Origin of the sequence: Vibrio proteolyticus NBRC 13287 (genome assembly GCF_000467125.1) — a bacterium.
Lineage (GTDB): Bacteria > Pseudomonadota > Gammaproteobacteria > Enterobacterales > Vibrionaceae > Vibrio > Vibrio proteolyticus.
In genome coordinates, this window is record NZ_BATJ01000005.1 from 230686 (window position 1) to 276040 (window position 45355).

Below are 45355 nucleotides of genomic sequence, written 5' to 3' on the forward strand. Positions count from 1 at the left end.
AGAGCGGCCGCTTCTTCCAACGAACCATCAATGGTCTCGAAGTAACCCTTAATCGTCCAGACGTGCAGTGCGATCCCACCTAAATACGAGAAGATCAGGCCGCCATGCGTGTTCAAACCAAGGAAAGGAATGTACTGACCGAGCTTATCAAACAAGGCATAAATCGCTACCAGCGCCAACACTGCCGGGAACATCTGAAAGATCATCATCGCTTTCAGGATAGTGTTTTTGCCTTTGAACTTCATCCGTGCAAACGCATACGCTGAAGTCGTCGACAAGGTCACAATCAGAACCGATGTGATGCCTGCAACTTTAATTGAGTTCCACAGCCAGGTCAGTACCGGGAACGGCGGCGGCGTCACGGTGCCATCCGCATTTTCGACAGCCATGCCTAACGCCAGTTTCCAGTGCTCAAGCGACGGATTATCCGGGATCAGGCTGCCAGTAGCGAAGTTACCCTCACGGAAGGAGATCGCAATTACCATCAGCAGCGGAAATATGATCAGTGACAGGAACGTCCACATCGCGATGTGAGTCGCCCAGACACGGTATTTTAATGATTTACCTTGTACCATTGCCATTTCGGAATCTCCTTAATCCTGAGCTACTTTGGTCACACGCAGGTTGAGTAGCGCCAACGCCCCCACCAGCAGGAAGATCAGCGTGGCGATAGCACTTGCCAGACCAAAGTCCTGGCCACCAGCACCTTCAAACGCAATCCGATAGGTGTAGTTCACTAACAGATCGGTATAGCCAGCAGGCTCAGACGTCCCAATCATGTTCGGGCCACCCGCCGTCAACAACTGAATAAGAACAAAGTTGTTAAAGTTGAACGCAAAGCTGGCAATCAGCAGTGGCGTCAGCGGCTTGATCATCAGCGGCAGCGTAATGCGAGTGAAGTTAGAGATGAAGTTCGACCCGTCGATCGCCGACGCTTCATATAAGTCTTCAGGAATCGCTTTCAGCAGTCCCATACACAAGATCATCATGTACGGAAAACCCAGCCAGGTATTCACAATGAGCACCATGGTTTTTGCCAGGAACGGATCGGAAAACCATGCTGGGCTCAGGCCAAAAACAGACTCCAGAACCATGTTGATCTCACCAAAGCTTTGGTTAAATAAACCTTTAAAGATCAGAATCGAGATAAACGCTGGCACTGCGTAGGGCAGAATTAACAGCACACGGTAGACCGAGCGGCCTTTCAGCTCCTCCCACTGGACGACACTGGCCAGAACCAGACCAATCACACCGGTAAAAATCACTGTCAAAACAGAAAATACGATGGTCCAGATAAAGATGCTGATGAACGGCTCTTTGATACCGTCGTCTTTCCATACACGTTCAAAGTTGTGGGTGCCCACCCCCACAATGAAGCCAGGCGAAACGGTTGAACCTACAAACTCACCCTGTTCATTCACTGGCTGGTAATAGCCTTCATCCCTGTTCGGCTTGAGCGTTTCATCGGTGCGATTGTTCAGCAGGGTTTCTCCGTCGCCCTGCAGCGTGTACAAAGGCACCACCGCGGCGAACTTACGCAGACCACTCATGCGAATATCGTCGCCATCAGGCATGTGCAGATCCACTTGCCCCAGAGCACTGCGGTTTTTGACGATGGTTTTAATTTGCTCTTTGTCACCATCGACTGACGTTACAGGCGTCAGATCCAAATCCGATACATTCAAACCGTCCAATTGGAACGTTGGCGTCGCCAGCAATTGCTCACCATCATTAATGACGATACGGTGGCCCTGCTCTGTTTTGTACAGTGTGAACGGATAACTTTCCCCACTCTGATACGTTCTGTCGAGCAACACTGACTGCGCACGCTCGAACGACAACTGGTTTTTGGCACTGTAATTAGTAAACGCAAGACCGACGGTATACGCCAACGGAAAAAGGATGAACAAAATCATGCCCGCGATGCCTGGATAGATATAGCGGTGCGCGTACGTTTTCTTGCTGCCGAAGATAAACAGAGCCAGTGCGGTGATGATTAACGTAAGAAGCGCGAAAGCAATCTCACCACGTGAATACATGAGAATGGTGGCGTAGCCATTTACAATACCGACGGTGGCTAAAAGCGACCATTTGATCAATGTACTTTTGCTTGTCGGTAAGTTCGTCGATGATGATGTCATAGCATCTGTACCTTGAACTGACTGCATAAAGGAACCTGCTAGCGATATAAAAAAGGAGAAATGAAGGAGGGGTTACCCCCCTCCTTAAAAGGTATTACTGAGTTATTTAGTCATTTGTTTTTCAGCATCAGCCAACGCTGCGTCTACAGTCTGACGACCGTCCACAATGTTGATGATGGCATTTTTCGCCGCGCCCCAGAATGCATTCATCTGAGGAATGTTCGGCATGATTTCACCGTTCATCGCGTTATCCATTGTCGCTGCGATACGCGCGTCTTTGTCCAGCTCTTTCTGGAACGAATTCAGTGCAACCGCGCCCAATGGTTTGTCGTCATTAACTTTACGCAAACCATCGTTAGTCAGCAGATAGTTTTCGATGAACTCAACCGCCAGATCTTTGTTTGGTGACGCAGTGCTGATACCTGCAGTCAGTACGCCCACAAATGGTTTCGAAGACTGGCCATTGAATTTAGGCAGCGTCGTCACACCATAGTTGATGCCCGACTTCTCAATATTGCCCCATGACCAAGGACCATTGATGGTCATTGCGGTGTTGCCCTGGTTGAACGCAGACTCGGAAACTGAGTAATCCATATCAGGAGAAATGACGCCTTTATCCACCAGACCTTTGACAAAGTTCATTGCGTCTTTCACGCCCTGGTTGTTAATACCGGCATCTTTCACGTCGTAACCGCTGGCGGTGTATTTGAATGCGTAGCCGCCATCAGCAGCCATCAGTGGCCAGGTGAAATACGGTTCTTTCAGGTTCCACATGATCGCGGACTTGCCGTCTTTTTTCAGCTTCGCGTTCAGCGCTGCCACTTCTTCCCAGGTTTTCGGTGGGTTTGGCACTAAATCTTTGTTGTAGATGAGAGACAAAGACTCAACGGCGATTGGATAGCCGATGTATTTGCCATCGTATTTCACCGCATCCCATGCAAAATCGACGATGCCGTCTTTGATTTTTTGCGAAGGTTTGATCTCAGCCAGCAGACCCGCTTCAGCGTAGCCACCAAAACGGTCGTGCGCCCAGAACACGATATCCGGACCGTCACCCGTTGCTGCAGTTTGCGGGAACTTGTCCTGAAGACCATCCGGGTGTGCCACTGTGACTTTAATCCCTGTCTCTTCTTCGAACTTTTTACCGACTTCAGCAAGTCCATTGTAGCCTTTATCACCATTGATCCAGATGGTTAGTTGACCTTCTTCGATGGCAGCGTTTGCACCGAAAGAGCCAAGAGCAACAAGAGTACCGAGTGCTACTGTGCTTAGGGCGTTTTTCATGTTCATATCCTTTTTATATTTGTGATGTAGGGTTAACCCCAAAAAGGTTTCACCGTATTTCGCCATCTATCTTCAGAGAAAAATCAATACGGCTCATCCTCCTAATCCCTACGCCCTTGGTATTATGGACTATTTTCGTGATCGTCATCGTTTCAGGTTGGCGACCAAAATCACAAAACCATACCTTAATGTGATCAGATTCAATATTGAGTAATTAATTTATTTGAACTGGATCTCGCGACGTCGTGTCCTCCCCCTTTTCCCTCCTCCCCTCCTACTACCCCTACAAAAAAATAGTCTGGGAGGATGTCACTACTGCACCAAATACGGAAACTAAGCACATCCAAGAGTGGATGGTAAGAACCCTTTCCAGTCGTTCATCGTTAAGAAGACACTGGTTTTTCATGCCGGATTGGTTTGCTGTTACAAGATTTGATGTTCGTGGTAATTATTTAGTACGGGGGAGGCATCAGCTTGTACGGGGGAGGCAAACCAACAATTGGCACTGACGGGTGATGTTGACGCTACCTTTTCGCGTCCATCACCCCGTTTTTCTTACCCTTTTGAGACAAAACAAAACACAACTTACCGAATTCCTACTATTACTGCCCGCGACTATTCATATAATGATGGGCAGTAAGTTACAAAAATCTTGATCGAGGACGAGCTAGATGGCGAGTGTCACGTTAAAAAATGTATGTAAAGCTTATGGCGATGTGTTGATTTCCAAGAATGTCGATCTGGAAATCAAAGAGGGCGAATTTGTCGTTTTCGTTGGCCCGTCAGGCTGTGGTAAATCCACCCTGCTGCGTTGTATCGCTGGTCTTGAAGACATTACTTCAGGTGACCTGTACATCGGAAACGAACGCATGAATGAGGTTGAGCCGTCGAAACGGGGCGTTGGTATGGTATTCCAGTCTTACGCGCTCTACCCTCATCTTAACCTCTACGACAACATGTCATTTGGCCTCAAACTGGCAAAAGCCGATAAGAAAGAAATCAGCCAGCGTGTTGAGCATGCAGCCGAAATTCTTCAGCTCAGCCATTTATTAGAACGTCAACCTAAGGCCCTGTCGGGTGGCCAACGTCAACGCGTTGCGATCGGCCGGACGCTGGTGTCACAGCCCGATGTTTTCCTTTTGGATGAACCTCTCTCGAACCTGGATGCGGCTTTGCGTGTGCAGATGCGCTCTGAAATCACCAAATTGCAACGTAAGCTGGGTTGCACCATGATCTACGTAACCCACGACCAGGTGGAAGCCATGACCATGGCTGACAAAATTGTCGTGTTGGACACAGGGTTCGTCTCTCAGGTAGGTAAACCGCTAGAGCTGTATCACTACCCTCAGAACCGATTCGTAGCGGGCTTTATCGGCTCACCAAAGATGAACTTTACCAGCGTATTCATTGATGAGGTTCAACCGGATCAAGTAAAAGTTCAGCTGTCCAACGGCATGTCGTTCTGGATTCCCGTCGATGGCTCATCAGTCACTCGTGGCGAACGCATGTCACTGGGTATTCGTCCTGAACATCTGGTGACCAAGTCGGAAGGCGACGGCGTGATCGAGGGCGAAGTGATGATCGTCGAGAAACTTGGCAACGAGACTCAGGTCTATCTCAACCTAGAAGGTGCCGATACAGACGTGATCTATCGTCAGCCGGACACACTGGACGTCGATGTGGGTGATAAGCTATCTATAGGTATTCCCGCTCACCGCTGTCACCTGTTCCATAGCGATGGCAAAGCGTGTCGTCGTCTCTACCGCGAAGCCGGTGTTGAGTTTGCCGAGGAAGAAGCCGTGCTGGCGTAATCCGGATACAAGAAAAATCCCCGCCCTGGCGGGGATTTTTTTATTCTTTATCAAAACTGTCGACGACAATGGCCCCCATCGAGGCTGGCATGGTTATCACCACAATTCGTTTGAGTGACGTGATGGGGTCCACCATCAGTGGCAGTTTATCGAGGCACATCAACACCAGCGCCACCACAAACGCCGTAATCAAATACGCCAGTATGATTCGTAACGCAAACGCCAACACCCGTTTATGGACGTTTTGCTGAAATACACTCTGGTAGGCAAAGATGCCGAGAAATACGGTCGACAGTGACATCAGCATCAGCAAATTGGCAAAAGGTAGCGTTTCACCCAGTTGCCATGCTTCTTCTGAAAACGATATAGGCACCGCCAGCGCAAACGCTCCGACAAACACCTGCCCCGCATCTTCCATATTAAAGCTGATTTTCATAACACTCTCATTCGCCTGTAGCCCGGTTGTATCCCATACTTCTGGCAAGTTCGCCTCACTCTGGTTCATCATAACGCCATCACTCTATTTAGACACTGTTTTTAATAGGTTACGCAAATGACGAAACTCTGACATCCCCAGATCATTGTATTACTTCAGACTGACGAAACGAACAAGTGAGAAACGTTACTATTTGTCCTACAGGAAATACGCTTAATTAACGAGGAATTATTATGAAAAAACGTCTGTTAGCCCTGTCTGTTACCGCTATCGTTCTGGCTGGTTGTCAAGACGAGCCTGCGGAAACACCGCAACCAGAACAAAAGCCGGCCGCTCAAGCCGAAACGGTCGTTCCTGAGCCAACGCTTGAAATCGAAGCTCAGCCTCAACAGCAGGCCGAAGTCATGGTAGACAGCGCCCACAACGCACAAAACTCCCTAGACTGGAACGGTACTTACAGTGGCATCCTGCCTTGTGCCGATTGTGAAGGTTTGGAAACCAACCTGACTCTTAACACTGATGGCAGCTACTCACTGGATCAAACGTATTTGGGCAAAGGTGAAGAGAAGTATCACTCAGAAGGCAGCTTCAGCTGGGACAACTCAGGCAGTGTGATCACGCTGAGTGATGAAGCGGAGCCAAATCAGTATTTTGTCGCAGAAAATGAGTTAATGAAACTCGACAGCAATGGTCAGCACATCACCGGTGAACTGGCAGATCAGTACAACCTGACCAAGAAATAACCCGTCCACAACGCCAGCATGATGCTGGCGTTGTTACATCAGGTGCCGCATTTCTTTCGCCCAGCCGGGCAACGTTTGCCGATACCAAGTCAAATAGCGCTCAGTGTCAGGATGCGCGCAGCGCTGTAGAATATTGACCACTTCAACCACGATCCAGCTTTTGGCCAGCACCACACGCAGCTCAAGCTCCCCCTGCGCCACCGTAGCTCGATAACACCGGTAGTGACGGCACGTCGCTCCAATTGTGTCAGCGTTCCCCATTCCCGGGATCATCGGAGCCAAATCAATAGCAGCACAACCCAAACTAAAACGCTCCCAATCAAACAGCACCCGCTGGCCATTGCGCCGCACGCCCCAGTTGCCCGGGTTGGTATCTCCGGAAATCAAATGATGGTGTTCGAACAGAACAGCACTTTGCGCCTGGGCCCGGTAAAAATAACGCTCCGTTTCAGCGTCCATCGCTAATGCACGAAGGGCAGACTCCGTATCGTTTAAACTCCAGGTATGAAGATGAGTCGGCGTATTTGGCAGAGGGGGAAACTCATGCAATCGCGCTAACTGACGAATGACCTTCTCATCACGATACACCTCAAGCTCCGGCAGAGCATCCGGTATGTGCTCAAGTTCCAGTCGCCCGGCAGCTTCGTCCAAGTTCAGGCAGCGCGGCACATAGATCCCAGCGTCGTTCAGCACCATTGAATAATCCCGATAAAACGCCACCTCAACGGGCGATGCCCCACGTTTGCAAATGATGCGATCGCCTTCAGGAGAGTGCATCAGGGTGACCTCCGCGCGCCCAAGACGGCGCAAGTTATCACTCACTGTCCGCTCGTTCAGGTGCCAATTTCAGTGGTAATCTGGGTCTTAACCGAATTCGCGATAAAGCAGTTTTCGTGGGCAGTATGGTGCATTTTTTCCAGCTGTAACTGCGTTGGTTGCCGCTCACCAGAGAACACCACTTTAGGTCTCAACGTCACCCGAGTGACTGAGGTTCTGCCACTTTCGTCTTCTTCAAGTACACCAACGGCATCATCGCTGTAATGATCAATCAGATATTTACGCTTCGCTGCAATCGAGAGAAAAACTAACATATGGCAACTCGACAGAGCCGCGATGAAAGCCTCTTCCGGATCGACATTGGCTGCCACCGAATAAGGCAACGGCACCACGTGTGGAGACGACGAGGCAGGTACACTTACCCCACCATCAAACGACCAGATATGACCGCGGCTGTACTGATTGTCGGTAAAGAGCTCGTGCTCCCCTCTGCGCCAACTGATGTTAGCTGTGTATTCGGACATCCGTGTTCCTCACTGTATTATGATAATGACGCTCTCTACACCAGACGATATGTAATCACGTAGAACTGCATTTCATCTGGGTAGATCTCTTTGATCAAGGCTTTTAGCTTATCCAGTTCCATGTATTCCTGCTGCGCATGAAACTCATTGATGTCGTCAAACCAAAGAGGCTCCACAGACACGATTTCAATCCGGGCAAACTTGCGGTCAGTTTCTAATGTGTGCACATCGACTTCCGTACCCGGGACATACCCCATCTCGCTCTTATCACGGATGGTGATGGTTTTATTTCCGGATACGATCGATGGCTCAAGCCATTCAAAAAAGGTAATTTTTGTTGGTATTTTCTGCACGTTCATCGGCTCCCGCAGCTTTTCGTCGCCCTAGTATCTATAAAGCCATCGTCAGCCGCAATCGCCATTTTCTGATTTCACCGGATTGCTTACACCACACCGCTTTGAACTTTGTAAAAGACCAGCGCAAACAAGCCCGCAAACACCAACACCGTTGTCAAAATCTTCAGCCACAAAAACTTCATGCATAACTCCTTACTTGGCCTCTACATTACACGACAAGTTACAGCGTCACAAAACTCACTAAACGCAAGGCCAAAAAGAGCCCCAGACCATAAGACGCATGTGCGACAACACTGCGCATGCGTGCCGTTGCTGGCGCAGGCGTTTTTGCTGCCATCACCCCAAACCCTAGCCCTGGTTGCATCACAAAAAATGGCACGACTACCGTCGCTACACCAAACAAGACTACCGCAGCAAAGCTCGCCTGCCCGGGTTGCATGCCAGCCAGCAGATAAAACAGCGCGGCAAACAGCACACCAATCACATAGTGACTGACCCAACCCAACGCGCATTCACCGCTTCTGGGCTGGGTTTGCAAGATGGTATGATGCCGAAATTGCCCGCCAGGCATATACAACAACCAACGGCCAACCAAACAATAATTCAGTGACGCTATGCCCAGCAGCTTTTTCTGTCCCAGGGCGAACAAGTCCATAAAAATAGTCGCCAATATCCCTACAACTAACCAATGACTGACCAACACCCACTCATTCATTTCTTTCTCCTTGTCGCAGCTCGACGGTGGCAGAATCTTCGCTTAAACCTGCTTATCGAAGGTCGGAACACCGGTCGGCAACTCGAACCAACTCACCTTTTCGCTGACCCAGACGTGCGCTGTAGGCGCAAACAGCATCTCACTTTCGCGCGCTACTGGTTTTAATTTCAGTTTGATCAAGTGCGGTTGATCCGGATTGATGTGATAAATCCGGTTACCACAACCGGTGCAAAACTTAGCACCATTGTGGTTGCCGCTATCCGCCAGACGGCTCCAACTGCCCATTTCTCCGGAGAACTCGATATCTTGGGCATCGACAACGGCGGTCACGCTGAACGGCGCGGTGGCCAGTTTCTGACATTCTCGGCAATGACAAGCGAGAACTTTCAACGGTTTGGCGTGCAGTTGATAACTCACCTGACCACACTGGCAGGACGCTTTTACGGGGAATGGCATAGGTAATGTAGCTCCTTAACTGAGTCGTCATCTCTCGCACGGCTCGGGCGAGAGATATGAAATAGCAACCATAACATGCTAGGGCGTGTTCCCCGAGTAAATCCTGCTCAGATTGACAGCTGTACGGCATTATCCGATTAACCTCAGAGAATCTCCGTGTTCCTGTCGGGCAGAACGTACTAAACTGAACATTCGCACAACCGTTAAGGAATAAGGTCATGATTCAACAAGGTCAATCTCTCCCTCAATCTTCTCTCAACGAACTGACGGCAGACGGTATGGTCACCCATCCGACCCACGAACTGTTCGCCGGCAAAAAAGTCGTGCTGTTTGCAGTACCTGGTGCTTTTACGCCAACCTGCTCTGAAGCGCACCTTCCAGGCTACGTGGTCCTGGCCGATCAGTTGAAAGCCAAAGGCGTTGACATGATTGCCTGTGTGGCCGTCAACGATGCGTTTGTGATGCAAGCCTGGGGCGAAGCCCAGAACGCCAGCGAAATTCGCATGCTGGCAGACGGCGATGCGAGTTTTACAAAAGCATTAGGACTGGAAATGGATACAGCCGGCTTTGGTGGTATCCGTTCACAGCGCTACGCGATGATCGTCGAAGACGGCAAAGTCACGACTCTGAATGTGGAAGAGCCTCAATCATTTGAAGTCAGTAAGGCCGAGGCTATTCTGGATCTACTGTAATCACAAAGCCCCGGATATAGTTACCCGGGGCTTTTTCGTCTCCACTAACCGCCAATCCAATCAGCATAACGCTGATGTCTAATGCATAACTGCTAGAGCGAATACGCTTTCTCAAATCCTTCGCACCAAATATGAATCCAAGTCAAATTCACGGTTCTTCTTTGTTTTGAATTGACGGAGTTTCAAGCAGCCCTGACGAATGCAACAACCACGCTCTGATTTCGCAGCACAACCAGTCCGGATTATCCAGAGCAATATCATGGCCATCACATGCATTGATCCGCAGTGCCGCTTTCCATTTTTTCGCTATCGCCTGAGTGGCAAGCGGGCTCACCAGGCGATCATGCTGTGAAGAAATAAACAACACGGGCGCTGTAATTCTTTTAATACGAAAAGTGGCCGCTGCGCGAAGCTGGCGGATAAAATTAGATATGCGCGTCGGGTAGCGACGCTGCAGCTGCGCCCAATGGCGGACAACTTCTGGTCGGTTGGGCTGATTAGACACCAGGCGATACACGCATCGCTCTCTCACTGTTACTGGCAACATCAGTGCCCCAATAATTCGGACAAGCGCAGCGGGTTTGAGACGTTGATAACACGGGCTGAACCCCGCTGCACTGGTATTAATACAAACGGCACGGCGCACTTCATGCGGATACCTTTCCAACCACTTCAGAGCGATCATACCGCCCATTGAAATTGCCACCACATCAATCGGCGCCTGTCCGTCCAGTTGCTGTCGAATGCTGTCTACCATGTCTTCCATGCAGTCAGGCGACGTCAGATGAGCCAGGGAACCTGTACCCGGTATGTCTACGCAACGCACATGACACTCCGGCATCACTTGCTGCAACTGCGAGGGAAACTCACCCCAATGGAACTGCCCCCTGAACAGTCCGCGTAACAAGACCACTTGCCTGGCAGGCGCCGCAACCGCTGTATGTTCATTCGCTATCGGCGTCACACGTCACCACACCATGCGAGCCGTCAGAGGCAATACGACATACAATTAACCCCGGTTCATTCATCAGAGCGGCTACCGGTTCGCCAGATGGCAGCCACATGGTGCTCTTACCACAGGTCTGCCATCCTCCGGTCACGGAGATGTGATTGGCTAATAACACTGGCATGTTGTAACTGCTGGCAATATCGGCCAGTATCGACGCATCGGTCTCGTACCCCGCAGGTGAAATCAACGCGCTGACGACATAGACATCCGCCTTTTGCTGATTGGCATCACGGGCATGTTGCGGCTCACTAAAATCAGCACAAATCGCCAAAGCCAACGTAAAACCCTGGATGTTCAATGTATGGTTTTGTGAGCCCGCGGAGCAAAACACGTCCTCGCCAGGGTGAAGATATTGTTTAGTACAAAAGTGCACATCCCCCTGGGGTGAACAAACCACCGCAGCAATCGCAGGCTTGTCATTAGGACAAGCCAACGGACAACCTGCAATCACCCAAATAGCGTATTTTTGTGCCGCCGTCTTCAACGCTTGGATCGCATCGCTCTCTTCGGTCATGGCTAATGTCGCTAACAATTCAAGCTCATAGCCTGTCAGTGACAATTCCGGGAAGACCACTAAATCAACCTGCTGCTGAGCCGCCGCAGCGATTGCGGCCAAATGCTCGGTCAAATTCGTCGCTATCTGGCCCTTTTTGACCGGAATCTGTGCCAATGCTATATCAATCGTGTTTGTATCCATCAACTCTACTTCTTCCTAACTGGAGGCTGTTGTAACAAGGGGACTTACTCGCCGGTGCCCAGATGACGCTGTCTCATGTATTGCACCAGCATTTCGGCTTCCAGAGAGTCTTGGCTGCACAAGCCAGCAACAACACCTTGCTGATCGTCCTGACTTCGATGCTGACCCAGCTTCTCTTTAGCCAAAATGTCGTCCAGCACGATGCGAATTCCGACAATAGCGTGGGAGAGCTTATCAACAAACTCATCGGGCATCGTATCGTTGGCGTGTAATAACTCAGGCTCGTACTTGGCGGTCAATTGTTCGAGTGATGCCAGTGTTTCCGACGCATCGAGAAACTCAACGGTACCGTAACAATGCACGGAGGCATAATTCCAGGTTGGTACTGCCGGTTTTCGCCGGTACCAGGTCGGAGAGATATAGGCATGCGGCCCTTGAAAGACGATCAATACCCGCTGACCTGACAACTGTTTCCAATGTGGATTGGCTTTCGCCAGATGCCCATACAAGACCCCTTTGGGCCCCTCTGAAGGTTCAAGTATCAGCGGTAAATGTGTCGCTTCCTGAGTGGGCGAAACCATCAGAGCAAAACCATGGTGGGCGATAAAATCAATGATGGCGTTGTCACCCGACATCACCATGTTCTTTGGTATGAACATACTCTTCCTTGTCTTTGATTGACCTTGGCGTTCCATTGCACCGCGCTGATGTCGCGGGTCTCACACTGTCGCGTTATCACAAATGATTGTGCGTAATTCGCCGATATTCTTCAATCAGTGGCTGCGCAAAACTGGCGCTCAATTGTACTACCTCGTTGACCGTGGCGGTTTCTTTTCTCAAAATCATGAGCGCCATCTCAACTCCCGGTTCATAGTGAGGTTGATAACGACGGATCACTCCCGCACACTCTTCCGGACCCACCAGCCAGCTGCGATGTTGCTCCACCAGTAACCCACAGGCACTACGAAGCAACTTCTTCGCTAAAACTCTTCCTCTGGTGCTTGCGTTATCTTCATTTAATCCAGAATTCAGCATCACCACCATTTCTGGTAAATCTTCATTCAGCGCACTAGCAATGGCTAAATTTGGTCTACAAGCCTCAAAACCGAGTGTGAGATCTTTTCCCCATAGGCAGCAACAACAGTGTTTGAGCCAGAACTGCCAGCGAAACTTTTCTTGCGGATGCAGAACTTCTGCCAAATGACCTGGGTCAAAGTCGACCTTCGTGATGAGGGGAAATCCTTCCGTCAAAGCCAAAGACAATTGTTTTAGACGCTTGTGATCTTGCTCCGTTAGAGGCGCGCAAAAAACTACCGACATATCAAGATCAGAGTGACACCGCTTTGCTTCCCCGCGGGCAACACTGCCGTACAAGTAAATACTGTGTATTGCGGTGGGAAAGGTGCTCAGCAATTGCGCTACGGCTTGGTCCACCACAACACGAAACTCGGTTTGTATTCGTTCCGGATGGCAGACATTGAGCACAAAGCCCTGCTCATCCACACCCCGTTTTTTCATGTTATCCATCAACCCACCCTTGATTTGAATACCTTGCTAGACTCCGCCGGCAATCTGATGTCTATTCTCACAATCCGTTTGGGTCATTACGACAGGTTCGGAGCGGTCCTTTGAGCCTGATGCTAATGATATGCGGTAATCGAGAGAGCTAAACTGAGAAAAGTTGTGACGCTCACAAAGTGCCAACTGAGCGCGCCGAAGTAAACGCTGAGGCTCAAAATTGAGCGGACTCAAGCCAGGCTCACCGGCATAAAACACCACGGTAATCAGGTGGTAACCACCAGACAAATGACCCACGCTCACCCTCTCGTCAACCTCAATGACAATGCCACGGACATCTGCTTCCACCTGTTGCAACATGTCTGTATTTTGAGCCTGACGGTACACCGCCTGAGCACATTTCAGAGCTGCCGCAACAATTAACACCACACCAAACAGCGCTTTCGAATTCATCCGCACAATCAACTCAACTAAGCGTCGGCGTTCGGCACGACGTCACCGTACTGACGATACAAGATCGCAACATCTGGACCAGTTGCGTTACCCAACACTGGCTTGTGGCCGATGAGCATCTACAGTGACATTCTGGGTAGTCAACCAGCCGCAACTCAGTATCCATAACCTAACGTCCGGATGTAACCAGCTCAATCACTTTGCGCGCTTTTTCAAAATGATCCAGTTGATGAGTGTGTATCCACCAGGTAGCCGCTTCCATCAACAGCTCTGGGTCATCGTTTTTATTTGCAAAGAAAGCATAGAACGACACACCGACGTGCTCGCCTTTTTGACTGATTTTCTTATTGCATACAGCGATGATCTTTTCCCTAAGTACTTGTCGCATTTCATAATCCAGACAGATAAAAAACGCAAAGATACATACAATTGCATATACACACAACCGCCACAATGATATTAGCGATACCAGGAAGCGATTGAGTCGATTTACAAAGCCGTATTGGCACAGGGATTGAGCGCAAAATCTTGGGGAGGCGGCAAGAACAACACATAGAACGGGGGCCGCTCTATGTGTGAAACGACAAGAGTGGAAGCAGGGCTTTATTTGTAAAATGCTTCCACTTCACCTTTTAGGGTGATCAGCATTGGATTACCGTAACGATCGCGAGATTTAGGAGACGCGATTTTTACCCAGCCTTCGCTGACACAATATTCTTCAACATCCGTACGCTCTTTGCCATTCAGACGAATACCGATCTGGTGTTCAAAACACTCAGCAACAAAGTGTGGGCTACGAGGGTTACCCGCCAGACGATCTGGCAAAGCTGGTTTTGCGTTATTTTCGCTCATGTTGATGACCTGAAATAGATAAAGAACCTGCTATTTTAGACAAACCTAGCCTCAGGCTCAACAAACATCACCACGAGAAACGATCCGCTGGCAAAGCAGGATGCATTACTTTAGTCTGCAGATTGCTTAGACTGGCGATAGCTATCAACAAATCTTTGTAGATCTTGCTGTTGAGTCTCTATCACTGCTTCTTTGATTGATTCAGAATATACAACTTGCAATGAAATGCTTGCCACAAAGAATAACAATGATGCTACGCACCCAATACCGCCCAATATTTTCGTTTTTTTATTCTTTTTTACCAAGCCAACAATGATGGTGACAAAAAAGACCGGAAAGGCGATTAATGAAACCAAAGACAAATACACGACAAACATAACTCTAAAAACTCTCGTTAAATCAACAATTACACGATACCCAAAACACAGCGCGATCAATACGAGCTTTGCCAGACATTACGAATCTTTCTTAACCAACTTGCTACAGGTGCGTTGCTGGCTGAGCAATAGCCAGTCACTCTCACTCAGCACGGTTTCAAATTTCGCAATACCACCACCTATGAAGCTGACATCCCAGTCTGCATGAGACTTCACCACACGAAAATTAGCTTTTCCTTGTTAACGGCCTACTGTTAGAGCGAGACCTCGACGTCACTGAGAAGAAGTTTAAAGCTAGCCGTGCCAAAAAACACCGCAAAGATGCCCTCAAAAATCGTTTTGGATTTTATATACAGGCGTCTTACCCCAGCATGAGAAAAGATAAGCGCATAACTGAGGAAGATCGATGCACTCACTACGCCAACTACAACGACAACAGTAAGAAGATCTTGAGGTGTTGCCGTTCTCGGTACGCCCATCGAATACAAAGCACCAAAAAAGAGGATTGCCTTAGGGTTTGTCAAATGAATCAATAGCCCTTTGAGGTAGTGACTTTTTCTTGAGTTGAATTGCATTGTTGGAAGGTTAGGTGACTCTGAATTTAGCGCGGATTTTAGTGATTTGTAAGCAAGGTAGAGGAGATAGCAAGCGCCGCAATACCTAAGGATCTCAAACAGCCAAACATTTGACTTCAATACTGCAGCCAACCCAAACGCTGCCAACATTGACCAAATTAAAGAGCCGGTCAAGACTCCCAAAGCAAGGTGGAGACCAAACAATCTGCCTTTCTCCATCGATGCCCCAGCGATTGCTAATGTTGCAGGCCCCGGACTTGCAATCGCGGCTATCGCTGAAAATACGATCAGAAAATAATTTATATGTTCCATTTCCCCACTCCATTTTTATTAGCACTTCCACCACGTTCAGAAAGGAACAGAACGCCCCAACTGAAACCATTGAACCGTTTAAATTAAAGCCAATGTCGTCCGAAAATACCAAGTGTTGTAAATCACGCTTAAACACTTTGTAATGGATAACAACTCACGAACAACCCGTAACCCACTGTTTTATATTAATTTAATACGTTCATCTGAGCACTCATTAGAGCCCGTTTCAAATTCGCGGCATATCCAAAGCCGGTTTTCATAAATTGTGTACATTAGAGTGTCTCTATCTAAAGCCGCGCATCAACCATCATTTAATCTCATCATTGTTTCAACTCCATACTGGTCATGTGCAATGAATTCTTCTGGTACACCAGTATCCGGGATAATCTTAACTTCGGGACGACAACAGCAAGCTCTGCAGTTTGAGCGAGATACATTTGAGGAAGAAGGTATACTCGTTGGTGTAAGCATAAGTAACTACAGGTCAATTGTGTATGATACAGTACATTTCTTCATTTTTGAGCTTGCTTATCCTGTGAGCCATAACGCCCTGTTAAGGTGTGAGGCACTCTATACAAAAGCCTCTGCACTACTTCGTAATCACAAAACTCACTAAATGCCACGCGTTGCGAATCCGTCTTAAAGCGTTTGTTAGGCATTGGCCTGACGCATGAGATGAACCCCACCAACCTCGGTACTGAAACCAAACTTTTCATAGTACGCTCTCATTTCTGGGAGACAGTACAACTCAAAATGCTGAACTTGATTTAGGTCTTCGTGCGATTGAATTGCTGATATGAGCTTTGCACCCAAACCACTATTTCGTTGCGACGAACAAACAATAACATCGAAGATCAAGGCTTTGAAGGTGAAATTAGTGATAACACGAGCAAAACCAATAAGGTTATTGTCACCACCAACAATGCCTATGCATAGTTGAGAACCTTTTAGACAACGGGCTGTTTGCTCTAATGTCCGCTCTTTTGCCCACCAAGCTTGTTGATACAGATTATACACGTCCGTTATATGCTCTTCCGTAAACGTGTAAATTAGCTTCATGTTTCTCCTTAATGCCTAACGCCCTGTTAAGGTGTGAGCAACGCAATACCGAAGGCAACGCATAGCAAAAATGCCATGCGTTGCGAATCACTCTTAAACAGTTTGTTATGTTTTTTGCTTCATATACTTTTGAATGCCTGGCCATTTTTCGCGGTCTTGAAAGTCGTTTACTTTGTAGCCCCCACTATCAGCAAATTCATCGCGGGCTTCCCCTAAAAGTTGACAACACCAAAGGAATGTTTCTTCTGGTTCACCTAAGCAATTATGGCGGAAAGCAGACTGATAGAAATTGATATTTGAGCCAACAAGGGTTTCATGAATTTTTTTGACGATTCTTTCAATTACCTCATGGGTGCAATCAAGAGAGTAAAAAGACACGTTGTCTGAAGCTTGAATACTAACTTTTGAGTAAGTTTTCTCAACATCGATCACCGAATTAATAGTATTGATAAATGGTGCTATATTCTGCTCTGTATGGATTAACATAAAGCAGGGGTCATCGTAATCATCCATCCGCTCAAGATACTCTTGAATTGAAAGTGGAATTTCTTTAAATAACTTGTTCATCATAATCCTCATAGATAAATCACTGAAACATAACGCCCAGTTAAGGGGTGAAGCACGCAATGACCAAGCCACCGCATGGCACTTCAACACCGAAATCAATGCAAACCAAAAATGTCACGCGTGCTGAATCCCTCTTGAACTGCTTGTTATATTTTTATTTATATACGACTTTAAACTGCTCTAGTATCAATAACATATCGTCTGAAGGTGCTATACCTAACTCGACACATTCTCTTGAGAAGAAGTTCCAATGTGCTTTTCGCCACCAAGCTAGCGTCTTGTCGCCCTCACCTTCCAAAGCTGCAAACTCAGGTGTTACGTCATGGTATTTGCACTTAGTTACTGAGGTGATTTCTATAATACAAATTGGCATGCCATCCCAATTTGTCACTACTTGAAGATGACCGACTTCTGGCAACAATTCTCCTTTTTCACTGTACCAGTAATCTAAGCTACATGACGCACGTTTTTCTCCACGAAGAATTAAGTCTGCACATACATTTGCATTGTATTCATCTGCACAGAAATAGTCTGAACTAAATGAAGTGTAGTTTGATGCTACTTCATCAGGTAAAGATTTGAGGTATTGATCTAGATAACTTTGACTTCTTTCATCCATGATTTTGACTCGGGATTTGATTAAAAATATAACGCCCTGTTAAGGGGTGAGCAACGCAATACCAAAGCCGCTGCATACCACCTTAAACACTAAAACCGACGCATGGTAAAAATGCCACGCGTTGCGAATCCCTCTTGAACAGTTTGTTAGCTATGTTTGTCCAACATACTACGGAATTGGGCTATCGTATGCTGACTGAACACCTTGATACCGCTACTCTCTAACAACGTAGCAGTGACCCCAGACCCATTAACTTTGGTCCCACTAAACGTACCATCGTAAATATTGGAACTACCACAGGAAGGACTATTCTCTGCGAGCACTGCATATTTTATTTGTAGTCGCAGACACACTTCCAAGGTATTCTTGGCCCCTGCTACAAATTGAGTAGTTACGTCGATACCATCGTTTCCGACCACCTTCGAAAAGCCTTTTAATACATCAACACCTTTACCAGCGATTATTTCAGCAGGTGCTCTAGGAGTGGGCAAACCTGCCGATACTTCTGGGCAAAAGACCACAAGCTCTAGGTTTGATCGAAGCCAATGCAGATCAGGCTCAGGAATTGACAAGCAACTTGCATTGTATCGAACTTGATTTCCGACTAAGCACGAGCTAACTAAAACTTTTTCCAACCAGAACTCCTTTGTATGCGAAAAATAGCTAACGCCGCATTAAGGTGTGAGCAACGCTACCGCTCAGCTCGAACCTTTGCGCTGTAAACGCAAAACCCAACGCAAAGCTAGAAACGCCAAGTGTTGGGAATCACTCTTAAATGCTTTGTTAGGCTTAACCTCGGCTGACTATTGATTCGTTTAATGCTGACACAATATCTTCTATATGGTTTCTTTTATCACTAGTAAGAGCTTTACTCTCACCAGATGAAGTACTAAGAATCACTGAATATTTATCTTTTGCCCCCATAAATGCTAATACACCGACAGCAACAATCAGTATTCCCCAGCCGATGGACTTAATAGCAAATAAAGTAATCAAGCCGATTAAAGTAATTATAATACCCACTCCTTTGTTGGCTTTTTCGATTCCTGTTTTAACAGAAGTAACATTACTCATTGCATAAGTTTGACCATTTACAATAAAACGACTATTTGATACTGAAACATCGCCAGCTTCAAGAAACATTTTTTCGTCCATAAAAATCCCAAATAGATATACAAATAGATACGAAGCACCATATATTGAAGTGCGAGCGATACCACCCACATATACAATTGAACTACCTCAAAGAGGCACCAGCATCAGTTTATGTGCATGAAATCGCATAACCAAGTAGAGATTAACTTAAGGAATAACATAGATAAACTAAAGTCGTATCTTTTTGTGAGTTATAGTACACACATAGTGATGAGCCAAACCCAAAAATTAAAGAACCAACAATTTAGTAACTAAAATGGGCTTCAAGAAATTACAACACGTAGAGATAGCTATTTGCTAACCAGTTAGCCTAACGCCCAATTAAGTAGTAAGCAACGCACTACAAAAGTCACCGCATTGCGCCGTAAACACATAACTCACCGCAAACCAAAATTGCCACGCGTTGCGAATCTGCTTAAATTGTTTGTTATGTGATTTAGTTGAATACAACAATAAAACCTGAATTTGATGTATAAACCGCAGCTTCAGGGCCAGTAAAGTCATTATCAAGAAGAGATACTCTTAGAGATGCTTGACCTGAGAACACCAGTAACAAAGAATCTTCTGCCACTTTTAGATCCACAACCTCACGGAAAACCAAAGACTTCATCCCATCGCATCCACTAAGTGTAATTGGGTTGTGAACCACTAGTCGGCCAGAGCTAAACTTTAACGATGATAAGCCAACACCCTCAACTCTACTCAGCTTGGAACCAATTAATTCCGTAATTCCGTACATTTAGCCTCCAATCACATAACGCCCTGTTAAGGTGTGAGCAACGCAATACCGAAGCCGCCGCATACCACCTTAAACACTAAACGCAACGCATATTAAAAATGCCAAGCGTTGCGAATCACTCTTAAACAGTTTGTTATACGCGTTTTCACCGGGTTGGGTATGCTTGCCCTTTTTCCTGTGAGCCTGACGCCGTGGACGCATGCCTATGCATCTAGAGCCAGCGCTCTACTTTCTTAAGAACGACTGTCCATCGCACAGGGACACTGATTTCTCCGCCTTCCGTGTTCAAGTAAATAGTTAAACATTGTGAAACCACTACACACCCACTTGAGATGACAATATCATACCAACCCCATTCAAACTTGCTAGCCGTTGCCTCTGAAAAGTTCCTCTGAAACAACTCCCTCACACCAGGTGCTCCTGAGAACAATTCATCCTCACCAGTCCCAATAACTGATATGTTTCCGCTAGGGTCAAACACAGACATCAAAGCATCTATATCTATGCTTTGGCATAATCTTCTAATGTGGCCGTAATCTCTTCTTGTTCTTGCATCGTACACTCCTTTGTTACAGAAATGGCATTCCTACTCGCATCAACTCATAACCCAATGCCATTGAGTTCAACTTAATGCCCTATCAGACCTGCCAGTGTGCCGGTCTTTTTGTATCGATTTATCCACCCTAATCACATTTCCTGAGATTACTTAACAACTTACATTGATCCCTCACACCTGCCGCTTTAGTCTTCAGACAGTGGTAAATACCCGAATTTAACTGTGGGTAACAAGGAGAAACCATGGGCTATTACATCGAGCAAGCCACTCAAGATCCAAGCCCTGGGCTGCGCATCATAGAGCTCCATCAAGATGGCAAGGAGACGGTTGTCTGGTATCTGCAGACCCAACATAGCCACCTTATTTTGAAAGAGGTTGTAGGTGAATACCTGCTGCTGGGAGACTGGAACGGTAAGTTCACCCGCTTCCATATTCCTACACAGACATTGACACACACCCAGCATCTCGCCGGTGAGATCAGTATTGGCGCCATACTTTCCAGCGGTCGCTTCACCATTATGGTTACCATGAATAACGATAATGACTACAACATTCCCTATCTGGTGCGACTGGATTGCAAGGATCTGTCTATTCTCAGCGACTTTCGTTTGCCGTTTGAGCTCAACTTTGAAGATGACGAAGAGGATGATGAAAGCGAACAGGAGTACCAACGCCAGATAGATTGTTACAGGCTCGATGTTTATCGCCCGATTGAGCCAGCTTCGGGGCAGCTGTGGCTATATGCCTGTAATGCCAACACAAGTTGGGATCAAGCCAGACCTCATGAGTTCTATAAACTGGACTTACTGGGTCAGCAAGAGTCCCTGATCCCACTGCCAGGCCTCGGTAGCGCCAATACCGACCTGTGCATGCCAGCATTGAACTTGGCAGCAAATCTGGGGGTAATGCTGAGCTGGGATGCCGTTCAGATTGTTGAGCATGATAACGAGCAATGCGTGCAATTGCAGCTTGAACTCTTTGATATCGAGAAAGGCGAGACTCTCCGTAAACTGCCATTGCGCAATTACAGTTTCGAACAACTGACGCAGCACCATATCGATATTGATCTACTGCAGGCAGGTCCAGAACAAGACTTTGAAGAGTACTGCAAAGCCTTGACCGACATATACGAAGAACTGACAGATTTACGCTGGCAAGGTGACAAGCTGCTGCTGTCCTTCAGCGATCAGACTGTGTTAATGGACCTTGAAGGAAACAGTGAACTCATTAAGCCGCAAAACCAAGCCGTTACACGCAGCTATCTGCCAGAGGCGCAGTTAGCCGAAAACCTGAAAGGGCGTTACCCTATTAACGCAGATGAGCCCCTGGCCGCATTACAGCAAATGCTGGCACTGTGCAGAGATATTGAGTCCAAACACATAGGTGACCAGTTCTCTTTTAAGCTGCTTGATGGCCAGGGTGGTAACGTTGCCCCTGAGCCCTTCTTTGCGCAAACTGTGCAGCAACACTCAGACCTTATGATTCAGATGATCACCCACTATTGTGACTATCTGGACACTACGCGATTGAAAACCAATCTGTGGGAATGGTGTGGCGCCCAGGCCTCCCTTGGCGATGTTGTTTATGCGCTGGCCTCTACTGGAGATGCGGCAACACTGCCTGTGATAAAACGCTATGTGAGCTTTGTCGATGCCGACCACGAAAGCTTTGTAAAAGAGGAATTGGTCCCCCGTATCCACTCAGTATTTGGTGAGGATCACCCTGTGGTGCAGGAGATTAGCCTGTTGGCAGAGTATGACGACGGCGAATGGGATGAAGAGTGGGATGAAGACTAACCGCCCCTCCTGAGTTGTCTCTAACCAGGATGAGCAAGTCGCCAGCCCCTTGCGGCGACTTGCTCACTCACAAAAGAGTGTCGCTTTGTCCTGTACAAGACGAATATGCGCAATATCAATCAGATAAATAAGTAAGTTCACACCAACCCTACAAGCTCCGGCCTGCATTGATATCAGCCTTACCAAGCAATATTAGCCAAAACTGAACCATATCACGGACAGCCTGCTTTTTGGCCACTACAATCTGTGCCCCTTCACTACAGATAAACTCACCAACAGGAAATGCGTACAGCACTCTTTCTACTGGTGACAGGGATAGTTTTTTCCAGTTTCAACGTCCAGGCAAAAGTGAAGTGTAGACCAACGCGTATAACGCCGCATTAAGGTGTGAGCGACGCTTGGCTAAACTTGAGCGAAGCGAAACCGCCAAGCGTTGCGAATCACTCTTAAATGCTTTGTTAGTTGCCCAACTCCAAATCCAGTGCTAACATTTGTACACACACAACATACGGAGCACATCATGGACACCAGAATTCAGTTTCGTGTTGATGAAGAAACGAAACGACTAGCCCAACAAATGGCAGAAAGCCAAGGCAGAACACTAAGTGACGCTTGTCGTGAACTGACTGAACAACTAGCTGACCAACAGAGAAAGACTTTATCTCACGATGCATGGTTAACTGAACAAGTTAACTTGGCTTTTGAGAAGTTTGACTCAGGAAAAGCCACTTTTGTTGATCACGAATCAGCTAAATCACGTATGGCTGAGCGCAAAGCTAAAATCCGTAACCGAGGCAAATTATGATTTTGTGGGAAGAAGAGTCTCTCAACGATCGTGAAAAGATCTTTGAATTTCTTTACGACTTCAACCCAGAGGCTGCTGAAAAAACCGATGAAATTATCGAAGCCAAAGTGGAGAACCTTCTAGAACAACCTCATATGGGAGTCCAACGAGACGGAATAAGAGGGCGAATGCTCATTATTCCTGAGATATCAATGATTGTTTCATACTGGGTTGAAGGCGATATCATTCGCATTATGCGTGTACTACACCAAAAACAAAAATTCCCTGCGAGCTAGTTATGTCGACTGGGCAACTAACGCCCTGTTAAGGGGTGAGCAACGCAATACAAAAGCCGCCGAAAACCACCTAAATCACTAAATTCAACGCATAGTGAAAATGCCACGCGTTGCGAATCCCTCTTAAGCAGTTTGTTAGGTTTGAATTATTAACGCTTGTAAGTCTCAACTGCCCCTGCGCCAAGCCAATGAATATATGACTCCGGTCTAAAATCACTCTGAGGTATCGAGTTTAAAGACGAGATTAACCCTGACAAAAACATTCCAAATGTATTTTCACCATAATAACCGATACTTACGCTACCATTTAACATCGCATAAACAGCACCTTTACCTAATACATACACACCACTCACTAAGTAATGATGACCGTTATCTTCAACACTACCGGGAGATTTTTTAGAGTAGCGACTGAAACTCCAGTTTCGCGAGAATTCATCAGAAAGAAGACAAAAATTATCTTTAATCGTCGTTAAAGGTCTATCGTCTTCAAATGAGAAGATCATTAACTTGGGTGGCCTATAGTCGACAAAATCATTCTTAGATCTAATGTTTTTATATGAATCTAGATTAGAAACACTCTGTAAACCTTCAAAGGCTTTCCTCAAGACACTTGAGCTTGTCTTAGCTTTCACTTCTATTACTGCGTAAACTGACTCGAAAGGCAGGAGTAAGTTTTGATTTTCATCAATAAACCACTTAGGGCAGTGAATCTTGTCATAAATAATTACGTCCAAGTGCGAGCTCAATGCCCCAGACTCAGTGACAATTTTCCCTTTACCTACACCGTATTTCTCTGGTAACACCTCGACCAAGAGTGAACGAAATATATTCTCCGCACCAAGGCCATACTCTAGGTTATGTTTAATTAATTTACCGTTCTCTCTTCCTTGAAAGAGCTTCTCATTGAAACGTTCATTTACTTGTTGCATGATTTCTGTCAACGGCATCTCATCAACAAGATCGTTGGAACGGATGATATCTTTATTAGTCATTATTTTCTTATGTACTTACTAAATTAGAATGGTTACATGCTGCGAGCTGAAACCTAACGCCGTATTAAGGTGTGAGCAACGCTACCACAAAATTCAACCATACCATCGTAAACACAAAACCCAACACGAAGCTGAAAATGCCAAGCGTTGCGAATCACTCTTAAATGCTTTGTTAGTTGCATGCTTCGTCTGGCACTGTATCAACTTTTTTCTTGGCTTTTTCCTGCATTATTTTATTCAGAATTGAGTTTGATGGATAAAGAACTTTTGCGCTCGGAACCTCTGTTGACGCTGGGTCCAAGTGTGAATCTTGATCATCAAAAAAGATATGTGGCTTAAAGGCCTTTAGAAAGCGGCTTTTCTCTAAACCTCCAAGAAAAAATGCTTGGTCAATATAGACATTCCAATTTCGAAGGGTTTTTATAACTCTCATCTCCGCAGGGCTATTTCGCGCAGTCATAATAGCCAATTTTACAGGAGAATATTCAATACGCCCCGGTAACCTTTCTTGTACTTTTGATAACTTTTTCAGAAGGTTAGCATATGGCCCTTCTTGTAAAGGGATATCCTGTTTTTCATTTTCACTCCGCCAGAATTCTTCTAACCCATCCGTTTGGTTAACAATTTCACTGTCCTCGCTAAAAAGCACAGCATCCGCATCAAAAGCAAAGCGAACTTGGTCTTCGTTCAAACTTGCCTCTGACTGAGGAGGCCTTTTTACTAATGCCGAGGCACATACCCCACTATCGATGACCTCTTGAGCATCTTGCTCATTGGTAGTTAGAAACAAGTCGACATAAAAAGCGTCTAAATAGATCGAACTCGCTTCACCAGCTGTAAATGCTGAACGAGTAATAGGGAGTTTTCTCCGACGAATTTCATTCAATACTCTAAAGCCTGTTTCCGGACTATTCCTTGAAATAACAACCACCTCGACTATTGGCGCATTATCTTCCGGACTTTTGTGCGTATTGAGATTTAACAGTGACCGTACTAACGGCATAGCTGTACCATCATTTAGCGGTTCATCTTCGTGCTCAAGCATATATGTTCGATATTCGTCTATCGCTGTGTTTGGATCTGTTTTATTTTTTTCTCTAAAGATCTCATCAGCTTCAGATAAATCAAATAGTGCAGTAGCTGAAATCCCAACAACCAAAGTTTCTGTTAAATCTATTGGCATAATACTTTCCCTTTCTGACGTATTAAAATTTTTCTATGACGCAACTAACGCTAAGCTAAGGGGCTGGGAACGCCATTACGCTAAACTCAAACAAGCCACCTTAACCACAAAACCCAATTTAAACCAAAACAGCCATGCGTTAACAGTCCCTCTTCAGCGCCTTGTTATGTGCAACACATTTTGTTGTTAAAATTTCAAAAAAAAAGACCAATAGACAAATAAACACCTTTTAACAAAGCCAAAAAAGTTCATTTAAAAACCGACACTTAATGCAAGTTAGCCACAGGAAACCACTACAATTCTCACGACAAAGAAATCGCCCTTTCAACACCAACAAAACATTTTGCGAAAACAAACTTTCAGAGCAGAATTTCAACGAGTAAATCAGTACCAAAAATACTGAAACTAGCAGCGATTTAAGCCAGATAAACTACCTACGCACCGACTCGAAAATTGAATGAGGCAACCCACGATACTTGGTTTGCACAATTGGCTGAGAGCTCCAAGAATTTGGATAACCAATGCTCACTTGCCGAAAAATCAGAACAAATTGCCTGAGAGAACAATGGATTGAGCCTCAAAATTGGACAAAGCACATAACGCCGCATTAAGGTGTGAGCAGCGCTTGGCTATACTTGAGCGAAGCGAAACTGCCAAGCGTTGGGAATCACTCTTAAATGCTTTGTTAGATGCCAAATCGCTGAACCTGATTTAGTAGTGGTAACGACATGAAATTATCGTTATCGCTTGATCATCAACTGCGTAAACAAGTCTATTAGTATCATCAATACGACGAGACCAAAAACCAGATAAGTTTTCTTTTAATGGCTCCGGTTTACCGATGCCCTCAAATGGAGAGCGCTTTACATCATTGATGAGTTTATTGATGCGCTTGAGTGTTTTCTTGTCTTGAGTTTGCCAATACAGGTAGTCATCCCAAGCGTCATCTGTCCACGACAATAAACGTTGACTACTACTCATCAATTAACTCTCGTGCTGTTGTTTTACCAGCACGGTACTGTGCTATAGAACGGTTTAGGTGTTCAGCATTTTGAGGGGAGCGTAGTAAATGCACTGTTTCCATAAGGCTATTGTAGTAGTCTAAAGACATAACTACTGCATCCTCAGAATCACGGCGTGTGATAACTGTTGTATCAGCATCATTAACTACACCGTCTAAAACAGCTTTGAGACCATTTCTAGCTTCAGTAAAAGATACGATTCTCATAAGAACCTCCACATGTACGTTTAATGGAACAAGTATAGTACCCACCACTCTACTTGTACAGTAAATTGAACATGCAATATTGATAAGGCAACTAACGCCGCGTTAAGTGGTGAACAACGCCTGTCACCCTACCTAAACCATTAAACACTTAAGCAGAGACAAACTGAGAATGCCGAGCGTTGTGAATCCGTCTTGAACGCTTTGTTAGCAATTCACTACAGCATTGTACGATTACAATAAGTAGCCTTTTCAAAGTCACTTATGTTCATAGCGATGTTGGGAACATTCGGAAACAAGGCAACAAGCTTTGACACTACTTGTTGTGATAGTATCGCCTTCTGTTCTGTAGTTCTTCCTTGCATGATAGATGCAAACACATGAATAAACTCCTCTCGCTTATTACCCACTGAGTACTTTTGAAAAGAGTTTATTCTGACCTTGATATCATTCACATCAAACAGCCCTGTACCATGAGCTACCAAAAAAATTTGCTCGATAATAAACTCTTCATCATGAGACTTTAAAATACTTTCTGAACAATCCATTACGAAATGTGGCATTAATCCTCCTAACTATCATTGTATTGCTAACGCCGCATTAAGGGGTGAACAACGCCACCACCCAACCTAAACCATTGTGCCGTAAACACTTAAGCTAATTCAAACCAATACTGTCAAGCGTTGTGAATCCCTCTTGAATGCTTTGTTAGGCAAATACCAACCGCGCTCACTTGCCCTGCAATTGCTTTATTCTTTCAGACTCTTCTCTAATCATTTGTTCTAATATATGAGCATTTTCCATTACTCGCTGTTGACCAATGGCTGCCCCTTGCGCTGTAAGCATAGGTGTCAGCCGAATCGACTTTTTACCCGTTGGGGTCTTCAGAAATGCCGTTATTTCTCGTAATTCCCTTTCTGTATAAGCGCTCATATACAACTCAACGAAACTATCTCTTAAGCTTTCACCACTCATATACGTGGCGAAAAATTCTCTCATCGTACTTTCAAAGGGTTGTAGTTGAGGGTTTGATTGAAGCTGCATTGTTAGCATTGAGTCAATTGTTTCCGACATCAACTGATTCAACTCCATTGCATCCATTAGTTCATGAGCAGCATCCTCATGACTGCCGGCCCAAGAATTTACCGAAAATAACACTATTAGTAATGTAATTGTCTGATTGAGGCACTTCATTTTATTTCCTTGTAATGATGTAATTATTTCATTTGCCTAACGCCGCATTAAGGTGTGAGCAACGCTACAAATAGACTCAACCATACCACCGTAAACACGAACCCCGACGATGGAATGAAAAATGTCAAGCGTTGGGAATCACTCTTAAATGTTTTGTTAGTTCTATTTCTCCCATTTTCCATTCTTACATGTGTAAGGTCCAATTACAGATCCTTCTGCATAAGACTTGCCATTATAAGGGCAATCAGCAAAAACAGGTGGTGCTAAAAGTAGCAATAAAACTAATATTGTAGTTTTCATAACCTTATCCTTTGAACATTGTAAATTGCTGGCCTGGTTGTGCGGCAAGAACTGTAACATTCGCACTTTTGTTTACAATTCCTAGATTTTCAGCGTGCTCCTTACTGAGCCAAATCATTTCAGGCTTATCGCCACATGCAACTCCATTAGCCTGTGCCTGAATAATGCTTTGATTCTCCAAATTTGTAATTAGCACAATTCTATTGCTAAGGTGTGACTTTGAGCAAACAACTACGCTATTTACATTATCAGAAACTGTTGCTGTAAGAGCATATTCTTTATTTGAAGGCAACGGACCAAAAAACTGAGAGCTTGATACCACTAATGCTAAAAAGGTATTTAGGTACATATATTTAGATATAGAGCCTAAAACAGTTGCATTGGGGTTATCCTTTTTCTGCTCTGTAGATAGAAGCCTAAATGCCATCATTGACAATAAAAAAATTAGACCAATTAGTCCTTGTTTAAGGACTCCTAGTATATCTAGACCTTTGTTTAATTCTAAAGTTGATATGCTCAACATTATCTCATTTAGCTCTGGCATAAATCCGACTCCTATGTATCAGAGTAAAGAATAGCATACGCAACAAAGCCAGTATAAACTAACGCCCGAATATCTCCAGAACTAACGCCGCATTAAGGTGTGAGCGGCGTTTGGCTATACTTGAGCGAAGCGAAACTGCCAAGCGTTGCGAATCACTCTTAAATGCTTTGTTATGCCTTTCGCTCGGTGATCACTTCTTTAAAAGCAAACATTCCATTTAAAGCGGCAGGAAAACCTGCATAAATTGACATTTGTAATATGACCTCTTTGAGCTCATCTTCACTACAACCAACGTTAAGAGCGGCATTTAAATGAACTTTAAGCTGAGGCTCACAATTCCCTAGCGCTGTTAATGCGGCAACCGTTGCGATTTCTCGCGATTTTACATCCAACCCTGTACGTGCATATATATCCCCGAAAGGAAACTCTATTGTATACCTGGCCAAATCAGGGCAGATATCTTGCAAACTTTCGATAACATTTTTTCCGGCTTCGCCATCAATGCTTATTAATAATTCGAGACCGGTATCAAAACGTGATTTGTCCATTGGTATGCTCCTATTTCGTAAGTACAAGCACACCATACAAGTTAGAGTTCACTCTAAGTCAACGAACTTTTCCATTATTATAAAGTTTAATTTTTTCTTCTAAGGCAATAAGATGTGACTGTTGTTGCTCGATATGAACTATCAAATTTTCTCGGTGTTGCTCTAGCAACATCTGACGCTGTAATACAGTATCTACTCCTGACTCCCTTAGCCGCGCATACTCCAGAATTTCTTCGAGAGGCATCGCCGTTTCTTTTAGGCGCTTCACAAATTCAATCCACCCCAAATCTTTCGAAGTATATACTCGGTGCCCACTTCTATTTCGTTGGATATTCTTGAGTAAGCCTATTTTTTCATAATATCGAAGAGTGTGTGACGACAAGCCAACCAAACTTGAAAACTCCTTCATATTCATGATTTCATCTCCTCGGCATAACGCCCTGTTAAGGGGTGAGCAACGCAATACCGAAGCCGCCGCATACCACCTTAATAACTAAAACCAACGCATAGTAAAAATGCCACGCGTTGCGAATCCCGCTTGAACAGTTTGTTATGTGCGTGGTTGAAACCTACTCTACACTTGGCTCCGGCAAAACTGGTGGGGTACTGTCCATATAAGTTAAAAAGTTTTCCCATAACTCGTGCGTTCTTTGTTTAGTTAGCTTAGTTTTGCACGATATCGCCATAATTCCACGAATAGTTCCATCACGCCATTGCGTATAAACCGAATCACAGTGAGAGGACATATATGCTTGCCAATCCTGTTGCGCAAGCTTAATTGCCGCGATCAGTTCTGGGTCATGAGAGTTATGCTCAAAGCTAGTGCTTAGATATTTGTCTAATTTAACTTGTGCTGACTCTAGTTCAATAGCGCCACATTGGTTTATCTCGATTGTGGTCATCGCATTATTACAGTCAATGGACTCTTCTTCAGCAAGAGCACCAAACGAAAGACTAGCTAATATGATGATTAGATACTTATTCATCGTTTTCTCCGAAAGCACATAACGCCCTGTTAAGGGGTGAGCAACGCTACCGCCGAACCTAAAGCATTGTGCCATAAACACTAAACTTGAAGTAGAAGCAAAAATGCCAAGCGTTGTGAATCCCTCTTAAATTGTTTGTTATATGCACAGAATTTCCACTTGTTTGATGGCGTCAGAGAATACTTTATGACACCTAAAATCGGGCTGACTGCTTACTTTATGCCAAAAGAAATTGAATTCATGCCCGCCGTCGTCTTGCGTAAAGAAACTCCAGTTATTCGGTAATTGTTGCTCTATTTCACAAAGTACGAAGTGCCACAAATGATTTTGAAACCCGCTTTCCCAACTACCTAGGTAGCGAGTTCTTGATACGCTAGATAACCCTGATTCTTCTTTCAGCTCTCTCAAGGCGGCACTTTCAATAGAAATATCCGACTGTTCTAATGTGCCTTTAACCAACTGAACTTCAGCTAATGGATGTTCAAACAGCAGTAACTCGCGATTGTTTCCTGATTTTCTAAGCACTATAGGGCAGACTTTGACTTCCCTCTTTCGGATTCTTTCTTCCACTGAACTCTCCCGTGCATATAACGCCCTGTTAAGGGGTGAAGCACGCAATGACCAAGCCGACGCATAGCACTTCAACACCGAAACCAACGCATACCAAAATTGCCACGCGTGCTGAATCCCTCTTGAACTGTTTGTTAGCACGCTGCCCTTTAAGCCTTTGGCACACGCCAAGGCATTGAAATATAGCACGAAACTTATAGCTTAAAACACTAAACCAAACGGACAACTGCCAAACTAAAAACAAACATCAAGACGTAAGTTGGCTAGAAGAAAAACATGCTCAACTGCCCTTTTTCACCGCATTTAAATTAGCAAAGAATGCGGGCTTCGAACTTGAACAACAGCGACAAAGAAACCCTTGTTTTGCCGAAAAATTCTCAGCGCCAAAGAAACCACGCCAGAGAAATAGCCCGAAAGTTAGAAACCGTAAAAGATAAACTCAAAGCGAAAACTTCACATCTAGTGCCACCGGAGCGAACCTGAAAGGCACAATTGAACAGATGTAAAGCGAGGAAAAGAAACCAATAAAAACAGAAACTTTTAGCCTTTGATGCCAACACAGTGCTAACGCCCTGTTAAGGTGTGAGCAATGCAATACCGAAGCTCCCGCATACCACCTTAAACACTGAACGCAACGCATAGTAAAAATGCCACGCGTTGCGAATCACTCTTAAACAGATTGTTATGTTTATGGTTCAAGCGAACGGTCACCCCGAGTTAAATCTAAATCTAAATCCAGTCCATTAGTAATTATTTCTAGTTTGGATAAAGAGCTATCCTGCACAGCGTCGATAAAATCATCTCGGCGATCACCATGATGGCACCCGACCAATTTATTCATTATATAGTGCTCTAAACTTATTCGGCTTTTACCAATTTTTAATTGCTCTCGTTGATCACCAATACGAACCATAGGGCCAGTATCTCCACCTTGCGGTGCTTCAACAACAATATAATCCGCTGTATGTTTATACATCTTATCGCATTGACCAATTAGGCGAGTACGCTCTCTCTTACTCAGGTCATCTGATTTTCCGTTTTTTGCTTGCCCAAGAATAGCTTTGGAACAACCATTTTCTACACCTTTCTTATTAAAGACAATTGCAAAATCAGCTCCATACTTATTTTCAGCAGCACCGGGACCACGATCATTTACAACCACCGTTTCGAACTTAAATTCTAATGTACCACTTGTTTTAGGGTCTTTTATCGTTCCATTTAAACGCCCCATTACCGCTGAAACGTATGCTGCCTCTTGTTGATAATTTTTCCGTTCGATACCTTGATGAGCACTTTTGATATGTTCAAAAGCCTTTCTCAGGAATTTCTTATCTCTCAAATCAACCTCGTATTTCATTCATAAACATAACGCCCAATTAAGGTGTGAGGCACGCAATACCAATGCTTCCGCATACCACCTTAACCACTAAAACCAACGCATAGTAAAAATGCCACACGTGCCGAATCACTCTTAAATTGTTTGTTAGTACGCTGTTCTAGAACCTTTTGGCTTGCACCAAGATATTGAAATATAGCACGAAACTGTTGGCTTAAAACGCTGAAGCCAAACGGACAACCGCCAAACTAGAACTCAATCTCCAAACGCAAATTGGCGAGAAGAAAAACACGCCAAACTAATCTATTTTGACCAGGTTCAAATTAGCAACGGATTCGGTCAGCAGATTTATACAACCACACCAAAGTACCGAATTGAATGCTAAAAAGCCAACCACACAAAAGAAACCGCGCCAACGAAATAGCCCAAAAGTTAGAAACCGTAAACGGTGGAATCAACGCGAGCGCTCCGCATATAGTGCCACCGGAAAGAACGTGAAAGGCACGCCCGTTCGGGTGTAGAGCGAGGAAACGAAACCAATAAACACCAAAACTTTTAACCTTTGATGCCAATCCCGTACTAACGCCGCATTAAGGTGTGAGCGACGCTTGGCTATACTTGAGCGAAGCGAAACTGCCAAGCGTTGCGAATCACTCTTAAATGCTTTGTTATGTGAATTTTTTATAGCACAGAAGGTCAATCTCACCACCAAACATAGAACTGATATTTACAACCACTTTGTATAGAATTAACGCAACGAAAGATGAAATTGTTAAAACATCCATTACCATAGGCAATACCTCCACTAACTTTGAAACAATTAACGCTGTAACCCCGCATCAGTCCGTAGACTAGCATTAACCGTTAGCACCAGAGTTCTATGGGTAGCAAGACCGGGGGATTTAAAAGCTACCACCGTTAATGACCTTACGCAATACGTTTTGTATGTAACTGAGAGTATGAAACTCACGCTCAATTAACAACGCAGCTTCAGGAAGAATAGCGACAAGATTACTTTCACCAAACTCTTCAACCAAGACTCCTAAAGAGATTGTATCCAGCTTTCCTTTTTTTCGATGCAAGACTGTCGACCTACGGATCAAATCATGCTCTCTGAGCTGATTTACAACCCCCACAAGAGGGAGGTCAAAGCTACTTGCAGGCGGATAATTGTCGTAAAACTCAGTGTTAACAAAATACTTTTCCGGAAGGAATGTACGTAAGTTCGTTGAGCCAATAACTTTACAGTTTATGAATTGCGCATTCTTAAGTTTTGCTTTCTCAAAAGTCGACGCTGCAATAATACAGTCGGAAAATACAGCACTCTCTAAATTACACTTTCTAAATAACGCACCACGAATTAAACAACCTTTAAACGATGCACGAGCCATATTACAAAATTTAAACTTTGTTCCGACTAGTGAAGTACGATCAAATGTGCAGCCTGAGAAGTTTGAGTTGTAACTGACTGCTTTATTGAAATTCTTTAGGAGAAAACTTTTCGTTGAAGCATCATGATTTGTGTAGCCGAAAGCCAGCCTATTTCGGTCATTTATTGTCATTATTATCCTCTGAACTCAACATTCACATAACGCCGCGTTAAGTGGTGAGCAACGCTACCACCCTAGCTAAACCATTGTGCCGTAAACACTAAATTCAAAGCAAACCGAAAATGCCAAGCGTTGTGAATCCGCCTTAAACGCCTTGTTAGTTTTGGACTAAAACAGCGCGAGTTAACCTCACTGAACCACTTGCCTTAGCACCGGTAGTCGAAAATGTACCTTCAAGTTCATCATCACTAATAGAAGTGAGCCGAAACTGGCCAATAGTGTCTCTTTTATGTCCGTATAATGTAAAAAGCAAATCTAACTGAGCTCCTACTAAACGTCCCTGCATATCGATTTTGACTCTTTGAGAGATAGGTAGATCTTTGAGGTTCTCAGTGATTTTTTCACCCGTACCAGTAACCTTATCACCTGTTTGATTCAAATACACTTGGTAGCCGACTTCCAAACCTTGATAAGGATTATACGCAGTGTTTTCTATAACAAGGTTTAATCCCCATTGACCCGTAAGATCATGAGAAGGCTTTGATTCAAAGTACTGAACAATTCCGATAGCGGCAGCAATGACACCAATTAAAGTCACAAATGTTGGAATAATTTTTTTAATTTCAATCATGTCTAATCAGCCACCTATCCTTGTAAAAACTAACGCCTTGCTAAGGTGTGAGTAACGCAATACAAAAGCTACCGCACAGCGCCTTAATCACCATAAGCCACCGCATAGTAAAAATGCCACGCGTTACGAATCACTCTTAAGCAATTTGTTAGTACATGCGCTACTTCTATTTATGCGCTCCAAGATATTGAAAACTGGCATGATATGAAAGGCTTTGAACACTGAAGTGAGACGGGCAGCTACAAAACTTTACCTCGATTGGAAGACGAAAGTTGGCTAGAAGAAAAACACTCTGAACTGCCCTACTTTCACTAGCTTCAAATTAGAAAAGGATTCTTTCCTCGCACTTCAACAGCCACACCAAAAGTAATCAAGGTTCTCTCAAAAGCCACCACGAAAATGAAGAAGCGCCAAAGAAATAGGCTAAGAGTTAGAAACCGTAAACGCTGAAATCAAAGCGAACACTCCGCATATAGTGCCACCGGAAAGAAAGTGAAAGGCACTAACTGAAAGGTGTAAAGACGAGCGCCAAAACAGATAAACACCAAAACTTATGACCTTTGATGTCAAACCCGTACTAACGCCGCATTAAGGTGCGAACAGCGCTATAACACCTAACCCAAACCACTGCACCTTAAACACTGAAACCAAGTTTAAACTGAAAGCGTCAAGCGTTGTGAGTCACTCTTAAATGCTTTGTTATACCTGTCCTAAAACGTGCTCAATAAAAGCTGACTTTTTTCGACGATACTCATCGTGAGACCAACCTGTACAGGACATTTTTAGTTCATTGTACTGTTGAACTAGCACGGGGCTTTCACGAAGTTTGTCTCTAAACACCACAAAGAAGTCAAACTCCGAACCTATAACAACCACTTGGAAAGCGACGTTCTCGCCAGAAGAACTTTCCAACATACAAAGTTCCGAAGTCCTCAGCGTGTCAGATTTTTCATTGAAGCCTAAAGTAGAAATTAACTCTATTGCTTTCTCAAATTTATTGCCGTCAACGCCGACATGTATGTCTAGATCACCTTTAGATACAGCATGAGGGATAGAAGAAGCGCCAATATGCTCAATCACTGCGTCCGGAAGCAAGACTTTTATCTCAAGCTTGTATTTCCGATACAGTTCTTCACAAGATGCCTGATATTCATCTGCTCTGTAAAACTTCATATTTTCTTCCAAAAGGCATAACGCCGCATTAAGGTGTGAGCGGCGCTTGGCTATACTTGAGCGAAGCGAAACTGCCAAGCGTTGCGAATCACTCTTAAATGCTTTGTTATGTCTTTATTTTTGAAGCCAAATCCCTTAACTGTTTTTCCGAAGAAGAATAAACCTGCTCATATGATGCGTTGAGTGTAATTTGGTTAAACTCTTCAACAGATAATTGGTCAAAACTCATTTCTTTTACAGAACCAAAAATTTCGTTTTTAACCAAAAATACAGCCAAATTAGGTGAAATTGGATAATAAAGACCAAACTCTTTTGTTTCCTCGCTTGAGTCTAATCTTGTGTCTAAGAAATTTACTACTGGCTGATCACAAGTAATAAATGGGATATCACTATTATTTTTTGCAACAACTAACTTATAGTCAGATCTATTAGCATATAGGTTGGCAGCTAACTTTGATGAGAATACAATCCGAATTAAGTTAGCACACTTTATTATTTGTTCACTATTTTTCCCAATTGCCCCTGAAACTAAGGCATCATGCTGCTTTTTAGTACGCAAATATTGCATGCATATATAATTTAAAAAATGTGCCGCGCTTTTTTCATTTTCAAATAAGCTTGTATCTCCGACCAGTAACCGAGTTAGGCAAGGTTCACCTTGTGACTCAATGTCAGATTGAATTTCCTCTTCAAGGTTATTGGCATAGTGCTTTTTTAGATTTTCTATTCCAACATGATTTCCATCTGATGGTAGTTTCTCTACATGCTCAACCTGAAGAAAAAGAGAAAATAATCGATCGAAAATAGCATTAGTCGATTCACCTACATTACTTAAAAACAAATCTCGCACATAATTTACATCTTGCTCAGTTAAACTATTTACCTTGTAAAAGTAGCTTTGTTGACCAACGTTCATTAAGTCTTTAGTAGAAAATACATGTTTCTTATCTCTCATGCATGCAAGCTTACCCCCTACCAACCAAGACTTAAGGTAACGTCTCCATACGTAGTGTTGCTTCTTTTTCTTTTGATTGAACATCTCAACATTTTCTCCAAAGACATAACGCCTTGCTAAGGTGTGAAGCACGCAATGACTAAGCTGCCGCATAGCACTTCAACACAAAAAGCACCGCATACTAAAAATGCCACGCGTGCTGAATCACGCTTAAGCAATTTGTTAGGTGCGTAACCACAGTTGATAAAAGTCAGTTTCATCGTGCTTTGGATTCTTACGCACAAACTCCCAATTGTGGCGCTTGTAAAAAGTAAGAGCCCTAGTGTTAGTTCGACTTACTGAAAGTACTGCACGCTTACAACCTGCTCTAAACAAGACATTTACGATGTAATCCTGCAACTTAGGAGCTAGCCCTAAGCCACGGAAATTTGATTTTAAATAAATCAGATGCACATAACCAGTTTCAGGCTCTGGTGAAAAACTGCGAAACTCCAACTGTCCTGCGAACTGACCAGAAACAAAAATATGAATGTAGAACCACTCTGGAGTCACCAAACGCTCAATAACTCGCTCGCGATAACCATTAATGAAATCATCGAATCCGTCATAATGACCGAAACTACAAAAGTATGCATCTTTTCTAGCATCTACGCATAAGTCTAAATCATCGATACTTATTTGCCGAAAAGCGATTTCCATATCTACCTTTTCCCTCTAGCACCTAACGCCTTGTTAAGGTGTGAGGCACGCAATACCGAAGCCTCCGCATGCCACCTTAACCACTAAAACCAACGCATACCAAAAATGCCACGCGTGCCGAATCACTCTTTAACAATTTGTTAGGTATTTCAACAACTAGTGCAAAGAGTTAGCACAGGCTTTGTGAACTATCTCTTGAAACTCTCGGACCGTTACTTTGTTTTTAATTTTTGGCTTAAACTCTTCTTCATCAAAATAAACTACCGGATCGACTACATCTTCGTCTTTAAGCTCAACCCCTATAGCTTCTTCAATATCAACAACTACAGTTATGAGATCTAAAACATCAGTATCAAAGTTTTGAGCATAGAATGTCTTATCAATAGCAATTTCATCCACACGAACATCGAGAGTCTTAGCCATTGCATCTAGTACTTTATCGTCTACTGCATCACAGCTATTAGCCCAAACGAAGTTTGAGTACGTAATTGCTAACACTGAATACAACACAAGTTTGAGATATTTCATGTTTTCCTCTTTGATACCTAACGCCGCGTTAAGGGGTGAACAACGCGATGCCGCCCAACTTAAACCATTGTGCCATAAACATAAAAGCTGAACTTTGAACCAAAACTGCCAAGCGTTGAGAATCCCTCTTAAACGCCTTGTTATGTGCCCGAACTCATTGTGTACTCTGGGTGTCCCGTATGCTCGTCACATTGCTCACTGACGACTGTAAAGCCTTGAGACAGATAGAACTGATAACTAGCCTGATTTTCCTTATATACGGAAAGGCTCAATATCGCTCTTTGTGCTTTAGCATGACTTTACAATTGCTTACCGATACCTTGCCCCTGAAATGCAGGAAACACGAATATAGCTGCCAAGTTGTTTTCATACAACGCATAAAAGCCGACTATTTTCGACTCGATTTCGTATACGAAAACTTCTGACGCTGGGATATAAACATTACGCATGCTCTCAACTTGAGACTCCCAAAAGTCAGCCGAGACAAAATCATGAGCTTTAACAGATGCTTCAAGCCAGATTTTAAGGACTGAATCTAAGTCATTTGAATTGTACTTTCTTATCATTTTAGAACTCTAGATTGTCAATTTATCGGGGCAACATAACGCCCGCTTAAGTGGTGAGCAACGCAACACGATGTTTCCGCATACCACCTAAATCACTAAATTTACCGCAAACTACAAATGCCATGCGTTGCGAATCCGCCTTAAAGCGTTTGTTATGTGGTAGTCCCACGAAGACCAATTAAGTTTCCAAATGGGTCTTCTACTTGGCACATTGAAAGCCCATTTTCTATTGCCATTGGACCGCGATAAAGATAGGCACCAAGTGCTTCAAAGTGGGCTAACGCAACGTATAAGTTGCCAACAGACCAATAGATAACTGTGCCATTTTTACCTGTACCAACCTTTTCGTCTGCTTGGACAATTTCTAAGGAAAAGCCATTTAGATCAAGTACAGTAAAATCGAAATCTGGATGATAAATTGGAACAGCTTCTGGAAAGGCTTTCTTATACCATTCAAGCCCTTTCGCGACATCTGGAACATGAACAAGAATAGCCGAAGGGGTCATAACTTCTCTCCTACCACATAACGCCGCGTTAAGTGGTGAGCAACGCAATGCCACTCAACTTAAACTATTGTGCTGTAAACACCAAAGCTGAATCAAACCGAAAATGCCAAGCGTTGGGAATCCGTCTTAAACGCTTTGTTATACAACAAACTTGCATGTTCGATGATTTTTTCAGCGTCTTTGAGCATGTTTATCGTTTTCACTAAATCAATTACACCATACTCATCAGTAATACGGTACTCGTTAGACGCTATACATACCGTCATAAAGCTACCATTACCGAAACGAGGAGGCTTGCTAACCGTTAGATCAGTTCCTAAATTGGCAGCACAATCAGTGATTAACTCATGCCAATAATTACGAGTTTTACGTTTATCCCAGTTATCACCGACCCAAATTTTAAAACACAACTTTTCTAGTTCAAGTTGTAGGTAATGGTCACAGTCTTTATCAAAGTTCCAAGACCACCAAAAGCCTAGAAAACCACCACTAGGGTTTGCGACATAATCCCAATTGCCGTTTTGTAGTTTCGTTTGTAGATATTGATAAAAACCAACCCAACTATCCCAGTGCCAATCTTTGATTGGTAATGTCTTAAAACTTTCGATACGCTGCTGTCGACCTTCCAAATATTCACGATAGTTTAATAAAACTTCATTTGTTCCCTTGTATTGAGTAAGAACTGCGAGAATATCTGACCTCAACACAGGGGCATATCCACTTTTTAGAACTTCAGATAAATCACTTTGTTCTTCAGTTTTGTAGTAAATTGGCAATATATTATCTTCGGTATATCCGCGGGAATTAATCTCAGACTTATAGCGATTAAGTTGATCAGAATGTTGTTTACTCCAAGTTTTATCCTCAATAAGGATTGCATACTGCTCATTAATTGCGCACAGGACATCTATATTTTTATCCTGCTTTGTGACTTCAATTTTCGATATATTTACTGGAGCTATAAGCGAGTGCTTTTTGAAAATTTTACGAAGGAACTCAATCGAACATTTATGCAAACTAGAGTCTGACTGTTCATATGCAGGATCCGCCCAACTTAGGAACCAACAGATGAAAGCATCTTGTGAAAGTTCACTTGTTGCGAAACTAAATAAGTTTGGAGTTTTCACCGTACTACCTCTTGTTGTATAACGCCCTGTTAAGGGGTGAGCAACGCAATACCAAAGCCGCCGCCAACCACCTTAAACACTAAAACCAACGCATAGTAAAAATGCCACGCGTTGCGAATCCCTCTTGAACAGTTTGTTATATGCCCGAACTCATTGTGTACTCTGGATGTCCAGTGTGCTCATCCAATTGCTCACTCACGACTTTGAAGCCTTGAGACAAATAGAATTGATAACTAGCCTGATTTTCCTTGTATACAGAAAGACTCAATTCCGCCCTCTGAGTTTTAACATGACTCAATAGTTGCTTACCAATGCCTTTACCTTGAAGTTCAGGAGAGACAAATATAGCAGCTAGGCTATTTTCATACAGTGCGTAAAAGCCAACTACTTTCGACTCAGCTTCGTAAACGTAAGTTTCTGAAGCTGGAATGTAGATGCTACGCATGTTTTCTACTTGAGATTCCCAGAACTCAGCCGAAATGAAATCGTGAGCTTTAACTGACGCTTTAAGCCAAATTTCAAGAACTGAATCCATGTCATTTTCGTTGTACTTTCTTATCATTTTAAAGCTCTAAATAGCAGAATTTATCGGGGCAATATAACGCCCAATTAAGGTGTGAGGCACGCAATACCGATGCTTCCGCATACCACCTTAACCACTAAAGCCAACGCATAGTAAAAATGCCACGCGTGCCGAATCACTCTTAAATTGTTTGTTAGTACGCTGTTCCTAAACCTTTTGATTTGCACCAAGATATTGAAATATAACACGAAACTGTTGGCTTAAAACGCTAAAGCCAAAGGGACAACTGCGAAACTAGAACTCAACCTCAAAACGCAAGTTGGCTAGAAGAAAAACACGCCCAACTACCCTATTTTGACCAATTTCAAATTAGCAAAGGATTCGGTCACCGAAACGTTAACAACCACACCAAAGAACCGAATTTAAGGCAAAAACCAGCCACACAAGAGAAGCCGCACCCACGAAATAACCAAAAAGTTAGAAGCCGTAAACGGTGAAGTCAAAGCGGAAACTCAGCATATAGTGCCACCGGAAAGAACGTGAAAGGCACGCCCGTTAAGGTGTAAAGCTAGGAAACGAAACCGATAAACACCTAAATTTTGACCTTTGATGCCAACCCCGTACTAACGCCCTGCTAAGGGGTGAACAACGCAATACTGAAGCCGCCGCAAACCACCTTAATCACTAAAATCAACGCATAGTAAAAATGCCACGCGTTGTGAATCCCTCTTGAGCAGTTTGTTAGTTTGCAGGCCCAAAGTTTTGATTTTACGTTATTTTAAACTTTGCAAACAATAAACTTTATGTGCTTTGATGCATTCAAGTCAGGCGTAGTCTAAAAGCGGCTAGTCAATGAAACCACGTGGAACAAACAACGCCGCAGAAAACGAACTCACAACACCAAAAAGCGTTTTTGGAAAACCATTCTCACAATGCGGACTTTCAACAAAGCCACTGAAACCACGTGAACTTACCACACCAGAGAAAACGCCATTTCAGCGAGTAAACCGACTTTTGTACCAACAAACTCAACGAGCAGAGTTTCAGCAAAAAAGTTCGACTCAGTTAACCCCAAAGTCGCCGCACCAAAGAACAAATCAACCGTTGAAACGATGCTAATTTTGGATTTTCACCACGCTAATTAACACTGAAATTGAACGCCAATACGACAATTTCAGCTTTGAGCTTTTACCACTAGATCTTGCGATATGGCTGCGTTTTTCCTCTTGCAAACTAACGCCCTGTTAAGGTGTGAGCAGCGCAATACCGAAGCCGCCGCATACCACCTTAAACACTAAATTCAACGCATAGTAAAAATGCCACGCGTTGCGAATCACTCTTAAACAGTTTGTTATACGCGTAGTTCACACAAGATCTGTTTCAGTAAAGTTCGTTTTAAATGTGAAAGCAAATGGCGTATCTCCGTGGTCTCGCAAATGTTGAAGGCGGGACAACGCTTCTTGTGGCGTTGGTATATGGCCGTCTTCAACCCACCATAAAACATAAGTATCTTCTGTCAATCGATGAAACCATTCGCTTTTGCGGCGCATGAAATCTCTATGGCTAGTGCGAAACATAAAATTTTTAAGTGAGTCAATATTTTCCCAAACTGACATATTTACAATCATGTTTGGATCATCAAACAACTTAATGCTTGTAGCATCACCAGAGTCGTCTTTTAAACGCCAGATAAAACCTTCACTTTCTTCAGCTATGCCATTAACCAGGTCTAAATTGTCTACAAATTCTTTAATTTCAGGCGCATCCAAAGGATATTTGGCAAGCGCAATATTTAACTGTGCTAATTTCATTTCATGACCCTCCTTGGTCAATAAGCGTATAACGCCGCATTAAGGTGTGAGCGACGTTTGGCTATACTTGAGCGAAGCGAAAATGCCAAGCGTTGCGAATCACTCTTAAATGCTTTGTTATATTAATTACCACCGCCCTATGTGACCTGACAGCTGATTATGATTTCCCCATTGTCTGGGGCGAATTTGATCAATAGAACCAAGCTCAACAGGCATCAAGAACGTAGCAAAAAATTCAGTGTATGCGAGGTAATTACACTCGTTAACCTTATGCAGCAACGGTAACAGTATTTCAGGATTTACCGTTGAATCCTGAACCCAGTTAAACCTAAGGGATAAACGCATAACATCTGGAATTTTCGTCATAACTTGCTTCAATGCACACAACGCATTCACGCAATGAAGCAGGTTAGCCTCTTTACTTGATTCTATACGATTGTGTTTAAGACGATTATAAACACGCCACCAAGCCATCGGACTAGAGTAGGAAGTAGAACTCCATTTTTCAAATGGGCACAACAACAATGGCTTTCCTTTTAAAAGAACAGACTTACTTTCAGTCAATTTCAAGGTACTTTCTAATTCACGGTGGTAATCATAGATATTGGCACCATTTCTTGTCATTTCCCTCCCTTTGGCACCCGGGCGCTTAAATCGTTCTGGCATTTGAGCTCGCAGTAATGTGTCAATGACAGAGCAGGTTTCAATGATGATAGATACAAGTCTAGGAGAGTGAATCTTTGCAAGATCCTTCTCCGAAGATAGTGGAACAATACCCACTACATCAGATAAACGGGATTCTATATTTTCGTACCACTCGTAGATTTCTATTACAACTTCTTCATCAAACATACGAAATTCCAAATATTAATATAACGCCGCGTTAAGGGGTGAATGCCGCATAAACCAACCTTCCGCAGACCACTTTCACCACCAAAACTCACCGCAAACCAAAAATGCCACGCGGCATGAGTCCCGCTTGAACGCTTTGTTATGTAGCCTGTATTTCAGCTTCAATTTGCCACCCAAGAAAAGCTGAACAAGCAGCGAATCTTGCCGCGCTCAAATTACCTGAAGTGGTTCACGAAATTGGACAGACAAAAAGACCAGCGTCTGTGGATTCAAATCGACCAGCGACAAAGATCGCTTTTGTGTAGGGAGAACCTAACGAACGGAACCGACATTGCACACAGACGTTTCGATAACATAATGCTCGCCACACCTTGCGATAGATGAAGTATCCGCGAACCATTTGCCTAAGACAACTGGATATAAACACCAATATTTATAAAGCTACATAACGCCCTGTTAAGCGGTGAGCAACGCTAACCACCCAACCTAAATATTTACACCGTAAACACTTTTACCAAATTTAGCATTAAACCGCCAAGCGTTGGGAATCCCTCTTGAACAGTTTGTTAGTTGCCAAACCCAAGGATTTGATTTGACGTTTATTACCGCTTTGCCAACAAGACCTTTACGTATTTTGTAAAACTCAAGTCAGGCGCAGTTTAAAAGCGCCTGTCACTGAAACCACTTGGAATTTACAACGACGTAGAAAACGGACTTTGAACATCAAACAAACCTTTTGGAGCGACAATGCAGCAGAGCAGACTTTCAACAAGACAATCAGCGTCTACAACAGAAAACCCAAACCGCACAAAGCACCAAAGCACGATTTTTACAAACCCAAATAACTAGAAATTGAAATACGAAAACCTAGCCAAAAAACACATGGACATTAGCCCTAAACATTCTGCTTTAGTTACATTTTCCCTCGTTGGCAACTAACGCCGCGTTAAGGGGTGAACAACGCGATGCCACCCAACTTAAACCATTGTGTCATAAACACTAAAGCTAAACTTTGAACCAAAACTGCCAAGCGTTGAGAATCCCTCTTAAACGCTTTGTTAGCCCGAAGTCAACGTTGCTGTAGAGTTCAGAACAATATTGGGATGCTTGGATAGAGTAAAGCTATGGTGTGCGATAATCGAAGGTGCATCTAAATGAGGCTTACCGTGTGTTGTATGAGCATCCTCTATCAAGGTAACTTTGTAGCCTTTGCTTGCAGCACTAAACGCCGTTCTATCTATACAAAATTCTGTTGAATAGCCACATATAAGTACATGCTCAATCTCATTTTCATCTAGATATTCTCTTAAGTTTGTATCATGGAACGAGTCTGGAGTTCTTTTGCGAATCTTATAGCTAGAATCGTTAATTGTTAAATCTGAAAACAGTTGCCAGCCATCACTTCCTGGCTCGAGTACTCCCGGGATTTCATGTTGTATAAATACAATTTTAATTTCAGACGAGCTAGCGTAACCCAACAATTGCTTAATGTTGCTTATTACACATTCAGATAAATATGGAGGATTGGTGGAACCAAAAACTCCATTTTGAACATCTACGACTAAAAGTGCCGATTTCATATTACTTCCTCCTAGGGCTAACGCCGCGTTAAGTAGTGAGCGACGCCTACACCTAACCTAAACCATTACACCGTAAACACAAAACTCAATTTGAACCAAGAATGCCATGCGTTGCGAATCTGCCTTAAACGCTTTGTTATGAGGCAACTCGAAGCGACAGAGAAAGGAAGTTTTCATCGCTTTCAGTCACCTCATATCCAAGAAATTTATAAAACCTGACCGCTGACTCATTTCGAGTAAAGCTTGATAAGGTTACGTAACTACGCCCTTGCTCTCGCGCTATTTCTTGAACCATATTCATGACCCTTTCACCCAGTTTTTGATTTTGAAATTCTGGAAACACAATAAGTAAATGTACATGAAGTGCATTGTCGTAAGGCTTGAAGCATAGCATTCCAACTTGTGTGTTATTGAGATAAACCCAGTGAAACCAATGCGGCTCATAGTCACTTTTTAAACGATTGGCCTGAAACTCGTCACACCAACCAAAGACGGCATCGACATGCGAATAAATCCCCTGTTTCACAACAGAAAATAGACTTTCAAACTCATCACTTTCTATTTGTATTAATTGAATATCCATATGCCTCATAACGCCGCATTAAGGTGTGAGCTGCGCTTGGCTATACTTGAGCGAAGCGAAACTGCCAAGCGTTGCGAATCACTCTTAAATG

Annotated in this window: 58 protein-coding genes and 2 pseudogenes (1 of these 60 cut by a window edge); 6 read left to right on the plus strand and 54 right to left on the minus strand. The window is 43.9% G+C overall.

All coding sequences use genetic code 11. The features are described 5' to 3' along the window. The 3 genes from malG to malE form a co-directional block, all read right to left on the minus strand. Window positions 1-581, minus strand: the 5' portion of a protein-coding gene (gene malG / locus VPR01S_RS08480; RefSeq protein WP_021704905.1) for a maltose ABC transporter permease MalG. 310 nt of this gene lie to the left of the window's left edge; the window shows 581 of its 891 coding nt (coding positions 1-581); it begins with the start codon at window positions 579-581; the stop codon falls past the left edge of the window. Window positions 582-593: 12 nt separating this feature from the next. Further along, window positions 594-2168, minus strand: coding sequence for a maltose ABC transporter permease MalF (gene malF / locus VPR01S_RS08485; protein WP_040902432.1), 1575 nt, complete (start codon window positions 2166-2168; stop codon window positions 594-596). Between the two features lie 75 nt (window positions 2169-2243). Continuing rightward, on the minus strand, window positions 2244-3425 hold the full coding sequence (gene malE / locus VPR01S_RS08490) for a maltose/maltodextrin ABC transporter substrate-binding protein MalE (protein ID WP_021704907.1): 1182 nt from the start codon (window positions 3423-3425) through the stop codon (window positions 2244-2246). Window positions 3426-4096: 671 nt separating this feature from the next. On the opposite strand from malE, the gene malK reads away from it, so the two are divergent. Continuing rightward, the gene (gene malK / locus VPR01S_RS08495) at window positions 4097-5236 is read left to right on the plus strand and encodes a maltose/maltodextrin ABC transporter ATP-binding protein MalK (protein WP_021704908.1); all 1140 of its coding nucleotides are present in this window, start codon (window positions 4097-4099) and stop codon (window positions 5234-5236) included. Window positions 5237-5276: 40 nt separating this feature from the next. Here the strand turns inward: malK and VPR01S_RS08500 are convergent, their stop codons facing one another. After that, window positions 5277-5672: a DUF2391 family protein gene (locus tag VPR01S_RS08500; protein WP_040902433.1), complete on the minus strand. Its 396-nt coding sequence runs from the start codon at window positions 5670-5672 to the stop codon at window positions 5277-5279. Between the two features lie 233 nt (window positions 5673-5905). Here VPR01S_RS08500 and VPR01S_RS08505 point away from each other — a divergent pair, with 233 nt between their 5' ends. Next, window positions 5906-6415: a copper resistance protein NlpE gene (locus tag VPR01S_RS08505; RefSeq protein ID WP_021704910.1), complete on the plus strand. Its 510-nt coding sequence runs from the start codon at window positions 5906-5908 to the stop codon at window positions 6413-6415. 33 nt (window positions 6416-6448) lie between these two features. On the opposite strand, the gene VPR01S_RS08510 is transcribed toward VPR01S_RS08505, so the two are convergent. The 5 genes from VPR01S_RS08510 to VPR01S_RS08530 form a co-directional block, all read right to left on the minus strand. Beyond that, window positions 6449-7237 (minus strand): phosphotransferase, encoded by a 789-nt coding sequence (locus VPR01S_RS08510; RefSeq protein WP_021704911.1) that lies wholly within the window; start codon window positions 7235-7237, stop codon window positions 6449-6451. Between the two features lie 11 nt (window positions 7238-7248). After that, window positions 7249-7716: an OsmC family protein gene (locus tag VPR01S_RS08515; RefSeq protein ID WP_021704912.1), complete on the minus strand. Its 468-nt coding sequence runs from the start codon at window positions 7714-7716 to the stop codon at window positions 7249-7251. 35 nt (window positions 7717-7751) lie between these two features. Next, window positions 7752-8075 carry a N(4)-acetylcytidine aminohydrolase gene (yqfB, locus tag VPR01S_RS08520; protein ID WP_021704913.1) on the minus strand — a complete coding sequence of 108 codons (324 nt, stop codon included), beginning with the start codon at window positions 8073-8075 and terminating at the stop codon, window positions 7752-7754. Window positions 8076-8292: 217 nt separating this feature from the next. Further along, complete coding sequence (locus VPR01S_RS08525; RefSeq protein ID WP_021704914.1) at window positions 8293-8787, minus strand: DUF2938 family protein; 495 nt, start codon at window positions 8785-8787, stop codon at window positions 8293-8295. 42 nt (window positions 8788-8829) lie between these two features. Continuing rightward, on the minus strand, window positions 8830-9243 hold the full coding sequence (locus VPR01S_RS08530) for a GFA family protein (protein ID WP_021704915.1): 414 nt from the start codon (window positions 9241-9243) through the stop codon (window positions 8830-8832). 218 nt (window positions 9244-9461) lie between these two features. Between VPR01S_RS08530 and VPR01S_RS08535 the strand changes: the two genes are divergently transcribed. Then, window positions 9462-9935, plus strand: coding sequence for a peroxiredoxin (locus tag VPR01S_RS08535; protein ID WP_021704916.1), 474 nt, complete (start codon window positions 9462-9464; stop codon window positions 9933-9935). Window positions 9936-10083: 148 nt separating this feature from the next. Here VPR01S_RS08535 and VPR01S_RS08540 read toward each other — a convergent pair whose 3' ends face one another. The 18 genes and pseudogenes from VPR01S_RS08540 to VPR01S_RS23190 all read right to left on the minus strand — a co-directional run bounded on the left by VPR01S_RS08540 (window position 10084) and on the right by VPR01S_RS23190 (window position 20354). Further along, window positions 10084-10899: an alpha/beta fold hydrolase gene (locus VPR01S_RS08540; RefSeq protein WP_245580782.1), complete on the minus strand. Its 816-nt coding sequence runs from the start codon at window positions 10897-10899 to the stop codon at window positions 10084-10086. Then, window positions 10880-11641: a carbon-nitrogen hydrolase family protein gene (locus VPR01S_RS08545; protein WP_021704918.1), complete on the minus strand. Its 762-nt coding sequence runs from the start codon at window positions 11639-11641 to the stop codon at window positions 10880-10882. Before VPR01S_RS08545 ends, VPR01S_RS08540 begins: the two co-directional genes overlap by 20 nt. Before the next feature lie 44 nt (window positions 11642-11685). Then, on the minus strand, window positions 11686-12300 hold the full coding sequence (locus VPR01S_RS08550) for an FMN-binding negative transcriptional regulator (RefSeq protein WP_040902434.1): 615 nt from the start codon (window positions 12298-12300) through the stop codon (window positions 11686-11688). Window positions 12301-12376: 76 nt separating this feature from the next. Further along, on the minus strand, window positions 12377-13168 hold the full coding sequence (locus VPR01S_RS08555; RefSeq protein WP_021704920.1) for a nucleotidyltransferase domain-containing protein: 792 nt from the start codon (window positions 13166-13168) through the stop codon (window positions 12377-12379). A gap of 27 nt (window positions 13169-13195) precedes the next feature. Continuing rightward, window positions 13196-13612: a hypothetical protein gene (locus VPR01S_RS08560; RefSeq protein ID WP_021704921.1), complete on the minus strand. Its 417-nt coding sequence runs from the start codon at window positions 13610-13612 to the stop codon at window positions 13196-13198. A 169-nt stretch (window positions 13613-13781) separates the two neighbouring features. Beyond that, a complete protein-coding gene (locus tag VPR01S_RS08565) occupies window positions 13782-14000 on the minus strand; it encodes a DUF6500 family protein (protein ID WP_021704922.1) in 219 nt (72 codons plus the stop codon). A 215-nt stretch (window positions 14001-14215) separates the two neighbouring features. Continuing rightward, window positions 14216-14464 (minus strand): DUF3297 family protein, encoded by a 249-nt coding sequence (locus VPR01S_RS08570; protein ID WP_021704923.1) that lies wholly within the window; start codon window positions 14462-14464, stop codon window positions 14216-14218. A gap of 110 nt (window positions 14465-14574) precedes the next feature. Next, window positions 14575-14841 carry a hypothetical protein gene (locus tag VPR01S_RS08575; RefSeq protein ID WP_021704924.1) on the minus strand — a complete coding sequence of 89 codons (267 nt, stop codon included), beginning with the start codon at window positions 14839-14841 and terminating at the stop codon, window positions 14575-14577. A gap of 78 nt (window positions 14842-14919) precedes the next feature. Continuing rightward, window positions 14920-15060 carry a hypothetical protein gene (locus VPR01S_RS22855; RefSeq protein WP_169727787.1) on the minus strand — a complete coding sequence of 47 codons (141 nt, stop codon included), beginning with the start codon at window positions 15058-15060 and terminating at the stop codon, window positions 14920-14922. Between the two features lie 35 nt (window positions 15061-15095). After that, on the minus strand, window positions 15096-15728 hold the full coding sequence (locus VPR01S_RS08580) for a LysE family translocator (RefSeq protein WP_021704925.1): 633 nt from the start codon (window positions 15726-15728) through the stop codon (window positions 15096-15098). A gap of 180 nt (window positions 15729-15908) precedes the next feature. Continuing rightward, window positions 15909-16199, minus strand: a pseudogene (locus VPR01S_RS23030) (YkgJ family cysteine cluster protein). A 180-nt stretch (window positions 16200-16379) separates the two neighbouring features. Continuing rightward, window positions 16380-16787, minus strand: a complete 408-nt coding sequence (locus VPR01S_RS08585) for a GNAT family N-acetyltransferase (protein ID WP_021704926.1) — start codon at window positions 16785-16787, stop codon at window positions 16380-16382. Between the two features lie 105 nt (window positions 16788-16892). Continuing rightward, the gene (locus VPR01S_RS08590) at window positions 16893-17354 is read right to left on the minus strand and encodes a hypothetical protein (RefSeq protein WP_021704927.1); all 462 of its coding nucleotides are present in this window, start codon (window positions 17352-17354) and stop codon (window positions 16893-16895) included. Window positions 17355-17508: 154 nt separating this feature from the next. Next, window positions 17509-17973, minus strand: coding sequence for an ASCH domain-containing protein (locus VPR01S_RS08595; RefSeq protein WP_021704928.1), 465 nt, complete (start codon window positions 17971-17973; stop codon window positions 17509-17511). A gap of 146 nt (window positions 17974-18119) precedes the next feature. After that, on the minus strand, window positions 18120-18608 hold the full coding sequence (locus VPR01S_RS08600) for a 2-thiouracil desulfurase family protein (RefSeq protein ID WP_021704929.1): 489 nt from the start codon (window positions 18606-18608) through the stop codon (window positions 18120-18122). 154 nt (window positions 18609-18762) lie between these two features. After that, window positions 18763-19128: a DUF6232 family protein gene (locus tag VPR01S_RS08605; RefSeq protein ID WP_040902436.1), complete on the minus strand. Its 366-nt coding sequence runs from the start codon at window positions 19126-19128 to the stop codon at window positions 18763-18765. A 436-nt stretch (window positions 19129-19564) separates the two neighbouring features. After that, window positions 19565-19867: a hypothetical protein gene (locus tag VPR01S_RS22780; RefSeq protein ID WP_021704931.1), complete on the minus strand. Its 303-nt coding sequence runs from the start codon at window positions 19865-19867 to the stop codon at window positions 19565-19567. Between the two features lie 211 nt (window positions 19868-20078). Next, on the minus strand, window positions 20079-20354 hold the full coding sequence (locus VPR01S_RS23190; RefSeq protein WP_021704932.1) for a nuclear transport factor 2 family protein: 276 nt from the start codon (window positions 20352-20354) through the stop codon (window positions 20079-20081). A 311-nt stretch (window positions 20355-20665) separates the two neighbouring features. Here VPR01S_RS23190 and VPR01S_RS08620 point away from each other — a divergent pair, with 311 nt between their 5' ends. The 3 genes from VPR01S_RS08620 to VPR01S_RS08630 all read left to right on the plus strand — a co-directional run bounded on the left by VPR01S_RS08620 (window position 20666) and on the right by VPR01S_RS08630 (window position 23299). Then, on the plus strand, window positions 20666-22219 hold the full coding sequence (locus tag VPR01S_RS08620; protein WP_021704933.1) for a hypothetical protein: 1554 nt from the start codon (window positions 20666-20668) through the stop codon (window positions 22217-22219). A gap of 520 nt (window positions 22220-22739) precedes the next feature. Beyond that, the gene (locus VPR01S_RS08625) at window positions 22740-23024 is read left to right on the plus strand and encodes a type II toxin-antitoxin system RelB/DinJ family antitoxin (protein WP_005497249.1); all 285 of its coding nucleotides are present in this window, start codon (window positions 22740-22742) and stop codon (window positions 23022-23024) included. After that, a complete protein-coding gene (locus tag VPR01S_RS08630; RefSeq protein ID WP_021704934.1) occupies window positions 23021-23299 on the plus strand; it encodes a type II toxin-antitoxin system RelE/ParE family toxin in 279 nt (92 codons plus the stop codon). Before VPR01S_RS08625 ends, VPR01S_RS08630 begins: the two co-directional genes overlap by 4 nt. 149 nt (window positions 23300-23448) lie before the next feature. On the opposite strand, the gene VPR01S_RS08635 is transcribed toward VPR01S_RS08630, so the two are convergent. The 27 genes and pseudogenes from VPR01S_RS08635 to VPR01S_RS08760 form a co-directional block, all read right to left on the minus strand. Beyond that, window positions 23449-24294: a DUF6602 domain-containing protein gene (locus tag VPR01S_RS08635; RefSeq protein ID WP_021704935.1), complete on the minus strand. Its 846-nt coding sequence runs from the start codon at window positions 24292-24294 to the stop codon at window positions 23449-23451. A 172-nt stretch (window positions 24295-24466) separates the two neighbouring features. Then, on the minus strand, window positions 24467-25477 hold the full coding sequence (locus VPR01S_RS08640) for a 5'-nucleotidase (RefSeq protein ID WP_021704936.1): 1011 nt from the start codon (window positions 25475-25477) through the stop codon (window positions 24467-24469). 711 nt (window positions 25478-26188) lie between these two features. Next, complete coding sequence (locus VPR01S_RS08645) at window positions 26189-26458, minus strand: Txe/YoeB family addiction module toxin (protein ID WP_005464459.1); 270 nt, start codon at window positions 26456-26458, stop codon at window positions 26189-26191. Beyond that, window positions 26451-26705 (minus strand): type II toxin-antitoxin system Phd/YefM family antitoxin, encoded by a 255-nt coding sequence (locus VPR01S_RS08650; RefSeq protein WP_005526636.1) that lies wholly within the window; start codon window positions 26703-26705, stop codon window positions 26451-26453. Before VPR01S_RS08650 ends, VPR01S_RS08645 begins: the two co-directional genes overlap by 8 nt. 215 nt (window positions 26706-26920) lie before the next feature. Then, window positions 26921-27265: a 5-carboxymethyl-2-hydroxymuconate Delta-isomerase gene (locus VPR01S_RS08655; RefSeq protein ID WP_021704937.1), complete on the minus strand. Its 345-nt coding sequence runs from the start codon at window positions 27263-27265 to the stop codon at window positions 26921-26923. A 166-nt stretch (window positions 27266-27431) separates the two neighbouring features. Continuing rightward, window positions 27432-27896 (minus strand): DUF2059 domain-containing protein, encoded by a 465-nt coding sequence (locus VPR01S_RS08660; protein ID WP_021704938.1) that lies wholly within the window; start codon window positions 27894-27896, stop codon window positions 27432-27434. A 162-nt stretch (window positions 27897-28058) separates the two neighbouring features. Next, window positions 28059-28196, minus strand: coding sequence for a hypothetical protein (locus VPR01S_RS22625; RefSeq protein ID WP_156008694.1), 138 nt, complete (start codon window positions 28194-28196; stop codon window positions 28059-28061). 4 nt (window positions 28197-28200) lie between these two features. Beyond that, on the minus strand, window positions 28201-28740 hold the full coding sequence (locus VPR01S_RS08665) for a hypothetical protein (RefSeq protein WP_021704939.1): 540 nt from the start codon (window positions 28738-28740) through the stop codon (window positions 28201-28203). Between the two features lie 170 nt (window positions 28741-28910). Further along, on the minus strand, window positions 28911-29288 hold the full coding sequence (locus VPR01S_RS08670) for a carboxymuconolactone decarboxylase family protein (protein WP_021704940.1): 378 nt from the start codon (window positions 29286-29288) through the stop codon (window positions 28911-28913). A gap of 58 nt (window positions 29289-29346) precedes the next feature. After that, a complete protein-coding gene (locus VPR01S_RS08675; protein WP_040902437.1) occupies window positions 29347-29703 on the minus strand; it encodes a MerR family transcriptional regulator in 357 nt (118 codons plus the stop codon). A 154-nt stretch (window positions 29704-29857) separates the two neighbouring features. After that, window positions 29858-30274 carry a lysozyme inhibitor LprI family protein gene (locus VPR01S_RS08680; RefSeq protein WP_021704942.1) on the minus strand — a complete coding sequence of 139 codons (417 nt, stop codon included), beginning with the start codon at window positions 30272-30274 and terminating at the stop codon, window positions 29858-29860. A 138-nt stretch (window positions 30275-30412) separates the two neighbouring features. Then, the gene (locus VPR01S_RS08685) at window positions 30413-30844 is read right to left on the minus strand and encodes an NUDIX hydrolase (RefSeq protein WP_021704943.1); all 432 of its coding nucleotides are present in this window, start codon (window positions 30842-30844) and stop codon (window positions 30413-30415) included. Window positions 30845-31532: 688 nt separating this feature from the next. Then, a complete protein-coding gene (locus tag VPR01S_RS08690; protein WP_021704944.1) occupies window positions 31533-32201 on the minus strand; it encodes a hypothetical protein in 669 nt (222 codons plus the stop codon). A gap of 881 nt (window positions 32202-33082) precedes the next feature. Then, a complete protein-coding gene (locus VPR01S_RS08695) occupies window positions 33083-33742 on the minus strand; it encodes a pentapeptide repeat-containing protein (RefSeq protein WP_021704945.1) in 660 nt (219 codons plus the stop codon). A gap of 145 nt (window positions 33743-33887) precedes the next feature. Further along, complete coding sequence (locus VPR01S_RS08700; RefSeq protein ID WP_021704946.1) at window positions 33888-34361, minus strand: hypothetical protein; 474 nt, start codon at window positions 34359-34361, stop codon at window positions 33888-33890. Between the two features lie 699 nt (window positions 34362-35060). Beyond that, window positions 35061-35534, minus strand: a complete 474-nt coding sequence (locus VPR01S_RS08705) for a GrpB family protein (protein ID WP_021704947.1) — start codon at window positions 35532-35534, stop codon at window positions 35061-35063. Between the two features lie 106 nt (window positions 35535-35640). Continuing rightward, window positions 35641-36642: a DUF4238 domain-containing protein gene (locus VPR01S_RS08710; protein ID WP_245580783.1), complete on the minus strand. Its 1002-nt coding sequence runs from the start codon at window positions 36640-36642 to the stop codon at window positions 35641-35643. Window positions 36643-36711: 69 nt separating this feature from the next. Continuing rightward, window positions 36712-37188: a GNAT family N-acetyltransferase gene (locus tag VPR01S_RS08715; RefSeq protein WP_021704949.1), complete on the minus strand. Its 477-nt coding sequence runs from the start codon at window positions 37186-37188 to the stop codon at window positions 36712-36714. Window positions 37189-37344: 156 nt separating this feature from the next. Continuing rightward, window positions 37345-37716 carry an acyl carrier protein gene (locus tag VPR01S_RS08720; protein WP_021704950.1) on the minus strand — a complete coding sequence of 124 codons (372 nt, stop codon included), beginning with the start codon at window positions 37714-37716 and terminating at the stop codon, window positions 37345-37347. A 140-nt stretch (window positions 37717-37856) separates the two neighbouring features. Further along, window positions 37857-38282, minus strand: a pseudogene (locus tag VPR01S_RS08725) (N-acetyltransferase). A gap of 152 nt (window positions 38283-38434) precedes the next feature. Then, a complete protein-coding gene (locus VPR01S_RS08730; protein ID WP_021704952.1) occupies window positions 38435-38788 on the minus strand; it encodes a VOC family protein in 354 nt (117 codons plus the stop codon). Between the two features lie 92 nt (window positions 38789-38880). Then, window positions 38881-39915, minus strand: a complete 1035-nt coding sequence (locus VPR01S_RS08735; RefSeq protein WP_021704953.1) for a PD-(D/E)XK nuclease family protein — start codon at window positions 39913-39915, stop codon at window positions 38881-38883. Between the two features lie 136 nt (window positions 39916-40051). Then, a complete protein-coding gene (locus VPR01S_RS08740) occupies window positions 40052-40477 on the minus strand; it encodes an N-acetyltransferase (RefSeq protein WP_021704954.1) in 426 nt (141 codons plus the stop codon). A 1325-nt stretch (window positions 40478-41802) separates the two neighbouring features. Then, entirely contained in the window at window positions 41803-42249 is a 447-nt protein-coding gene (locus VPR01S_RS08745) for a DUF3291 domain-containing protein (RefSeq protein ID WP_021704955.1), read from the minus strand. 126 nt (window positions 42250-42375) lie between these two features. Further along, entirely contained in the window at window positions 42376-43101 is a 726-nt protein-coding gene (locus VPR01S_RS08750) for a hypothetical protein (protein WP_021704956.1), read from the minus strand. 1058 nt (window positions 43102-44159) lie between these two features. Further along, window positions 44160-44681 (minus strand): cysteine hydrolase family protein, encoded by a 522-nt coding sequence (locus tag VPR01S_RS08755; protein ID WP_021704957.1) that lies wholly within the window; start codon window positions 44679-44681, stop codon window positions 44160-44162. A 136-nt stretch (window positions 44682-44817) separates the two neighbouring features. Continuing rightward, window positions 44818-45273, minus strand: coding sequence for a GNAT family N-acetyltransferase (locus VPR01S_RS08760; RefSeq protein WP_040902438.1), 456 nt, complete (start codon window positions 45271-45273; stop codon window positions 44818-44820). Between the last annotated feature and the right edge of the window lie 82 nt (window positions 45274-45355).

Bases quoted from the DNA above. Each gene is read 5' to 3' on its own strand.
- malF (WP_040902432.1), bottom strand. From the start codon at position 2,168: ATGCAGTCAGTTCAAGGTACAGATGCTATGACATCATCATCGACGAAC.
- malE (WP_021704907.1), bottom strand. From the start codon at position 3,425: ATGAAAAACGCCCTAAGCACAGTAGCACTCGGTACTCTTGTTGCTCTT.
- malK (WP_021704908.1), top strand. From the start codon at position 4,097: ATGGCGAGTGTCACGTTAAAAAATGTATGTAAAGCTTATGGCGATGTG.
- VPR01S_RS08500 (WP_040902433.1), bottom strand. From the start codon at position 5,672: ATGAAAATCAGCTTTAATATGGAAGATGCGGGGCAGGTGTTTGTCGGA.
- VPR01S_RS08505 (WP_021704910.1), top strand. From the start codon at position 5,906: ATGAAAAAACGTCTGTTAGCCCTGTCTGTTACCGCTATCGTTCTGGCT.
- VPR01S_RS08515 (WP_021704912.1), bottom strand. From the start codon at position 7,716: ATGTCCGAATACACAGCTAACATCAGTTGGCGCAGAGGGGAGCACGAG.
- yqfB (WP_021704913.1), bottom strand. From the start codon at position 8,075: ATGAACGTGCAGAAAATACCAACAAAAATTACCTTTTTTGAATGGCTT.
- VPR01S_RS08525 (WP_021704914.1), bottom strand. From the start codon at position 8,787: ATGAATGAGTGGGTGTTGGTCAGTCATTGGTTAGTTGTAGGGATATTG.
- VPR01S_RS08530 (WP_021704915.1), bottom strand. From the start codon at position 9,243: ATGCCATTCCCCGTAAAAGCGTCCTGCCAGTGTGGTCAGGTGAGTTAT.
- VPR01S_RS08535 (WP_021704916.1), top strand. From the start codon at position 9,462: ATGATTCAACAAGGTCAATCTCTCCCTCAATCTTCTCTCAACGAACTG.
- VPR01S_RS08545 (WP_021704918.1), bottom strand. From the start codon at position 11,641: ATGGATACAAACACGATTGATATAGCATTGGCACAGATTCCGGTCAAA.
- VPR01S_RS08550 (WP_040902434.1), bottom strand. From the start codon at position 12,300: ATGTTCATACCAAAGAACATGGTGATGTCGGGTGACAACGCCATCATT.
- VPR01S_RS08555 (WP_021704920.1), bottom strand. From the start codon at position 13,168: ATGGATAACATGAAAAAACGGGGTGTGGATGAGCAGGGCTTTGTGCTC.
- VPR01S_RS08560 (WP_021704921.1), bottom strand. From the start codon at position 13,612: ATGAATTCGAAAGCGCTGTTTGGTGTGGTGTTAATTGTTGCGGCAGCT.
- VPR01S_RS08565 (WP_021704922.1), bottom strand. From the start codon at position 14,000: ATGCGACAAGTACTTAGGGAAAAGATCATCGCTGTATGCAATAAGAAA.
- VPR01S_RS08570 (WP_021704923.1), bottom strand. From the start codon at position 14,464: ATGAGCGAAAATAACGCAAAACCAGCTTTGCCAGATCGTCTGGCGGGT.
- VPR01S_RS08575 (WP_021704924.1), bottom strand. From the start codon at position 14,841: ATGTTTGTCGTGTATTTGTCTTTGGTTTCATTAATCGCCTTTCCGGTC.
- VPR01S_RS08580 (WP_021704925.1), bottom strand. From the start codon at position 15,728: ATGGAACATATAAATTATTTTCTGATCGTATTTTCAGCGATAGCCGCG.
- VPR01S_RS08585 (WP_021704926.1), bottom strand. From the start codon at position 16,787: ATGAAGCTAATTTACACGTTTACGGAAGAGCATATAACGGACGTGTAT.
- VPR01S_RS08590 (WP_021704927.1), bottom strand. From the start codon at position 17,354: ATGAACAAGTTATTTAAAGAAATTCCACTTTCAATTCAAGAGTATCTT.
- VPR01S_RS08595 (WP_021704928.1), bottom strand. From the start codon at position 17,973: ATGGATGAAAGAAGTCAAAGTTATCTAGATCAATACCTCAAATCTTTA.
- VPR01S_RS08605 (WP_040902436.1), bottom strand. From the start codon at position 19,128: ATGGACGAAAAAATGTTTCTTGAAGCTGGCGATGTTTCAGTATCAAAT.
- VPR01S_RS22780 (WP_021704931.1), bottom strand. From the start codon at position 19,867: ATGTACGGAATTACGGAATTAATTGGTTCCAAGCTGAGTAGAGTTGAG.
- VPR01S_RS23190 (WP_021704932.1), bottom strand. From the start codon at position 20,354: ATGTCTGTGTTTGACCCTAGCGGAAACATATCAGTTATTGGGACTGGT.
- VPR01S_RS08620 (WP_021704933.1), top strand. From the start codon at position 20,666: ATGGGCTATTACATCGAGCAAGCCACTCAAGATCCAAGCCCTGGGCTG.
- VPR01S_RS08625 (WP_005497249.1), top strand. From the start codon at position 22,740: ATGGACACCAGAATTCAGTTTCGTGTTGATGAAGAAACGAAACGACTA.
- VPR01S_RS08630 (WP_021704934.1), top strand. From the start codon at position 23,021: ATGATTTTGTGGGAAGAAGAGTCTCTCAACGATCGTGAAAAGATCTTT.
- VPR01S_RS08635 (WP_021704935.1), bottom strand. From the start codon at position 24,294: ATGACTAATAAAGATATCATCCGTTCCAACGATCTTGTTGATGAGATG.
- VPR01S_RS08640 (WP_021704936.1), bottom strand. From the start codon at position 25,477: ATGCCAATAGATTTAACAGAAACTTTGGTTGTTGGGATTTCAGCTACT.
- VPR01S_RS08645 (WP_005464459.1), bottom strand. From the start codon at position 26,458: ATGAGTAGTAGTCAACGTTTATTGTCGTGGACAGATGACGCTTGGGAT.
- VPR01S_RS08650 (WP_005526636.1), bottom strand. From the start codon at position 26,705: ATGAGAATCGTATCTTTTACTGAAGCTAGAAATGGTCTCAAAGCTGTT.
- VPR01S_RS08655 (WP_021704937.1), bottom strand. From the start codon at position 27,265: ATGCCACATTTCGTAATGGATTGTTCAGAAAGTATTTTAAAGTCTCAT.
- VPR01S_RS08660 (WP_021704938.1), bottom strand. From the start codon at position 27,896: ATGAAGTGCCTCAATCAGACAATTACATTACTAATAGTGTTATTTTCG.
- VPR01S_RS22625 (WP_156008694.1), bottom strand. From the start codon at position 28,196: ATGAAAACTACAATATTAGTTTTATTGCTACTTTTAGCACCACCTGTT.
- VPR01S_RS08665 (WP_021704939.1), bottom strand. From the start codon at position 28,740: ATGCCAGAGCTAAATGAGATAATGTTGAGCATATCAACTTTAGAATTA.
- VPR01S_RS08670 (WP_021704940.1), bottom strand. From the start codon at position 29,288: ATGGACAAATCACGTTTTGATACCGGTCTCGAATTATTAATAAGCATT.
- VPR01S_RS08675 (WP_040902437.1), bottom strand. From the start codon at position 29,703: ATGAATATGAAGGAGTTTTCAAGTTTGGTTGGCTTGTCGTCACACACT.
- VPR01S_RS08680 (WP_021704942.1), bottom strand. From the start codon at position 30,274: ATGAATAAGTATCTAATCATCATATTAGCTAGTCTTTCGTTTGGTGCT.
- VPR01S_RS08690 (WP_021704944.1), bottom strand. From the start codon at position 32,201: ATGAAATACGAGGTTGATTTGAGAGATAAGAAATTCCTGAGAAAGGCT.
- VPR01S_RS08695 (WP_021704945.1), bottom strand. From the start codon at position 33,742: ATGACAATAAATGACCGAAATAGGCTGGCTTTCGGCTACACAAATCAT.
- VPR01S_RS08700 (WP_021704946.1), bottom strand. From the start codon at position 34,361: ATGATTGAAATTAAAAAAATTATTCCAACATTTGTGACTTTAATTGGT.
- VPR01S_RS08705 (WP_021704947.1), bottom strand. From the start codon at position 35,534: ATGAAGTTTTACAGAGCAGATGAATATCAGGCATCTTGTGAAGAACTG.
- VPR01S_RS08710 (WP_245580783.1), bottom strand. From the start codon at position 36,642: ATGCGGCAGCTTAGTCATTGCGTGCTTCACACCTTAGCAAGGCGTTAT.
- VPR01S_RS08715 (WP_021704949.1), bottom strand. From the start codon at position 37,188: ATGGAAATCGCTTTTCGGCAAATAAGTATCGATGATTTAGACTTATGC.
- VPR01S_RS08720 (WP_021704950.1), bottom strand. From the start codon at position 37,716: ATGAAATATCTCAAACTTGTGTTGTATTCAGTGTTAGCAATTACGTAC.
- VPR01S_RS08730 (WP_021704952.1), bottom strand. From the start codon at position 38,788: ATGACCCCTTCGGCTATTCTTGTTCATGTTCCAGATGTCGCGAAAGGG.
- VPR01S_RS08740 (WP_021704954.1), bottom strand. From the start codon at position 40,477: ATGATAAGAAAGTACAACGAAAATGACATGGATTCAGTTCTTGAAATT.
- VPR01S_RS08745 (WP_021704955.1), bottom strand. From the start codon at position 42,249: ATGAAATTAGCACAGTTAAATATTGCGCTTGCCAAATATCCTTTGGAT.
- VPR01S_RS08750 (WP_021704956.1), bottom strand. From the start codon at position 43,101: ATGTTTGATGAAGAAGTTGTAATAGAAATCTACGAGTGGTACGAAAAT.
- VPR01S_RS08755 (WP_021704957.1), bottom strand. From the start codon at position 44,681: ATGAAATCGGCACTTTTAGTCGTAGATGTTCAAAATGGAGTTTTTGGT.
- VPR01S_RS08760 (WP_040902438.1), bottom strand. From the start codon at position 45,273: ATGAGGCATATGGATATTCAATTAATACAAATAGAAAGTGATGAGTTT.